At 52.9% G+C, this 57,671-nt stretch carries 41 protein-coding genes (2 of these 41 only partly in view); 21 read left to right on the forward strand and 20 right to left on the reverse strand.

Annotation, left to right across the window (positions count from 1 at the left end; all coding sequences use genetic code 11):
* Positions 1 to 418 carry the 5' portion of an N-formylglutamate amidohydrolase gene (locus tag FHS90_RS09190; protein ID WP_066832215.1) on the reverse strand. The gene continues 293 nt to the left of window position 1, outside the view, so the window shows 418 of its 711 coding nt (coding positions 1–418); its start codon is at positions 416 to 418; the stop codon falls past the left edge of the window.
* A gap of 274 nt (positions 419 to 692) precedes the next feature.
* On the reverse strand, positions 693 to 1,598 hold the full coding sequence (locus FHS90_RS09195; protein WP_182512821.1) for a S66 peptidase family protein: 906 nt from the start codon (positions 1,596 to 1,598) through the stop codon (positions 693 to 695).
* A 238-nt stretch (positions 1,599 to 1,836) separates the two neighbouring features.
* On the opposite strand from FHS90_RS09195, the gene FHS90_RS09200 reads away from it, so the two are divergent.
* Positions 1,837 to 2,562, forward strand: coding sequence for a DUF8091 domain-containing protein (locus tag FHS90_RS09200; protein ID WP_182512822.1), 726 nt, complete (start codon positions 1,837 to 1,839; stop codon positions 2,560 to 2,562).
* 81 nt (positions 2,563 to 2,643) lie between these two features.
* Here the strand turns inward: FHS90_RS09200 and aspA are convergent, their stop codons facing one another.
* Positions 2,644 to 4,056, reverse strand: coding sequence for an aspartate ammonia-lyase (aspA, locus tag FHS90_RS09205; RefSeq protein WP_182512823.1), 1,413 nt, complete (start codon positions 4,054 to 4,056; stop codon positions 2,644 to 2,646).
* A 1,348-nt stretch (positions 4,057 to 5,404) separates the two neighbouring features.
* Between aspA and FHS90_RS09210 the strand changes: the two genes are divergently transcribed.
* On the forward strand, positions 5,405 to 6,169 hold the full coding sequence (locus FHS90_RS09210) for an oxygenase MpaB family protein (RefSeq protein WP_066832206.1): 765 nt from the start codon (positions 5,405 to 5,407) through the stop codon (positions 6,167 to 6,169).
* Positions 6,170 to 6,200: 31 nt separating this feature from the next.
* Here the strand turns inward: FHS90_RS09210 and FHS90_RS09215 are convergent, their stop codons facing one another.
* Positions 6,201 to 7,085, reverse strand: coding sequence for a DUF3078 domain-containing protein (locus FHS90_RS09215; protein WP_182512824.1), 885 nt, complete (start codon positions 7,083 to 7,085; stop codon positions 6,201 to 6,203).
* Positions 7,086 to 7,377: 292 nt separating this feature from the next.
* On the opposite strand from FHS90_RS09215, the gene FHS90_RS09220 reads away from it, so the two are divergent.
* Positions 7,378 to 7,851, forward strand: a complete 474-nt coding sequence (locus tag FHS90_RS09220; RefSeq protein WP_182512825.1) for a hypothetical protein — start codon at positions 7,378 to 7,380, stop codon at positions 7,849 to 7,851.
* A gap of 79 nt (positions 7,852 to 7,930) precedes the next feature.
* Positions 7,931 to 8,194, forward strand: coding sequence for a CBU_0592 family membrane protein (locus FHS90_RS09225; RefSeq protein WP_206598659.1), 264 nt, complete (start codon positions 7,931 to 7,933; stop codon positions 8,192 to 8,194).
* A gap of 250 nt (positions 8,195 to 8,444) precedes the next feature.
* Here the strand turns inward: FHS90_RS09225 and FHS90_RS09230 are convergent, their stop codons facing one another.
* Positions 8,445 to 9,344, reverse strand: coding sequence for a sulfotransferase domain-containing protein (locus FHS90_RS09230; RefSeq protein WP_182512826.1), 900 nt, complete (start codon positions 9,342 to 9,344; stop codon positions 8,445 to 8,447).
* Positions 9,345 to 9,476: 132 nt separating this feature from the next.
* Between FHS90_RS09230 and cysC the strand changes: the two genes are divergently transcribed.
* The 3 genes from cysC to hrpB all read left to right on the forward strand — a co-directional run bounded on the left by cysC (position 9,477) and on the right by hrpB (position 14,364).
* On the forward strand, positions 9,477 to 10,097 hold the full coding sequence (gene cysC, locus FHS90_RS09235) for an adenylyl-sulfate kinase (RefSeq protein ID WP_182512827.1): 621 nt from the start codon (positions 9,477 to 9,479) through the stop codon (positions 10,095 to 10,097).
* A complete protein-coding gene (gene cysQ, locus FHS90_RS09240; protein WP_182512828.1) occupies positions 10,094 to 10,924 on the forward strand; it encodes a 3'(2'),5'-bisphosphate nucleotidase CysQ in 831 nt (276 codons plus the stop codon). The genes cysC and cysQ overlap by 4 nt, the downstream gene beginning before the upstream one ends.
* Positions 10,925 to 11,817: 893 nt before the next feature.
* Positions 11,818 to 14,364, forward strand: a complete 2,547-nt coding sequence (gene hrpB / locus FHS90_RS09245) for an ATP-dependent helicase HrpB (RefSeq protein ID WP_182512829.1) — start codon at positions 11,818 to 11,820, stop codon at positions 14,362 to 14,364.
* Positions 14,365 to 14,706: 342 nt separating this feature from the next.
* Here the strand turns inward: hrpB and FHS90_RS09250 are convergent, their stop codons facing one another.
* Positions 14,707 to 15,570, reverse strand: a complete 864-nt coding sequence (locus FHS90_RS09250; RefSeq protein WP_182512830.1) for an MBL fold metallo-hydrolase — start codon at positions 15,568 to 15,570, stop codon at positions 14,707 to 14,709.
* Positions 15,571 to 15,711: 141 nt separating this feature from the next.
* Here FHS90_RS09250 and FHS90_RS09255 point away from each other — a divergent pair, with 141 nt between their 5' ends.
* The 4 genes from FHS90_RS09255 to FHS90_RS09270 all read left to right on the forward strand — a co-directional run bounded on the left by FHS90_RS09255 (position 15,712) and on the right by FHS90_RS09270 (position 19,221).
* On the forward strand, positions 15,712 to 16,338 hold the full coding sequence (locus tag FHS90_RS09255) for a hypothetical protein (protein ID WP_182512831.1): 627 nt from the start codon (positions 15,712 to 15,714) through the stop codon (positions 16,336 to 16,338).
* Positions 16,339 to 16,965: 627 nt separating this feature from the next.
* Entirely contained in the window at positions 16,966 to 17,979 is a 1,014-nt protein-coding gene (locus tag FHS90_RS09260; protein WP_066839694.1) for an SDR family oxidoreductase, read from the forward strand.
* Positions 17,980 to 18,277: 298 nt separating this feature from the next.
* Positions 18,278 to 18,835 (forward strand): vitamin K epoxide reductase family protein, encoded by a 558-nt coding sequence (locus FHS90_RS09265; protein WP_066839696.1) that lies wholly within the window; start codon positions 18,278 to 18,280, stop codon positions 18,833 to 18,835.
* A gap of 2 nt (positions 18,836 to 18,837) precedes the next feature.
* Complete coding sequence (locus FHS90_RS09270) at positions 18,838 to 19,221, forward strand: SPW repeat protein (protein ID WP_182512832.1); 384 nt, start codon at positions 18,838 to 18,840, stop codon at positions 19,219 to 19,221.
* Between the two features lie 236 nt (positions 19,222 to 19,457).
* Here FHS90_RS09270 and FHS90_RS09275 read toward each other — a convergent pair whose 3' ends face one another.
* Positions 19,458 to 20,486, reverse strand: coding sequence for a LacI family DNA-binding transcriptional regulator (locus FHS90_RS09275; RefSeq protein ID WP_066839700.1), 1,029 nt, complete (start codon positions 20,484 to 20,486; stop codon positions 19,458 to 19,460).
* A 482-nt stretch (positions 20,487 to 20,968) separates the two neighbouring features.
* Between FHS90_RS09275 and FHS90_RS09280 the strand changes: the two genes are divergently transcribed.
* The 4 genes from FHS90_RS09280 to FHS90_RS09295 all read left to right on the forward strand — a co-directional run bounded on the left by FHS90_RS09280 (position 20,969) and on the right by FHS90_RS09295 (position 28,107).
* Positions 20,969 to 22,450 carry a xylulokinase gene (locus FHS90_RS09280; protein WP_182512833.1) on the forward strand — a complete coding sequence of 494 codons (1,482 nt, stop codon included), beginning with the start codon at positions 20,969 to 20,971 and terminating at the stop codon, positions 22,448 to 22,450.
* A gap of 28 nt (positions 22,451 to 22,478) precedes the next feature.
* A complete protein-coding gene (gene xylA / locus FHS90_RS09285) occupies positions 22,479 to 23,810 on the forward strand; it encodes a xylose isomerase (RefSeq protein ID WP_182512834.1) in 1,332 nt (443 codons plus the stop codon).
* A gap of 42 nt (positions 23,811 to 23,852) precedes the next feature.
* Positions 23,853 to 25,295, forward strand: coding sequence for a D-xylose transporter XylE (gene xylE, locus FHS90_RS09290; RefSeq protein ID WP_182512835.1), 1,443 nt, complete (start codon positions 23,853 to 23,855; stop codon positions 25,293 to 25,295).
* A gap of 1,762 nt (positions 25,296 to 27,057) precedes the next feature.
* Complete coding sequence (locus FHS90_RS09295) at positions 27,058 to 28,107, forward strand: aldose epimerase family protein (protein WP_182512836.1); 1,050 nt, start codon at positions 27,058 to 27,060, stop codon at positions 28,105 to 28,107.
* 100 nt (positions 28,108 to 28,207) lie between these two features.
* Here FHS90_RS09295 and FHS90_RS09300 read toward each other — a convergent pair whose 3' ends face one another.
* The 10 genes from FHS90_RS09300 to FHS90_RS09345 all read right to left on the reverse strand — a co-directional run bounded on the left by FHS90_RS09300 (position 28,208) and on the right by FHS90_RS09345 (position 46,175).
* Complete coding sequence (locus FHS90_RS09300; protein WP_182512837.1) at positions 28,208 to 29,176, reverse strand: transketolase family protein; 969 nt, start codon at positions 29,174 to 29,176, stop codon at positions 28,208 to 28,210.
* Positions 29,177 to 29,363: 187 nt separating this feature from the next.
* Entirely contained in the window at positions 29,364 to 31,331 is a 1,968-nt protein-coding gene (locus tag FHS90_RS09305) for a sialate O-acetylesterase (protein ID WP_343049642.1), read from the reverse strand.
* Between the two features lie 99 nt (positions 31,332 to 31,430).
* A complete protein-coding gene (locus tag FHS90_RS09310; protein ID WP_182512838.1) occupies positions 31,431 to 32,279 on the reverse strand; it encodes a transketolase in 849 nt (282 codons plus the stop codon).
* 157 nt (positions 32,280 to 32,436) lie between these two features.
* Positions 32,437 to 33,111 carry a fructose-6-phosphate aldolase gene (gene fsa, locus FHS90_RS09315; RefSeq protein WP_182512839.1) on the reverse strand — a complete coding sequence of 225 codons (675 nt, stop codon included), beginning with the start codon at positions 33,109 to 33,111 and terminating at the stop codon, positions 32,437 to 32,439.
* 154 nt (positions 33,112 to 33,265) lie between these two features.
* Positions 33,266 to 34,912, reverse strand: a complete 1,647-nt coding sequence (locus FHS90_RS09320; protein ID WP_182512840.1) for a glycoside hydrolase family 43 protein — start codon at positions 34,910 to 34,912, stop codon at positions 33,266 to 33,268.
* 168 nt (positions 34,913 to 35,080) lie between these two features.
* Positions 35,081 to 37,945: a glycosyl hydrolase 115 family protein gene (locus tag FHS90_RS09325; protein ID WP_343049646.1), complete on the reverse strand. Its 2,865-nt coding sequence runs from the start codon at positions 37,943 to 37,945 to the stop codon at positions 35,081 to 35,083.
* A gap of 236 nt (positions 37,946 to 38,181) precedes the next feature.
* Positions 38,182 to 39,351, reverse strand: a complete 1,170-nt coding sequence (uxuA, locus tag FHS90_RS09330; protein WP_182512842.1) for a mannonate dehydratase — start codon at positions 39,349 to 39,351, stop codon at positions 38,182 to 38,184.
* Positions 39,352 to 39,497: 146 nt separating this feature from the next.
* Positions 39,498 to 41,120: an endo-1,4-beta-xylanase gene (locus FHS90_RS09335; RefSeq protein ID WP_182512843.1), complete on the reverse strand. Its 1,623-nt coding sequence runs from the start codon at positions 41,118 to 41,120 to the stop codon at positions 39,498 to 39,500.
* 65 nt (positions 41,121 to 41,185) lie between these two features.
* Entirely contained in the window at positions 41,186 to 43,030 is a 1,845-nt protein-coding gene (locus FHS90_RS09340; RefSeq protein ID WP_182512844.1) for a RagB/SusD family nutrient uptake outer membrane protein, read from the reverse strand.
* Positions 43,031 to 43,046: 16 nt separating this feature from the next.
* A complete protein-coding gene (locus FHS90_RS09345; RefSeq protein WP_182512845.1) occupies positions 43,047 to 46,175 on the reverse strand; it encodes a SusC/RagA family TonB-linked outer membrane protein in 3,129 nt (1,042 codons plus the stop codon).
* A 505-nt stretch (positions 46,176 to 46,680) separates the two neighbouring features.
* On the opposite strand from FHS90_RS09345, the gene FHS90_RS09350 reads away from it, so the two are divergent.
* From FHS90_RS09350 to FHS90_RS09370, 5 genes are all read left to right on the forward strand, one after another.
* Positions 46,681 to 47,733, forward strand: coding sequence for a LacI family DNA-binding transcriptional regulator (locus FHS90_RS09350; RefSeq protein WP_182512846.1), 1,053 nt, complete (start codon positions 46,681 to 46,683; stop codon positions 47,731 to 47,733).
* A gap of 164 nt (positions 47,734 to 47,897) precedes the next feature.
* On the forward strand, positions 47,898 to 50,060 hold the full coding sequence (locus tag FHS90_RS09355; RefSeq protein WP_182512847.1) for an alpha-glucuronidase family glycosyl hydrolase: 2,163 nt from the start codon (positions 47,898 to 47,900) through the stop codon (positions 50,058 to 50,060).
* Between the two features lie 20 nt (positions 50,061 to 50,080).
* Positions 50,081 to 50,839, forward strand: a complete 759-nt coding sequence (locus FHS90_RS09360; RefSeq protein WP_182512848.1) for an SDR family NAD(P)-dependent oxidoreductase — start codon at positions 50,081 to 50,083, stop codon at positions 50,837 to 50,839.
* Positions 50,840 to 51,055: 216 nt separating this feature from the next.
* On the forward strand, positions 51,056 to 52,195 hold the full coding sequence (locus FHS90_RS09365; protein ID WP_182512849.1) for an endo-1,4-beta-xylanase: 1,140 nt from the start codon (positions 51,056 to 51,058) through the stop codon (positions 52,193 to 52,195).
* Positions 52,196 to 52,335: 140 nt separating this feature from the next.
* Positions 52,336 to 52,503, forward strand: coding sequence for a hypothetical protein (locus FHS90_RS09370; RefSeq protein WP_182512850.1), 168 nt, complete (start codon positions 52,336 to 52,338; stop codon positions 52,501 to 52,503).
* A 14-nt stretch (positions 52,504 to 52,517) separates the two neighbouring features.
* On the opposite strand, the gene FHS90_RS09375 is transcribed toward FHS90_RS09370, so the two are convergent.
* The 3 genes from FHS90_RS09375 to FHS90_RS09385 form a co-directional block, all read right to left on the reverse strand.
* Positions 52,518 to 53,633, reverse strand: coding sequence for a glycoside hydrolase family 43 protein (locus FHS90_RS09375; protein WP_182512851.1), 1,116 nt, complete (start codon positions 53,631 to 53,633; stop codon positions 52,518 to 52,520).
* Positions 53,634 to 54,328: 695 nt separating this feature from the next.
* Positions 54,329 to 55,174, reverse strand: coding sequence for an aminotransferase class IV (locus FHS90_RS09380; protein WP_182512852.1), 846 nt, complete (start codon positions 55,172 to 55,174; stop codon positions 54,329 to 54,331).
* A complete protein-coding gene (locus FHS90_RS09385) occupies positions 55,158 to 56,294 on the reverse strand; it encodes a DmpA family aminopeptidase (protein WP_182512853.1) in 1,137 nt (378 codons plus the stop codon). Before FHS90_RS09385 ends, FHS90_RS09380 begins: the two co-directional genes overlap by 17 nt.
* A 440-nt stretch (positions 56,295 to 56,734) precedes the next feature.
* Here FHS90_RS09385 and FHS90_RS09390 point away from each other — a divergent pair, with 440 nt between their 5' ends.
* Positions 56,735 to 57,671 carry the 5' portion of an amidase gene (locus tag FHS90_RS09390; protein ID WP_182512854.1) on the forward strand. The gene runs 707 nt beyond the window's last position, so only the first 937 of its 1,644 coding nucleotides appear in the window; it begins with the start codon at positions 56,735 to 56,737; its stop codon lies beyond the right edge, outside the window.

Genomic DNA, 57,671 nt, shown 5'->3' on the forward strand with positions numbered 1-57,671 from the left:
TATCGGCCTGCCGCACCTCCCCTTCCTGGGCGGGGGTGAAGGTGTGCACCGCCAGATGCAGCACGTGGTTTCCTTTGCTGATCTCAGATTGCACGTTGGCTTCCACCTGCTGGCGGTGCGGAAAATAATACTGCGCCAGCACCTTCTGTTTCTCCTGCTCAGAAAGGGCCTTGCTGTATTTTGAGAAGAGCTCCCCACTGTCTAAGGAACGGTTAGGCTCCACTAAGAGCCGTGAGCAGGAAGTGGAGAACAAAGGCAACTGAAGCTTTTCTGCCAGGTGTTTGGCCAACCGAAACGCGCCAAAGTCAATGGCTTTGTGGGAATAGAGCACTTCTTCTTCTCCTTTGAACAGGTGCTCATACGGTGCCGGCACGTCATTGCCAGCGTGTTCACAGGTTAGAATGCAGGAAAGCGCCATACGCAGTGTGTTTAGATGCAGGTGCGTTTTCGGCCTGTTTTCCTGCAATACTTCGGACAATTTTAAAAGGCAAAAAGAGGCTTTAGAGGCTATAAATGGGGTTTAAGTAATTAAATGGCAGTTAGGTATTTCCCAAAATGGAGAAAAAACATTGGATGCTAAACCTGTACATGCCCTCAAACGCTACAAACGCACTTTTTCTACTCATCTAAACTGTCCGAAGTATTGCCTGAAAACAGGCCGAAAACAGCATTGGGTGACAGAGATCTTTTTTTTAAAGCTTAAACGCAAGGGAGGCCCCTTTAGGGGAGACTTTCAGTTTCACGGGCGCCCCAAAGATCAGGGCTTTGTTGACCTGGCCGTGCCCCGCCGGAAACCCGAAGCACACCGGAAAGTCATACTCCTTCACCGCATCCCAGACAATCTCCTCCGGGGTCTTCCCAAAGGGCGGCTCGTCTTCCTGTATATCCACCAGGTCACCCACCACCAGGCCTTTCACATACTCAAACTTGCCCGCCTGCTTCAGAGACATCAGGTAACTGTCCAGCCGGAAGTGCTTCTCCCCCACCTCCTCCAGAAACAGGATTTTGCCGTTGGTATTCACCTCAGTCATGGTGCCCTTGGCGTTGCACAGCACACTGATGGTGCCGCCCACCATGGTAGCTTCAGAAATGCCCTCACGGTTGAGCGCATGGGGTTTTACCTGATAGGTGAGGGACTCGCCAAACAAGGCTTTCCTTAGGGTTTCCCAGGATTGGGCCTGGTACCCCGCCTCCAGGTCTGCGGCCATGGTGGCATGGATAGAGGCTATGCCCAACATGCCCTGCACGTGGCTGTGCAGAAAGGTAGTGTCACTGTAGCCCACCAGCCACTTTGGCCCATATTTAAACTTATTGAAATTCACCTGTTCAATGACCCGCACAATGCCGTAGCCGCCCATGGTTTCTAAGACCGCCTTTAGCTGGTCATTGTCCAGCATCTCCTGCAGGTCATCTTTCCGGAGGGTGTCTGAGCCGGCAAAGCTGCCATGGCGGGCCCCAATAGACCTACCCAGCACCGGCACCAGTTGCCAGTCTTTGAGGATTTGCACCAGCTGGTCAATGTATGGCTGCTCGGTGTAATTGCTGGTACTGATCACGCCAACTTTATCTCCAGGCTTCAGGAAAGGGGGTAAAATCATACGCTCATTTTTCCCCCACAAACGGGCGGGGGCTGTACAAGTTTACCTTAAACCTAAAAGCCGTAGTTTTCGCACCCCCAGTACGGGTTTCCCGCAGAATTCAGGCTCTGGGTCAAAAAAGAGCACTTAAGAAACCTTCCCTTTTCACAAGCCCTTCTGAAAAACCCTTTCGGAATAAGGAGTAGCCTTGCGTACTTTTGGGGATCAACCAGTAACCTAAAAAGCGGCGTTGGAAGACATGGAGCAGGAAAAGCAGACAGCCGCAGAGCGGAACGGCATCAACCTCAAAAACGAACGGTCCCTGCATGCGGCCCTTAAACAGTGGTATGCGCAGCCGCAGGACCGGTTTGAAGTGCCCCTGGCGGGCTATGTCATTGACCTCCTGCGCGGCAACCAGCTGGTAGAAATCCAGACCAGGAACTTTGCGGCTCTTCGGCCTAAGCTGCAGGCGTTGCTACCAGGCCACAAGGTACATCTGCTGCACCCAGTCACCCTGGAGAAATGGGTGGTACAGGTTGACCAGAAAGATGCCTCTGTACTCTCCAGACGCAAGTCTCCCTACCGCGGCGCCCTTACCCACCTCTTCACCGAGCTGGTCCGGATCCCTGAACTGGTAGCTCACCCCAACCTCACCCTGGAATTCGTCCTCATCAAAGAGGAAGAAGTGCGCTGCCGTGATGGGAAAGGGAGTAAGCACCGCAAGCACGTCAGCCTCAGAGACCGCAAGCTGTTGCAAGTTGTCAGCACGCACCGGTTTACGTGCGCCCGGGACTTTCTCCAGTTTCTGCCGGCAGACGTGCCCCAGCCGTTCTCCAATAAAACCCTGGCGGCTCTGCTGCACCTGCCTCTGCCCCAGTGCCGCCAAATCACGTACTGCCTCAGAAAAATGGGAGCCCTGGCAGTGACCGGCAAACAGGGCAATGAACTGCTCTTTTCTATTGGGGAGCCACAGATCTGCCTATAAACAACCCTGCGTTTTGGGGCTGTTTTTCTAAAAACAGCCCCAAAACGCAGAGCAACAGATTCCTTTTCCGCAGGGCGGGAATTACCCTTTCCTATACACGGGCCGCACCATGTTTTCAAAGGTGTAGATTTCGTCCCACATCTCCTGCGTGACCAGTTTGCGTTCCAGCACCACAATGTCATGAATGGCTTTGCCGGTGGCCAGGGCCTCTTTGGCAATAGAAGCGGCGGTTTCATAGCCCAGCAGCGGGTTGAGCGCGGTCACAATGCCAATGCTGCGCATCACCTCTTCGCGGCACACTTCTACATTGGCCGTAATGCCCTCAATACACTTGGTCCTTAGGGTATGGATGGCGTTGATCATGTAGTTCATGGAGGTAAACAGGCTGAAGGCGATCACCGGCTCCATCACGTTGAGCTGCAGCTGCCCGGCCTCAGCGGCCATGCAGATGGTGAGGTCAGCGCCCATCACGTAGAACGCGGTCTGGTTTACCACCTCCGGTATCACCGGGTTCACCTTGCCGGGCATGATGGAGGAACCAGGCTGCATGGGGGGCAGTTTAATTTCATTCAGCCCCGCCCTTGGCCCTGAAGACAGCAGCCGCAGGTCATTGCAGATTTTGGAGATCTTGATGGCACTCCGTTTCAGCATGGCAGACACCAGCACGTAAGAACCCATGTCTGAGGTGGCTTCAATCAGGTCGGGCGCCAGGGTCATGGGCAGTTTGGTGAGCTGCGCCAGGTACTTGACACACAGTTGCGGGTACCCCTCTGGCGCGTTGATGCTGGTGCCAATGGCGGTGGCGCCCATGTTGATCTCTGTGAGCTTTTCCTGCGCCTCTGTCAGGTGCACAATGTCATCATTGAGGGTGGTGGACCACCCGTGAAACTCCTGCCCCAGTGTCATGGGCACCGCGTCCTGCAGCTGGGTCCGTCCCATTTTGAGTACGTTCTTGAACTCCTCTGCCTTCCGGCGAAAAGAATCCCGCAGCTCAGCCAATGCCTGCAGGTACACTTTCACCTTGAAATGCACCGCCATCATGATGGCCGTGGGATAGGTGTCATTGGTAGATTGTGAGCAGTTCACGTGGTTGTTGGGGTGCAGAAACTCATACTGCCCTTTCTCGTGCCCCAGGTACTCCAGCCCTATGTTGGCAATGACCTCGTTGGCATTCATGTTCACTGAGGTTCCGGCCCCGCCCTGAATCAAATCGGTTACAAACTGGTCATGGAACTCCCCGGCAATGATGCGGTCACAGGCGTAGATGATGGCTTCGGCAATTTTGGGCTCCAGCACGCCGCAGTCCCGGTTGGCCATGGCCGCCGCTTTTTTCACGTAGGCAAAGGCCTCTATGAAAAGCGGCTCAGAGGCGTTGGTGATGCCGGTGATGTTAAAGTTTTCCTTCGCCCGAAGCGTCTGTACGCCATAATAGACATTGTTGGGGATTTGCTTCTCCCCCAGGAAGTCGTGTTCAATTCTAAACGATTGGTTCATGGACAGGCATTTAGTCAAATGAGTGGTGGTACCCTCAGCTTTTAATACCCTCTTTTACCTCACTTTGTTTCTACCTCCCCGTTTCCACCTCCTCCCCAGGCACCCGTACGGGTGGCAACTTTCCTGTTTCTGGCCTGTTTTTGGAAAAAAAGGCCAGAAACAGGAATTGGCACACACGCTCACAGCACCTCCAGACGCTATATGACCTTCAAAGCAGTTGCTGATGGCGCATTGCTAATGGTTGGAAGATGGATCTGGCGCGAGACCTTGGACTCGTGCCATGAAGTGGGGCGAGTCCAAGGTCTCACCGGGATCTGCGGGGAGTTCAGTCATTCCTGATACTTCCATCCCGGGAGAGGGGAGTATCAGGAATGGGTGGGGCAAATGCGGCATACCCCACGCTTTCCTCGGCTATCCGGGATTTGCCATCCCGGACACAGTGCCTGCGGATTTGCAATCTGCGGCGCCTGCAGATCAAACGTGCTGCCGCGGGGATTGCAAATCCCCGTGTACCAGCTTCCGGATTACAAATCCGGAAGAGCTCGAGAGCACTGTAATTGGCAGGGCTCAACTATATGTGTAACAAGGGAATTGATCAGGAATGCGTGTCCTCCTATGTCAACATCCCTCTTAGCCCCCTTCAAAGGGGGAGTATCAGGTATGCGTGGGAGACAAGGCGGTGCCTGGTCTCTACCATTCTCCGAAACGTCTGAACCAGACCAACAGGCAAGCAACAATGAACCATCAACACTTCTGCCCTTGACTGATGTGCGCAGCACGGGCCCGGCTCAGGCTAGCGGATCAGCAACGGTTACCTACAGAGGCAGACAGAGCAAGTAAGGCTGATCAGGAGAGGAACCCAAACCAGTCCTGGGGGTGAGCGCCTCTGTTAATACGGTGCCGCTCCGGCGGCAAGGCCGGAGGGCCTAGTTTTAACAGCAGTGCTCACCCCCAGGACGGGGCCCCGCGGCCGTGAGCGCTTACCGGAAAAGATGAAACAATGCAGCTACTAAACCACCGCGACAAGCGCTAAAGCCAAGGGAGCAGCGGACCACGTATTCCTAAAATAACGGCACTGCAGCAAGCGGCACAGCCAGGGAAGCAACAGACTACGCATTGCCCCTGCAGCAGCGGCAAAAATGAAAATTCACTCCAATAATGCCCTGCATCTACACAAAAACATGGATCTCAACGGCAGAGGAGGAACCAGGAGCAACCGGCCATCAAACACGTCACTACTCCTGCCCCAAAGCATCCACCACCTGCAAACGCATGCAAAAAACCAATTTCCCCTCATCACATAACCCCCCTATTTCCGTTATACCCCAAAGCAGCAACCTCAACCAACATGGACTATTTCGTAGCGAAAGACTCAGTAGTGCGGGAAATCTGGGGAAAAGGCGACACCATCCTTTTCATCTTCGCGGGCTCCTCCGCTGAATTCGCGCTGAACAAGGCCGTGGACTGGCTTTACTTCACCGGCAGGCTTCCCGCTGACCCGCTGGGCCGTCTCTTCTCAACGGTGGCATACGCCAGGCAAATAGTCTTCTCCACCACCCAGGGCGCGAACAAGGCCATTGACACCATGGCCAAAATCCATGCGGGGGTGGAAGCCAAACGCGGGGCCACCATCCCCGACTGGGCATACCGGGATGTGCTGTTCATGCTCATTGACTACTCCATCAGATCATTTGAAGTCCTGGAGCGCAGCCTCACCCTTTCAGAAAAAGCAGAGGTGTTTGAGGTTTTTTACCGCGTGGGGCACCGCATGGGCCTGACCGGTCTGCCCACCAGGTATGAGGCGTGGCTCCAGATGCGGGCAGAGCATTTAGAGCAAGACCTGGCGCAAAGTCCCTACACCCAGGACTTGTTCCAGCAGTACAAGAAGCATTTGGGCACCGTGCGGTACCGGCTGCTGCTGGAGGCGCAGGTGATGGTGGTGCCAGACCGCGTGAAAGAACTGCTGGGCTTCCGGAAGATCTCCCTGCTGCCGCCCATTTTGCAGGGATACAAAGTGAGCCGCGCCCTGAAACTGGACTGGTTCCTGAAGTCTATCATTCTGCCCAAGGCGTACCAGAAAGAGATCAAAGACCTGGACCAGGCGCCCGCTTAACCTGTTTTGACCCCTAAGAAGCAAGCACAGGCTACTGCCCGGTGGAAATCCCTTCTAAACTGTACATCACCCCCAGGCCCAGCGACTGGCTGTACTGCACAGAATGGTCCTGGTCCCGGTCATAGACCACATTGCCCATCAGGTTGACATTGATGTAGCGGGTGATCTTGGCCGTAAGGACTGCGTTAACCCTGTGGTCAACTTTATCAAAGGAAATGCGCTTGTAGTTGAGGTTGGAGATGTAATTCAGCTTCAGGTTCAGGTTAGCGGCGAAGTCTTTCTGGTAGTCTACCTGCACCAGGCCTGAGAGGATCTCAGTGCGCACTTTATCACCGGGTGGCACGCCGTACCGCTCGTTCTCCCCCACGTTCTCATCTACCAGAAACGTAAACCTGGGCGCAAAGGGGCTCAACCGTAAAGAGAAGTTGGGCGTGGGTTTGTATTCCGCCCCCAGGGCGAACGTCAGGTAACCGGGAGAAAGGAAATTAGAAATCAGCTTATCATTGCCGGCATCATCAATATCATACTCGTAGCCCTTGGTGAACTGAGACAAGAAGTTAGCCGAGGCAAAGACGTTCCAGTCATTGGAGAACCCCACGCCGTATTTGGTGTCCAGGTAGAGGCGGTCCAGGCTTTTGCGCATGCCCTCGCCTTTGTTTTTGAGCTGGCCATACTGCAGCTGCAGGGTGTTGTCCCAAGACACCCGCTCCCATTTGTAGTTGGCCCTACCGTTAAAAAAGGTGTTCAACGCAATTGAACTGACCCCACCCGCCTTCCAGTTGTCACTGAACGCCGCCTGGTTCAGGTTGAGCCCTGTAGAAAGGGAGCGGCGCCAGGTGGTGTCAGCCACCGTTTGTGCCTGCAGTGAAACAAAGGAGAACAAAAAAAAGGAAAGCAGCAGTACTCGTTTACCCATCCTGAAAGAGAATTAGTTTTTAGAACCAGCCCAGACAGCCCCAGCGCCTTTAACCGGGCTGGTTCTACCGCGAAAGTAGAGACATTAGAATTAAAATACGGTTTCACAGGCAAAAACTCCGCCGCTAAGGCAACCCTCCGCTTTGCGTTTTAGACCTGTTTTTCAGAAACTAAGCCAAAAACAGACGCCCGCTTTGGGCCACCCGTTCCCTTCTCCAGGCGTACAGAAACGCCAACCAAAACGCGGGGGCGCCGTTTCAAGACCGTGATGAAACGTTGAACCTAGTCCCCCTATGAAGGCAGAACAACACGTGGACCAGCTCATGCGGGAGCAACTGGTAGAACTTCTGAGAGGCGGCTTCGCCCCAAATGTGATTTTACTCCGGGAATTCCACTATGACCGCGCCGGGGTAATGCTACCGGGTCTGCATTTTTCAGGCTGGATTCTGTTAGGCCACCTGCACGCGCGCCTCGCCACGCTGCTCCAGTTCATGAAAAACCCCACCGGCGACGTTGATGTGTGGCCAGACGCCCATTGGCCTGAAAACCACCAACCCGCCACTGACCAGGAATGGAACACTGCCATTGACGCCTTTGAGCAGGACCAGGAAGAGATGATCCGGCTGGTGCAGAACCCGGCCGTAGATTTGTTTCAGGTTCACCCCAACGGCAAAACCCTCTCCTGGGCCGCCATGACCACCCTGCACCACACCGGCTACCACATTGGCCAGCTGAAAACCGTAGGCAGGCAGTTAGGGGTGTGGTAACCCTTGTTTCAACCTCGTTCTCCTATTCCAGCGCACACCATTTCTCAAACCCCGGGGCTTTGGGTACCTTTGGGCCGAAATGAAAGCGATCAACCAATTTATCCTTCAACACCTGAAGACCCTTGAAATGGTGGGCGTGAGCATGCGCATCATCAGTTTTACCCTGGTTAGCTGGCTGGGGCCCTCCAGCCCTTTTCTCTTTGTCTGGATCTTTAACACCTTAGACGCGCTCCTGCTCTCTTGGTGTTCGGTGCTGAAAAAAGACCGGGCCTACACCCTGCTAAATATTTTCTGGATCTTGGTAGGGGTCATTGGGATTGTGAGGGCAGCAGAGGTCTTATAAGAAACACCTTTCCCCAACCCGGCTTACTGTTTTCCCTTTTTCTATCACCATGCATCGTGCCTGGCCTTGACCTGGCGCAGGCTCGGTTTTAGGGCTACTTTCGCAAAAACAGCCCGGAAACAGAAGCTCGTTTCTTAAAGGCACAAGCGCACCCTTGCGCCCTGCCCTGCCATAATAATGCGACACAGGGACTTCCTTACATTCTGTTTTCGGCCTGTTTTTCTGAAAGCAGGCCGAAAACAGAAACCACCTACCCCGCAGAATACAGCTGCGCCTGAGATTGCAGGATTTCCTGCTTCAGCTGCTCAAAGTCCTGGTGCGGGAAACCGGTGACATATGTCATCTCCTGGCCTTTCCCGGTGGGGTAGCCCAGGAACCGGATCAACGGTCCGGCCAAAAGCTCGGCTTTTTGGATTTGCTCCTCGGTGAGTTGCTCCATCCAATACCCTGCTTGCCCTTTTTTCAGGTGCTTGGGGTTCTGGCGCTGCAGCGTGGCAAAACTCATGGCCTCCTGCATCTCCTCCCGCTGCCTTGGCGGTAGCTGCACCCCCAGATAGTCCAGCAACCGGCTCAGCTCCGCCTGAAAGTCCATCAGAAACGCCTCATACAGCGTGATGTGCATCTGGTGCTGCCGGCTCAACCGCAGGTGGTCAAACACGTGCCACACCCACTCCCGCATGAGGTCCTCAAAATGCGTCTCCAGGTACACCTTAGGGTCTTTGATGGGCTGCGGGTAATACTTGAGCATGTACTCAGAACAGTAGTATTTGGCCGCCGAGACAGCCCGGTCCCGGGGGTCCCGGATGATGTACACCTTCTTGTCAAACTGGTCAAACACCTCGCCGCTGCGTTTACAGACCGGCGAGTGGGTCCAGACGTGGCTGCTTTGGGAAATGTACTGTGGCAGATCCTCAACGGGCATTCTATAAATACTGCTGATGCGGTAACTGTCTTGCAGGTCTGTGATCTCCAGCACGTCAATGCTGGCCTGGCTGGGGTAGTTCAGGTCCCAGGTTTTGGCCAGTTCATAAATAGGGTGGCGCTGAATAAAACTCCGGTGGGGTTGGCCAGACCGGGCCATGATCTCCTGAATGATCTGGTACAGCCAGAAGTTCCCGCACTTGGGGGCGCCGCCTTGCAGTAGGTGCATGTGTCTAGGTTTGGGTTGGTAAGAAAGTTCTCCTGACGGAAACCAGGGGCCAAAGGTTATCACCCGCTCCCGCCAACCACTTTCTATGGTTTAGGCGTAAAAGGCTTGACATCCCAAAACCTACCGCGGTCTATGAAGCATATTTTCCCGTTCCAGTCTAAGATCAGCAACGCGCAGCGCAAAGCGCAGCTGCAGCAGGAGCCGCAGCTGGTGTGGTTCACCGGCCTCTCGGGTTCCGGTAAAAGTACGCTGGCGCTTCGGCTGGAGCACTACCTGTTTCACCGCGGGCACAAGGTGTTCCTGCTGGACGGGGACAACCTCCGGAACGGCCTGAACCGGGACCTGAGCTTCTCCCCCCAGGACCGCAAAGAAAACATACGGCGGGTGGCCGAAGTGGCTAAACTCATGCTGGATGCCGGTTTGGTGGTGGTTTCGGCGTTTATCTCCCCCTACGCAGAGGAGCGGGAGCTGGTCAGGCAGATTGTGGGCGAAAACCGGTTCATAGAGGTGTTTGTGAACTGCCCGCTGGCCGAATGCGAGAAACGTGACACCAAAGGCCTGTACGCCAAAGCCCGTAAGGGCCTCATTCCGGAGTTTACCGGCATCAGCGCGCCGTATGAAGCACCCCTGCTCCCAGACCTGGAAGTAAGAACCAGTGAAGAATCTATTGACGAATCCCTGCTGCAGCTCATCCAGTTTGTGGAGCCGCGGGTGCTGGCGAAAGAGAAAGTTGGCGCTACCTTTGGCCTATGAACCCAGCCGCCGCTTCCCCCTCCGCTAATCCTTCTGCCGCCGTGCCCCACCCACACCTGCACCACTGGCTCGCGGTTGCCCGGCAGGCCGCGCTTGACGCCGGTAAGGCTATTTTGGAGATTTACCACCAGGAAGACTTCGGGATAGAGGCAAAAGCAGACCAATCGCCGCTGACCAAGGCTGACCAGGCGGCGCACCAGATCATCTCCCACGCGCTGGCAGCCACCCACCTGCCCATTCTCTCTGAGGAAGGAAAAGAAATTCCCTTTCCCCAAAGGGCCGCCTGGGACTGGTTCTGGCTTGTTGACCCGCTAGACGGCACCAAAGAGTTCATCAAACACAACGGCGAGTTTACCGTAAACATTGCCCTCCTGCACAAAACCGTTGCCGTGGCCGGCGTTGTCTACGCCCCCTGCCTTGAAACCTTGTACTGGGGCGCCAAAGAAACCGGTGTCTTCAAAGAATCGCCCGCCGGGAAGGAGCTACTTTTGCCCTGTTTTGAGAAAAACAGCCTGGAAACGCTCCGGCAGAAAAGCGGGGTGCGCCTCATTGCCTCCTGCACCCACCAAACGCATGAGACCCAGGATTTCATTGCCCAGTTCCCCCACCCACACCTCACCTCCATGGGCAGCTCCCTCAAGTTCCTGCTCCTGGCCGAAGGCAAAGCCGACCTCTACCCCCGCTTTGCGCCCACCATGGAATGGGACACCGCTGCCAGCCATGCCCTTTTAAACGCCCTCAACCGCAGCATCTATCAACCCAACCTGCAGCAGGAACTCGTGTACAACAAGCCCAACCTGCTGAATCCGTCGTTTGTGGCAATGTAGAAGACTGGGAACCTCTCTTGCCCCCATCTTTCCCTTCTTTCATCATCAAGAGCGCTGCTTCTGGGCAAGCTAGATATATGGAATCTGTTTAGAGCTTGTTTAAATTTTGGGCTGTGGTCTACAATGTATGATGGCTCCCCGAGAACGCAAGCCAATCAGCAAATCCTTCTAAAAGCCTGCGCTATTTCAACGTGGAGGTAGTTTATTTTCTGTAGGTGCGGCAAAATCCCATCTTCTCCATTCCATCATACATTGTAGACCACCACCAAATTTTGATTTTGGAAGCGAAAAAGGGGAGCGAACGGTTCTTCTATAGCGTTTTTTGAGCAGCATAACAGCGCTATGGCGCGAGAAAAAGGTGAAATCAGGTTCTCTTGATACCCGTTTGCAGCGCAAAAGACAGATTTAAACAAGCTCTTAGAACATCCTTTCACATCAAAGGTGTAGACAGTTACTTCTAAAGAACCGCTTACCTACATGCAGATTCTCCCCTTGAGCATTACCCAAACGAGAGTTAGAGGCAGCGAGCGTAGCTCATTAAGAGGAGTGTTTCCACAGGAGAACAGGCATTGCCCCATCCTGTACACGAATCACTTTTCATAAAAGAGACAGGAGAAAGTCTGCTTTGATTAAACGGCAGAGGGAAGCACCTCCCTTTATGTGTTTCGCCGCTGCCTCTAACCCTCGTTTAACCAATCGTTGCGCGGGGCAAGTTGGTTTCACCAAATATTCCAGGTGGGTACCCATTGACCTTTTACCCTTAGAACGTTAACCTCCCGTTTTGGGCCTATTTTTCTGAAAACAGGCCCAAAACAGAAAGCAGCAAACATCTCCTCCAGCTGCCAAGAAACAGATTCAGCGGTCCGGTAAAAATTTCAGAACTTTGCCGGTAGATGGCACACGTGACTTCCTTAGACTTGCTCCCTGACTTACCCGTGAAAGAGGCGCTCCCCCGCCTGCTTTCGGCCCTTGCCACAGATGCCCGCGTAGTGCTGGAAGCACCGCCCGGCGCCGGTAAAACCACCCTGGTGCCCCTGGCCCTGCTGGAGACCGCGTGGCGGAAAGACGGCAAGATCATTCTGCTGGAACCCCGCCGGCTGGCCGCCCGCGCCGCCGCCCAGCGCATGTCTGACCTGCTGGGTGAGGAAGTGGGCCAGACCGTGGGCTACTGGATCAGGATGGAACACGTGGCCTCTCCCAAGACCAAAATTGAGGTGGTCACAGAAGGCATTCTCACCCGCCTGCTCCAGTCAGATCCCGCCCTGGAAGGTATTGCCGCCATCATCTTTGACGAGTTCCATGAACGCAGTTTACAGGCCGACATGGGGTTGGCTTTGGCCTTAGATGCCCAGGCGGTGCTGCGCCCAGACCTCAGATTGTTGGTGATGAGTGCCACGTTAGACGCCACCCAGGTAGGCAACTGGCTGGAGGCGCCGGTGATCAGGAGCGAAGGCCGCCAATACCCTGTAGAGACGCATTACCTGTCACAGGCGGAGGTAGCCGCCGCCGGCACCAAACCGGTAGAACGGCTGCTCAACCTGGTGCCCAAAGCCATCAAGAGAGCCCTTACCCAGGTTCCAGACGGTGATGCGCTGGTTTTTCTCCCCGGAATGGGCGAGATCAGGCGCGTGGCCGCGCAGCTGGAGGAGCGCCTGCCAGACCAGGTAGACCTGCACGTGCTGCACGGAGACCTGAACCTGAGCCAACAGGTGGCCGCCATTGCCCCGGCCCCCCGGGGCCGCCGCAAAGTTGTGCTGGCCACCAGCATTGCCGAGACCAGTTTGACCATTGAAGGCGTGAAGATGGTGATTGACGGCGGCTACGCCCGGGTTCCAAAATTCGTGCCCCGCACCGGCCTCACCACGCTGGTGACCATACCGGTGTCAAAGGCCGCCGCCGACCAGCGGCGCGGCCGCGCGGGCCGCTTAGGCCCCGGCGTGTGCTTCCGGCTTTGGTCGCAGGTAGACCACCTGCACCTCCCAGACCGGCAGGCGCCTGAGATCTCTGAGGCTGACCTTTCGGGGCTGGCACTGGAGCTTTCCATCTGGGGCGCCAGGGAAGTGAACTCGCTCAAGTGGCTGGACACCCCGCCGGCACCGGCCATGGCCCTGGCCCGGGACCTGCTTCTTCGGCTGGAGGCCATTGACAGCCAGGGCAACCCCACCGGCCACGGCAATGCACTGGCTGCCCTGGGCTTGTCACCCAGGTTTGGGCATCTGGTGATGCGGGGGCAGGAACTGGGAGCAGGGGGCACCGCCTGCGCCCTGGCGGCCCTGCTGTCTGACCGTGACATGCTCAAGCCCGTGCAAATCTCCTGGTCCACGCCGCTGCCAGACATTGCGCTCCGGCTGGAGCTGCTGCAGGGCAAGCGCCCCCAAACCCCCGGCTTCACCCTAGATGAAAACACCCTGCGCCGCATCAGGGAGCAGGCCAATAACTTAAAGCAGCGCCTGCGCGGCAAAACCATCCCTGTTTCTGATGACGCCGCCGGGCTGCTCACCGCCCTGGCTTACCCAGACCGGCTGGCCCAGCGCGAGGCCTCCGGCCGGGTGCGGCTGGTTTCCGGCCAGCGGGCGGCCCTGCCCACCGAGCTCTTCGGCGAAGCCGAATTCTACGCCGTGGCCCATCTGGAAGCCAGTGACCGGCCCCGTGTACTGCTGGCAGCCACCATCACCAAGGCTGAAATCCTGGAACATTTTGCCCACCAGCTGGAACGGGCACAGGAAATACGCTGGGATTCTACCACAGACCGAATTATAGCCCGTCAATTCACCAGGCTGGGCGCCCTGACCTTAGAGGAAGCCCCGCTCCCCAACCCAGACCAGGAGCAGATGGCGCAGGCGCTGCTGCAGGCCCTGCAGGAAAAAGGAGTGTCCCGGCTGCCGTGGTCTGAGGAGGCCCTGCGCACCCGCCAGCGGCTGGCGTTTCTGCACCACCTGCAGCCAGACCAATGGCCAGACGTCTCAGACGCCACGCTCACGGCTTCGCTGGAAGAATGGCTTCTGCCCCACCTTCTGGGGGTACGCTCACTGGAACAGGTGGCCCGGCTGGATTTCAAGGAGATTCTGCTGGCCCACCTGGCCTGGGAGCAACGGCAGGAGCTGGACCGGCTGGCCCCGTCGCACCTGGAGGTACCCAGCGGCTCCCGCATTGCCGTTGATTACTCAGATGTAGAGGCACCTGTGCTGGCCGTAAGGCTGCAGGAAGTGTTTGGGCTGCTGGACACGCCCCGCATTGGCGGCGGCAAAATACCGCTGCTGATGCACCTGCTTTCACCGGCGTCACGGCCCGTGCAGGTCACCCGCGACCTGCGCAGCTTCTGGAGCACCGGTTATTTTGAGGTGCGCAAAGACCTCAGGGGCCGTTACCCCAAACACCACTGGCCAGATGACCCGCTCAGCGCCCCACCCACCAGAGGCACCAAGAAACGGCCCATGTAGCAGGTATGACCTTCTGTTTTCGGCCTGTTTTTCTAAAAACAGGCCGAAAACAGAAGGTCACTTCTTTAGGGAAGTTGCAGAAGAAGCCGAGTGCGTGAGAGGATTATTCCCGCCCCTTACCCCGCAAAGCCCCAGAGGCCACTTGACAGGTTATATTCTACGCTGGGCAGCTGTTCCCATGTGCGCGTTGTGTCTGGCCCACAGGTAATCCATGCACAGCCTTAGTAACCGCACCTATTTCATGCCTGAGAACAGCCCTCTCTGTGCAGCACAGTGTTTCCGGCAGATTATGTTCAGGTAGCAGCAGATGTACGTTTTGGGGCAGTTTTCAGGAAAACAGGTCTAAAACAGAAGCTCCTGCTGCACACCCAGGTTCAGGCGTTTGGGGGCAATCCTGACGGGGGGAACGGCGGGGGCAACCGCCAGGGGTACGGGCGTACCGGTTATCCGGTAGACCGGTGTCTCCTCAAACCGGGAAGCGACCACCACCTCCACCCCATCGGCGTGCGCCCAAAACAGCTCTTTCACCAGGTGGGGGCAGTTGTTGTCTTTGGAAAGGTGCGAGAGCAGCACGTGGCTCATGAAATCTGGCTTGTACCCGGTGAAGAGCGTGAGGGCCTGCCTGTTGGAGAGGTGCCCTTTCTCACCTTTGATGCGCTTTTTCAGGTGGTACGGGTAATAGCCGTTGTCCAGCAGGTCCTCGTCATAATTGGTTTCCAGAAAAGCCGCGTGGCAGCGCTGGAACTGCCGGATCACGTGGTCACAGGGCGTACCAATGTCTGTGAAGACTCCCACGTTCACCCCAGAGCTGCTCACCATGAAGCTGTGCGGGTCAGCGGCGTCATGCAATTTGGGGAAAGCGGTAACAGACAGGCTGCCCACCTGCACCGGGGCATAGGCCTCAAACGGCACCACCAGGTGCGGCTGCAGGTCCAGGCGGGAATTGCGCAGGGTGGGGTACGTGATGTACACCGGCAGCTGGTACCGTTTGGAGAGAACCTCCAGCCCCCTGATGTGGTCAGAGTGCTCATGGGAGATGAAGATGGCTTTCACCCGCTGCATTGACAGCCCCAGACGCGCCAGGCGCCGCTCGGTTTCGCGGCAGGATATGCCCACGTCTACCAGAACCGCCTCCTGCTCATTCCCCACGTAATAGCAGTTGCCATTACTCCCCGAGTTCAGTGATGTGATCATCAATTCGGTCATGCTGCAAAAATAACGAATTCAAACTGAGAAAGCGCTTCTGCGGGAGCAAATACTTGACGTTGAGCAGAAAACCGCCTGTGTGCGGCCAACCGGCAAGGGGGAAGGTGCGTACCTTAGAAAACAACTTCAGGAGAGACTACTATGGGTATCAAAGATATTGTCAACAAGGTAAAAGAAGAGGTGAAGGTGCTGCAGGGCGAAGCCTCCAAAGACAAGCTTTTCACCAATGAACAGGCGTATGCAGATGAGGCCACCGCCCAGCGGGAGTTCCTGCGGGGCAAACAGAAACTGTTTGACGTGAACGGTTGGTCTAAGCTGAACGGCATCAACTCTACCTTTGAGCTGTTCAATGCCAACGGCCAACGCCTGCAGGCCACCAAGCCGGAACTGGGGCACTTTATAAAAATCATTCTGCCGGCGTCTAACATTGCAAACTGGGTTGAGGTGGTAGACATCAAAGAAGAGGAGAACGCCGCCGAGTTCACGGTAAAACCCAGCTCTGAGCCGGTGGCCCAGCAACAGGGTGAAGCCGAGGTTAAGCACTTCTTCACCAGTGAAGCCAGCAGCACGTTCAGGGTGGAGCGCCAGGGCACCAAACTGATTGGCTACGAGATTGGCCAGAACGAAAAAATCAACAACCACAATGAGGAGGCCGGGGACCGCGCCGTGCTGAATACCATGGTGGCCGAAGGCGGCTGGGCTGGTTTCCAGGATGTGCAATGGAACCGCCTCACGGCGTACCTGGTACACCTGGAGGAGGCCGCATAACCTGCTCCCACTTTTCACCTTTTACCCCGCAGGTCTGTTTTGGGGCTGTTTTTCAGAAAACAGCCCCAAAACAGACCTGCGGGCATTTGCAGCAGGAGCAAAAGGCTGGGTTCGCGCTTGCTTCCCTTTGATTGTGCAGGCGAAACCGGGGAGCAAAAGGTTCTTCTTAAAGGTTTCTAGGGCAGCATAGCAGCGCTATGGCGGTAGGCAGCCGCCAGGCCAGGTTAGTTGGGGGGGCCGGTTGCAGCGCCAAAAAAATTTTAACCTGCTCTTAGATTTTGCATTGGAAGCTCAGCGGGGCAAGGGAAAGTACCGCCCCAGAGGTTCTGAGCCCGTTGCAGCATACCCAGGAGGCTAGGCAGGTTCTAGCCCTTGGCAGCACCAAGCATAACTTTCCAACCAGCTTTCACCTTTCCCGTGCTCCCCAGCTTCCCTCAGGGCTTTTCTTTCCCGCTTTTAAGATCTCCTTCCATCCGCTCTGCGGAAAACGGGGGCCTGCCCGTGTGCCCACCCCCTGCCCCGGCCCCGCCTGCGCCTCCCAGAACCATGCCGCCGGCCTCCGTATTTAAACCCAATGGCACCAGAGGCGTACCTAACACCATGTGTTTCTTAAACAGATGATATACCATGACAACTGAGTATACAAAAAATACCTCCCGTAAAGGGGTGGTGGTCATCACGGGCGCCTCTGCTGGTTTGGGCAGGTCCCTTGCCCGCGCATTTGCCAAAGACGGGTATGACGTGTCTTTGCTCGCCCGGGGGGTGGAGGGCCTGCAGGGGGCTCAGCGGGAGGTGGAGGCCATGGGCCGCCGGGCCATTTACTTTCCCGTAGATGTGGCTGACGCCGAAGCCGTGGAGAATGCCGCCGCCCAGACCGAGGAGCAGCTGGGCCCCATTGACGTCTGGGTCAACAACGCCATGAACAGCGTGTTCAGCCCCATCAAAAAAATGACCCCAGAAGATTACCGCAGGGTGACCGAGGTAACGTATCTGGGACAGGTCTACGGCACCCTTTCGGCGTTGAAACGCATGCTGCCGCGAGACAAAGGCAAGATCATTCTGGTGGGCTCAGCGCTGGCGTACCGCGGCATTCCGCTGCAGTCTGCGTATTGTGGGGCCAAGCATGCCATTCAGGGTTTCTTTGACTCTTTGGTCACTGAACTCATGCATGACAAGAGCAAAGTCACCGCCACCATGGTGCAGCTGCCCGCCATGAACACCACGCAGTTCGGGTTTGTGAAAAGCAGACTGCCCAACAAACCGCAACCCATGGGTAAGATCTACCAGCCCGAGGTGGCCGCCAAGGCCATTCTCTACGCCGCCACCCATGACCGCCGCGAGATCAATGTAGGCTACCCCACCGTGAAAGCCGTGGAAGGAAACAAAATTGCCCCCTGGTACGCAGATTACGTGCTGGCCCACAACGGCTATGAAGGCCAGCAAACAGATGAACCGGAAGACCCGAACCGCCGCAACAACCTCTACGAACCCATTCCGGGGGATCACGGGGCGCACGGGCCGTTTGGGGAGCAGTCCACTAATTTCAGTCCGCAGCTGTGGGCCACTCTGCACCGCAAGGAACTCCTTACTTCGGCCCTGGCCGTGGGCGGCCTTCTTTTGCTGGGCAGATGGCTGCGGTAACTTTTACCCAGAAAGGCACGGCCGCTTACGTTCTGTTTCCGGGCTGTTTTCTGAAAAACAGCCCAAAAACAGAAACCTCACCTTCTCCAGTAACTCCTAAGAACTTGATTAAACCGTGGTTTTGCAGGCGAAGGATAGCAGCGACAGGACGAAGGCATTATTGAGCAATTAGGCAGCGCTACAAGGTGGGCAAGAGGCCACCTCCGGTTCTATTAAAACGCGTTTTAACAGCCCTGCATATCGTTAAACCAGCTCATCAAGCAGAAGTGTTTCACAACTAACCCGTACACAGAAAACTATGGCAGAAAACGGTATTCCGCCGGGCTGGAGTTATAACCCGGCTACATGGGGGCAGCGCCTCCCCATCATCCTTTTGGCAGTGGTGGGCCTGGCTATCTCTATTTACCTGACCCTGTTCCAGCTGCACGTGCTCCCCACGGTGTGGGAGCCCTTCTTCGGGAACGGCAGCCGAAAGATCCTGACGTCCAGTGTCTCTAAAATCCTGCCTATCCCAGATGCCGCGCTGGGGGCCATAGGCTACTTTACAGATGCGCTGGCGGGGGTGATTGGCGGCACTAAGAGGTGGCGCACCATGCCCTGGATTGTGATTGTGTTCGGCCTGGCCGTGGGGCCGCTGGGCATGGTCAGTATTCTGCTGGTGATCCTGCAGCCGGTCATGTTTGACGCGTGGTGTACCTTGTGTCTGGCATCGGCGGTGATTTCCCTGGTGATGGTAGGCCCGGCCATGGATGAGATGCTGGCCAGCCTGCAGTACATGCGCCGCGTGAAAGACTCCGGCATTTCCCTCTGGAAGGCCTTCTGGGGGTACAAAAGCGTTCAAGGTAAAGTTATATAGCTATGTGGGCACAGATCATTAACGCACTGCTGGGGCTTTGGCTCATGACGGCCCCGGTTTTGCTGGACTCAGAAAAAAATGCCAGTAACAACGGCCATATTGTGGGGCCCATCATTGTCTCGTTTGCCGTGATTGCGTGGTGGGAGTCTACGCGGGTGGTTCGGTTGTACAACCTGCCGCTGGGGGTATGGCTGCTGCTGGCGCCGTGGGTATTGGGGTATGAAAACACCCTTTCTATTGTGAACAACCTGGCCGTGGGCGCCCTGGTCATTGCGTTCAGCCTGGTGCGGGGAAAGGTGCAGGAACAGTTTGGCGGCGGCTGGGGAGCGGTTTTCCGGTCAGACACGCCCCACGCCAGGGCCGCCCGCGAGAAGCCTCAGCTGTAGCACCTTTCTGCTTATAAGCGCTTGTTAACCGTATGATTGGGCAGGCCAAAACGGGGAGCGACAGGTTCTCCTCTGGCGTTTATGACCAATGTGGCCGCGCCAGGGTGCGGGGCAACCCCTAAGCCGGGTTCTTTTGCGGCCCGTTGGCAGCACAGAAGACAAAGGCAAACATGCTCTGAGCAGAGGGCTGTTTTTGAGCTGTTTTTCTGAAAACAGGCCAAAAACAGCCCTCTGCCCTATTGGTTCACCCCTCTGGTGGAAGATTTTCTGGGCACCAAAATCGGGTCCAGCACAATGCGCTCCGGGGTTTCCTGGTAGAAGTTCTTCTGGCCGCTGAGTTGCAGGAACAGCCGGGCGGTCTCCTCCCCCATTTTCACGGTCTGCTGGTCAACCGTAGACAGTGACGGGGTCACAAACGCGCCAAACGCTTCATTTGCGAACCCAATGATGCCTACCTTCTCCGGCACGGGCACTCCCCGCTCCTGCAGGGTTTGCAAGGCGCCCATGGCGGTGTAATCCTCTGCGGCGAAGATGGCATCAAAAGGAGTTTGCGTCTCCAGCAGCTGCTGCACCGTCTGCTGCCCCAGTTCCAGGGAAACCCGTCCTTTGAAGATGAGCTCCTCCCGCACCGGCAGGCCATGCTGCTTCAGCGCCTCTACATACCCGCGCAGGCGCTCCTTGAAAATGGTGAGGTGGAGGTCAGACATGATGTGCACAATGTTCTGGTAGCCCTGCTGAATCAAATGCTCAGTAGCGGCAAACCCGCCTTGAAAGTCATTGATTGTGACCGAAGGGATGGCCAGCTCCTGAATGGCGCGGTCAAAGAACAGCAGCGGCACCTGCCGTTTCCGGAGGCTGGCGTAAAACTCGGTCTGGTCCTTCTCTGCTGACACTGAAGCCAGTACGCCGTCTACCCGCGACTGCAGGAACGTGTTCACCCCCTTCTGCTCCTGCACCTGTGACTCACCCGTCTGGTAGAGCAGCACGCTGTAGCCGTTCTCATTCAGCACCCTCTCCATGCCGTGCACCACAGAACTGAAGAAGCTGGTGTCCAGGCTGGGCACGATAATGCCAATCACGTTGCTGCGCCCCGACCGCAGGGAACTGGCCAGCTTGTTCTGCTGGTAGTTCAGGCGCCTGGCGGTCTCCAGCACCGCCGCTTTGGTGGCCGCGCTAATGGCAGGGTGGTCGTTCAGCGCCCGGGCCACGGTAGAAAACGTCACCCCTAGTTCGGCCGCAATATCATGTATGGTGGTTTTCTTCACGGTCTTGCTTATGGTGCAAAAATAGGCGTAAGTTTTCCAGTTCCCTGCCTTCTAACGACATCAATTCCTGTTTTCATCCTGTTTTCTGAAAAACAGGCCGAAAACAGGAATCGTTACCCGCCTGTTGCTTCTGCCCTATATGATTTCAGGAAATATTTTTCACATTTACAAAATATGACTTGTACCGGACAAGCAGACTTGCCTTCTCGTCACCCACCTCTACTGCAACCGATTTCATCATTTACCGCATCCTTCTTGTTCCGCAGCAACAAATAGAGAATTAAGCATTTACAAGGGATTTTAAATTCATATTCGTTAAAAATCATGCTCAAAATCTTCAGAAATTTTCTATTCTCAAAATTTTCCCTTAAACTTATGCCAACGTTGGCATAAACCCTGGCCAAACCAGGCACCTCCGCACCTTGATTTGCACAGAAGTGGGAGTTCACTGGCACCGGTAGTAACATAAACAAACGCTCCTTATGCTCCTTTTAGGAATAGACGTAGGCACTTCTTCCATCAAAGCCTCAGTGGTAGATTCTGTCACTCAGAAAACCGTGGCTTCGGCGCAGTACCCTGACACAGAATCAAAGATTACCTCGCTGCAGCCGGGCTGGGCTGAGCAGTCGCCGGAGATGTGGTGGGAACATGTGCAGCAGGCCATCTTAAAGGTCAACGCCACGGGCAAGTATAATCCGCAGGAGATTGGGGCCATTGGCATTGCCTACCAGATGCACGGCTTGGTGGTGGTAGACAAAGACCAGCAGGTGCTGCGGGATTCTATCATCTGGTGTGACAGCCGCGCCGTGCCCTACGGGAACCAAGCTTTTGAAGCCATCGGCACAGAGAAAAGCCTTTCGCACCTGCTGAACTCCCCGGGGAATTTTACCGCCGCCAAACTGGCCTGGGTGAAAGAAAACGAGCCGGAAACCTACAGCAAAATCTACAAAATCATGCTGCCCGGCGATTTCATCGCCATGAAACTGACCGGCAGCATCACCACCAGCGCCTCTGCCCTCTCTGAAGGTATCTTCTGGGATTTCCAGAACAATGAGGTGTCACAGGACGTGCTGAATTACTTCGGCTTTAGCCCAGATTTAATTCCAGAGGTAAGGCCCTTGTTTTCCTCGCATGGGGAGGTAACCTCGGCCGTGGCCGAAAAACTGAACCTGAACCCAGGCATTCCGGTGGCCTATAAATCGGGGGACCAGCCCAACAACGCGCTGTCTTTGAACGTGCTCAACCCCGGTGAAGTGGCCGCTACGGCTGGGACCTCTGGGGTGATTTACGGCGTGAGCGACCAGTTGGTATATGACCCCCAGTCACGGGTGAACACGTTTGCACACGTGAACTATGCCCCAGACGCCAAGCGCGTGGGCGTACTCATGAACATCAACGGCACGGGCATCATGAACAGTTGGGTGAAGCAAAACCTGACGCACAACATGGGCTACCCGGAGATGAACGCCGCCGCCCAGAAAGTGGCCGTGGGCAGTGACGGGCTGCGCATCTTCCCCTTCGGGAACGGGGCCGAGCGTGTTTTTAACAATAGAATCATTGGCGCCCAGTTCCACCACCTCAACTTCAACCGGCACACCCAGGCGCACATCTTCCGGGCGGTGCAGGAGGGGATTGCCTTCACCTTCAGGTACGGGCTGGACATTATGCGCGAGAACGGAATGAACCCTAAAGTAATCAGGGCCGGTAAAGCGAATCTGTTCCTGAGCGACCTTTTCACAGAGGCTTTTGTCAACGCCACGCACGTGCCGGTAGAGCTGTACCAGAACGACGGCAGTGTGGGCGCGGCCCTGGGGGCGGGCATTGGGGCGGGCACGTTTACCAGTGCAGCAGAGGCTTTCCAGCAGTTTGAACGCCTGCGTGTGATTGAACCTACCAACCTTGAACCTTATGAGGCCGCGTACCAGGACTGGAAGGCCCTTTTACTCAAATCACTGAACAACTAACATTTAACACCTTTTTTATAGCAACATCATGGCAAATTTGACATTAGGAGACAAAGAGTATTTTAAAGGCATTGGCCAGATAAAGTTTGAAGGTCAGGAATCTGACAACCCGCTGGCGTACCGCTGGTATGATGAAAACCGCGTGGTGGGCGGCAAAACCCTGAAAGAGCACCTTAAATTCGCGGTGGCGTATTGGCACTCGTTCAACGCCAACGGTTCTGACCCGTTTGGAGGCCCTACCCTGAAATTTGCCTGGGATGAGAGCTCAGACGTGATTACCCGCGCCAAGGCGAAGATGGATGCCGCGTTTGAGTTCATCACCAAAATGAACCTGCCGTACTACTGCTTCCATGACGTAGACGTGGTGGACTATGGCAATGATATTGCCGAAAACGAGCGCCGCCTGCAGACCATGGTGGAATACGCGCAGCAGAAGCAAGCCGAAAGTGGCGTGAAACTCCTGTGGGGAACGGCCAATGTGTTCTCGCACAGCCGCTACATGAACGGTGCCTCTACCAACCCAGACTTCCATGTATTGACGCATGCTGCCGCGCAGGTGAAAGCGGCTTTAGATGCTACTATTGCCTTGAACGGTGAGAACTACGTGTTCTGGGGAGGCCGCGAAGGCTACATGACCCTGTTGAACACAGACATGAAACGGGAGCAGGAGCACTTTGCCAAATTCCTGCATACCGCCAAAGACTATGCCCGCCAGCAAGGCTTTAAAGGTACGTTCTTCATTGAGCCGAAACCCATGGAGCCCACCAAGCACCAGTATGACTATGACTGCGCTACCGTAATCGGGTTCCTGCGTCAGCATGACCTGCTAGGTGATTTCAAAATCAACATTGAGGTAAACCACGCCACGCTGGCCGGCCACACTTTCCAGCACGAATTACAAGTTGCCGCTGACGCCGGCGTGTTGGGCTCCATTGACGCCAACCGCGGTGACTACCAGAACGGCTGGGATACCGACCAATTCCCGAACAATCTGAACGAGCTCACCGAGGCCATGCTGGTGTTCTTAGAGGCCGGTGGCCTGCAAGGCGGTGGCGTGAACTTTGACGCTAAAATTAGAAGAAACTCCACTGACATGGAGGACCTGTTCTACGCCCACATTGGTGGCGCCGATAGCTTCGCCCGCGCGTTGATTACGGCAGATAACATACTGAACAACTCTGATTTCCGCAAGATCCGTCAGGAGCGGTACGCTTCTTATGACAGCGGCAAAGGCCAGGCGTTTGAGCAAGGAAAACTGTCTCTGGAAGACCTACGTGCTTTTGCAGTGGAAAACGGAGAGCCAGCCGTGAAGAGTGGACGCCAAGAGTATTTAGAGAACTTGATCAACCGTTTCATCTAAGGGGTAACCGCCCCTCAGAAAACTTTTACTCCCCAGCTATTTATGATACAGAACCAAAAAGCGAACGCAGGCCAGAACCTGCCTTACATTGCCGGAATTACCTTGATTGCCACCTTGGGTGGACTTCTGTTTGGGTATGACACTGCCGTGATCTCTGGTGCTGAGAAATCAGTGCAGGCGTTTTTGATCACAGGCCAGGGACTCAGTACGTGGGTGCACGGGGTCACCATCTCCAGTGCCTTGATTGGCTGTATCATAGGGGGCGCCATCTCCGGGGTTTTCTCCTCCAGGTTTGGCCGTAAAAAATCATTGATCATAGCCGCTGTCCTGTTCTTTATCTCAGCACTGGGATCTGGGTATCCTGAGTTCCTGTTCTTTGAGGAGGGCAAGGCCACCATGGGGCTGCTGTACATGTTCAATTTCTATCGCATCATTGGCGGGATTGGCGTGGGACTGGCCTCAGCGGTTTGCCCCGTCTACATTGGGGAGATTGCTCCGGCTAACCTTCGCGGGCGATTGGTTTCATTGAACCAGTTTGCCATCATCTTCGGAATGCTGGTGGTGTACTTCGTGAACTGGGGAATTGCCAAAGGGCAGACCTCTGAATGGCTCAACAACATTGGCTGGCGCTATATGTTCCTGTCAGAAGCCATTCCGGCGGGTCTGTTTGGCATTCTGCTGTTCTTCGTACCGGAGACACCCCGTTATTTCAGCATGGTGAACCGTGATCAGGAAGCCCTCAGGATCTTGACTAAACTGAACGGACCGTCTACGGCCCAGCACATTCTGGCTGATATTAAAAACACGGTGGAGCACCATTCCGGCAAACTGTTCTCTTACGGGAAAACGGTTATCATCATTGGTATTTTGCTCTCCGTATTCCAGCAGTTTGTGGGGATCAACGTGGCGTTGTACTACGCGCCCCGCATTTTTGAATCTATGGGTGCCGGGAAAGATGCCTCTATGCTGCAGACCGTGGTGATGGGGGTTGTAAACGTGCTTTTCACCGTCTTGGCCATTGTGACGGTAGACAAATGGGGGAGAAAACCGTTGCTGATGGTGGGTTCCGTGGGCATGGCCGTAGGTATGTTTGCCATCTCCGGTCTAGCTTATTATGAGATCATTGGCGTTAGCACCTTGGTGTTCATCATCATCTATACCGCTTCATTCATGATGTCCTGGGGACCTATCTGCTGGGTGTTGATTGCCGAGATTTTCCCAAACAAGATCAGGGGCAAAGCCGTAGCGGTGGCGGTGGCCGCGCAGTGGGCGGCCAACTATTTCATCTCGGCTACCTACCCGTCTATGATGGAATTCAGCGGCGCCTTCACGTATGGGTTCTACGGGTTGATGAGTGTGCTGTCTCTCCTGTTTGTTTGGAAGATGGTGCCGGAGACCAAAGGTAGAACTCTGGAGGAAATGGAAGCCCTCTGGGAAGGCAACCCTGCCGTGGCGAATGAGCCAATGGCGGCGAGAAGAGTTTAGAGTAGTTTTTTTCATGTATAGCGTTGGAAAGGCGGCTTCTGCAGGAGGCCGCCTTTTTTAGTTTTTAGGGAAAGGCTGTTTTGGGGTTGTTTTCTGAAAAACAGGTAGAAAACAGGTTTTTTATTGGCGCTACCTTACGTTTAAAGAATGTCATTTTTCATTGCTGCTGCTGCTGCTGTTTCCATGGACAGGCATAGGCTGTTGCTCCCCCTGCCGGGTTGCCGCTGAAAGGGGTAGTCTGCTGTTCCCTTGGCGGTGGCACTTGCTGCTGCTGGAATGCGTAGTCTGCTGCTCCCTTGGCGGTGCCGCTTGCTGCTGCTGTAATGCGTAGTCTGCTGTTCCCCTGGCTCTAGCGTTTGCTCCGGTGCGAAATCCCATTGCTGTTTCATCTTTTCCGGTAAGCGCTCACGGCCGCGGGGCCCCGTCCTGGCGGTGAGCACTGCTGTTAAAACTAGGCCCTCCGGCCTTGCCGCCGGAGCGGCACCGTATTAACAGAGGCGCTCACCGCCAGGACTGGTTTCTGTTCCTTTCCTGATCAGCTTCTCTGGCTCTATCTGCCTCTGCATGTAACCGTTGCTGTTCCGCTAGCCTGGGGCGAGCCCGTGCTGCGCACATCAGCCAGGGGCAGAAGTGCTAATTTAACTGAGGTGCCACCAGCAGAAGTGTTGATTGTTCATTGCTGCTTGTTTGCTTACTTATTGCTGCTTGCCTGCCGCTTTCTCTGGTTCAAGTTTCCAACTTGGACCTATAATGGCGGAAGCTTTAAGCTTCCATGAGGCGGCAGCCTCACATTACCTCTTACCTCTATGGCGCGGAAGTTACTTCCGTGCCTTCTAACGCTACCTGATACTCCCGCGCTGGCGCGGGCCTCCAGACGCGTGCCTACTGATGACGGGCCGTCTCTGGCTGCCCCCGCGGCACGGTAACGAAACCAGGCATTGTTCTTCATTTGTGCTGAATTGCCTAAAGAAAAAAGAAAGGACTCAGCACTCAGGACTCAAGACTCAGAACTCACTTTGATACTCCCCCTTTGAAGGGGGCGAAGGGGGATGTTGACACATGCCGGTCCACACATTGCTGATGTGCGTTCACATGGTGCCACATATAGTTGAGCCCTGCCTAGCATTGCGCACTTCCGGATTTTTAATCCGGAAGTGGTACACGGGGATTTGCAATCCCCACAGCGGCATGATTGATCTGCAGGGGCCTCGGATTGCAAATCCGCAGGTACTGTGTCCGGGATGGCAAATCTTAGAAAGCCGAGATCTACGCGTTCCTGAGTCCTGGCCCCTTACATTTGCCCCACGCATGCCAGATTACTCCACTCTTGGGAGGGGGAGAGGCGGGTCCCATACACCAGCCACCGTTGTACCGCCTGCTCAAAAGACCTCGCAGTGTCTTTCAGACCTGCGAGCGTCTGTGCCAGTTGTTTTGCCATTACCACTGCCCCGTCTCTCTCCCCATCCTGACCTTCTCCCGCAGTGAGAAGGAACACCGCTATACCGTTTCTGGGCTGCTTTCCGGAAAACACCCCAGAAACAGAATCTACGCCTGCCCCGCTGTACCGCCTGCGCAAGAGACCTCGCAGCGTCAGGAGGACCTGCGAGGGTTGTACCAATTTCTGTTTTTGGGCTACTTTTCCCAAAACAGCCCAAAAACAGAAGGCGTATGTGCAGATCAGGAATGAAAACCAAAACTTCCTTTCCTCCGAAAGGGATTTATCCCTAATTTCAGCCATTCACATAACCAACCATCCACGTGTATGCACATCAAGAGAGAGACCTTTGGCAAAACGAAAGACGGAATAGAGGTACAGCTGTACACCCTTCAGAATGAAAAGGGAATGCAGGTAAGCGTCACCAACTACGGGGCCATTGTCACCTCTGTGCTGGCACCGGACAAGGATGGTAAACTGGAAGATGTGGTATTGGGGTTTCCGTCTTTAGACGGATATACCAATGAGGCCTACCAGAAAAGCCATCCGTATTTTGGGGCAGTTGTCGGCCGGTACGGGAACCGTATTGCCAAGGGTAAGTTTGCCTTGAATGGCAAAGAATATTCTCTGGCCACCAACAACGCGCCCAACCACCTCCACGGCGGAAACATTGGGTTTGACCAGGTGGTTTGGGGCGTTGAAGAGCTGCCGGAGCAGAATGGCGTTCAATTCACCTACCTGAGCCCAGACGGCGAGGAGGGCTATCCGGGAACGCTGCTGGTTTCTGTCACCTATTCGCTTACCGAGGAGAATGAGCTGGTGTTGACCTACAAGGCCACAACAGACCAGGCCACCCCTGTCAACCTCACACACCACAGCTATTTCAACTTAACCGGTGAAGCAGAGGATATTCTGGGGCATGGACTCACGCTGAACGCTGACCAATACACGGTAGTGAATGATACGCTGATCCCAACGGGCGAACTCCGGAACGTGACCGGTACGCCGTTTGACTTTACCACAGCGCATTCCATTGGCGAGAGAATCAGCCAGGTGGAGGGCGGTGGCTATGACCACAACTTCGTCCTCAGGAAAACAGAGGGGGCATTGGCATTGGCGGCCACTGTAGTGGAACCCCAAAGCGGCCGCATCATGGAAGTCTTCACCACTGAACCTGGGGTGCAATTCTACTCCGGAAACTTTTTAGATGGAACTTTGACCGGGAAAAAGGGACAACCCATTACCAAGCGCATGGGCTTCTGCCTGGAAACCCAGCATTTCCCGGATTCGCCTAACCAGCCAACTTTTCCCAACACCGTTCTGGAGCCGGGGCAGGTATACCGGCAAACCACTGTCTACAAGTTCTCTGGCAAATAAAAAAAGCGGGCTCCATAAGAGCCCGCTTTTCCCTATATCCTAATCCTTCTCACGAAGATCTTGCAACGCCTGCCCTTTTAGTAGCGCAGGCGTTTCTATTTTAAGAAACCTTGCCCGCTTTTCTAGCCATCACCTTCTGCACAGCGTTGAGGATGTGCGCATCATCCAGCCCGTACTTTTTCATGAGCTGCGCTGGCGTGCCGCTCTCCCCAAAGGAGTCATTCACGGCTACATATTCCATAGGCACCGGCGTGTTCTTTACCAGCAGCTGCGCAATGCTGTCGCCCAGCCCACCCAGGCGGTTGTGCTCTTCGGCACTCACCACGCAACCCGTTTTGGCCACAGACTTAAGAACCGCCTCCTCATCCAGGGGTTTGATGGTGTGTAGGTTGATGATCTCCGCAGAAATGCCCATCGCTGCTAGCTTCTCCCCTGCCTTGATGGCCTCCCATACCAAATGGCCCGTCGCGAAAATGCTCACATCAGTACCCTCATTCACCATCCAGGCTTTGCCGATGACAAATTCCTGATCAGCAGGCGTAAACACCGGGAGCACCGGCCGCCCGAAGCGCAGGTACACAGGCCCGTGGTGCTCGGCAATGGCAATGGTGGCGGCTTTGGTCTGGTTGTAGTCACACGGGTTAATCACCGTCATGCCGGGCAGCATCTTCATCATGCCAATGTCTTCCAGAATCTGGTGCGTGGCTCCATCTTCGCCCAACGTTAAACCGGCGTGCGAGGCGCAGATTTTCACGTTCTTGTCTGAGTAGGCGATAGACTGCCTGATCTGGTCATACACCCGGCCAGTGGAGAAGTTGGCGAAGGTGCCCGTAAACGGAATTTTACCACCAATGGTCATACCGGCGGCAATGCCCATCATGTTGGCCTCGGCAATGCCCACCTGCACAAAGCGCTCGGGGAATTCTTTGATGAAGTCCCCCATCTTCAGCGATCCCACCAGGTCGGCGCAGAGGGCTACCACGTCTTTGTTTCTTCTGCCGGCTTCTACCAGCCCCGCCCCGAAACCCGAGCGGGTGTCTTTTGATTCTTTATAGGTATATTTTTTCATTTCTTTTTGAATTTTCTTTTAGGGCAGCAGCCATCAACCAGCTGCATTCATTTTCCGTTTTTGGCCTGTTTTTCTCAAAACAGCCCAAAAACGCAATACTTGATTTAAAATGACTATTAAGCTACTGCGTCACATTTAGAGATTCTCCCCTTGAGGGGAGAATTTACTAAACTGCTCCTCTCCTGCATTACTTCTTTTCACCCACTGCCGCCTCAAACGGTGAGGCCGGAAGCCCTTCCTGGTTGTACAAATTGGCTCCCTCAGGGTTATCTGCCCACGCGTAGCGCACCTTCACGGGCTTCTCCACGGCATCATTCCAAACCGTCACCTTCTTTCCTTTAACTTCGGCCTTGGCCCACACAAAGTTGTGATCTGAACCCGCAATGGCGAAGTAACTCAACGGTTTCCCGTCTTTAGAAACAAGGCCGCTGCCGGTGTTGGTGAACGTGAGGACGAGCTTGTCTCGCTTTCGTTTCATGCACTTGAGAAGTGGCCCGGTGGCTACTACGTTCTTATCCCCGTAGGCCACCCGCTGCGCCACCAGCGCCAACCGGTGCCCCACGGTCTGCTTGTCAAGCGGGTGAATGTCATTGGCCTCGCCTGCGTCAATGGCCACGGCCATGCCCGTGTTAGGCACCGCCAGTGTCTCCAGTTGCGCCTGCCGCATAGCGGCCCAGTTACTTTCCTGTGGGGTGGTTTTGGGTGCCATGAAATTGGGAAGCTGCACCAGCAGAAAAGGGAAGTTGCCCTGGTTCCACTGGGCGCGCCAGTTTATGATCAGAAATTTCATCAAGGCGGCATAGTCCCCGGGTCTGCCCGCGTTAGATTCGCCTTGGTACCACAACACACCTTTGAGGGAGTAGTTGGTGAGCGGTGCAATCATGGCATTGTATAGGCCAGTCGGTTTCCAGCGGATGACGGTAGACCCAGGCAGAGGATCCATTTTAGCACCCAATCTGTACTTCCAAGGCCCAGTTAAATCAATTTGTTCTTCCCCTGCCAGAATGTAGTACGGCTTGTTGGGCACAAAACCGCCCCTGCCCCCTGAATTAATCACCCGCACCGTGACCACGTTTTTGCCCTCCTTTAGAAGGTTAGCGGGAATTTTGTAGCGCCGCGGCGGATATTGGTAACTGGTGGTGCCTACAAACTGGCCGTTGATGAACACTGAGTCAGCGTCTACAATGGTGCCCAGAAGAATTTCGGCGGACTTGCCAGCCAGAGACGCGGGTATTTGCACTTCTCTTCTGAACCATACTACCCCGTTTACATTTCCCAATTCGCCGTCTGCCCAAAAGCCAGGCAGGTTCATGGTTTTCCAGTCAGCGTCATTCAGGGTGGCGCTTCGCCAGTTGTTTTTGAGGCCTTCGTCAGTCTGGTTCAGGCGAGCGTACCAGCTGTTCAGCACGTCACGGTCCTTCTCCTCTATCTGTTTGATGAAGTTCTGGTCTTTGTATTGCTGGGCCTCCTGGTACGCCGCGGGAAACGGTTTTAAAGCGTTTTCACTCATCCAGGCCTCAGCGGGAGAGCCACCCAATGCGGCATTGATCAAGCCAATGGGGACCTGGTACTTCTGATGCAAGTCTCTGGCAAAGAAGAACCCCACCGCCGAAAACTTCAGAATGTTCTGGGTGGTAGCGGGCAGCCATTGTCCCCCCCTCACCTCCTTTCTGGGCCCCTGGAAATCATACACGTCCGGCACTTCAAACTGTCTGACCTGCGGCAGGTTCACCTGTTGCACCACCTCAGGGTATTTGTACTTCACCCTGTCCATGGTGAGTTCTATGTTAGACTGGCCGCTGCAGAGCCAGACGTCACCGAACAGGACATCGCGCACCGCTACTTGATTTTCGCCTTGAAAGTGCAGTTCATGGGGCCCGCCCGCTGGTTGCGCAGGAAGCATTATCATCCAGTTTCCCTCCTGGTCAGCGGTGGCGGTGTACTGTTTCCCAGCAAAGGTCAGGGTCACTTTCTCCTTCGGCGAAGCCCAGCCCCACAATTTGAGGGGCGTGTCCCGCTGCAGCACCATGCCGTCACTGATAAGCCTTGGCAGTGTGATGTTGCAAAAAGCAGTGGTTGCACTTAACAGAAGCACCGCCAACAGGAGCAGCCTTTCTTTGAAACTGGGACTAATGCGTTTGTTTACGTTGAGCACAGGCGAAACTCTTTTGTAATTTGTTCAACATGGTTTCCTAGCTGCATATCCTGTTTTGGGCCTGATTTCTGAAAAACAGGCCCAAAACAGAAACGCAGTTTAGTAATCTTGCAGGTTGCAAGCCAACTGATCCAGCGCCAGTTGCAACTGCTCGTCATTGGGGGCCACGCCGTGCCATTTGTGCGAGCCCATCATGAAGTCAACGCCGTGGCCCATGTTGGTCTGCATCAGGATCATGATGGGTTTGCCTTTGAACGCTTTAGCCTTGGCCAGCTCCAGCACCCGAATAACGTCTGTGAGATCGTTGCCGTTCATCTCCAGTACCTCCCAGCCGAAGGCTTCCCACTTGGCTCTGAGGTTCCCCAAGGCCAGCACTTTCTCGGTGGGGCCGTCAATCTGCTGGCCGTTCACGTCTATGGTGGAAATGAGGTTGTCTACGTGGTGGTGCGGGGCGAAGAGCGCCGCCTCCCAGATCTGCCCTTCCTGCAGCTCGCCATCGCCGTGCAGGGAGAAGACCAAGCCCGTGTCACCGTTCAGTTTCTTGGTCAACGCCGCCCCAATGGCCACCGACATGCCCTGCCCCAAAGAACCGGAGGCGATGCGCACTCCGGGCAGGCCTTCATGGGTAGTTGGGTGTCTCTGCAGGCGGGAATCCAGCTTACGGAAGGACTTGAGTTTGCTCACGTCAAAGTACCCTGAGCGCGCCAGCACGCTGTACCAAACGGGCGAGATGTGGCCGTTGGAGAGGAAGAACAGGTCTTCGCCCTCGCCGTTCATGTTGAAGTCTCTGCTGTGGTGCATGATTCTGAAGTAGAGCGCCACAAAATAATCTGTGCAGCCCAGGGAGCCCCCCGGGTGCCCTGACTGACAGCCGTGCACCATGCGCACAATGTCACGCCGCACCTGCTTGGCCACGTGCTCCAGTTCTTCTATGCTTTGTTGTTCCATTTTGCAATGAGTGAAGGAGTGAATGGGTGATTAGGTGAATGAGAGAAAGAGTGGGTGAGAGAATGAGTGAGTGAGAGAAGGAGTGAATATGAGTGAGGGAATACGTTCTGAATTAGTAGTTTCATTCTTTTCCCATCACACCTTCACTCCTTGTAACCTATTCCGCGTCTTCAATAACGTCTCTCATCTTGGCAGCATCGGCCACAAAAGTGGCCAGCCCTTTATCTGTGAGCGGGTGGTTCAGCAGCGCCAAAATAGGGTCCAGCGGACAGGTGCACACGTGGGCACCGGCTTCCGCGCATTTTACAATGTGCAGAGGGCTCCTGATGGAGGCAGCCAGGATTTGAGTGGTGAACCTCTGTACGCTGTAGATGTCCGCAATCTGCTCAATAAGCTGCACCCCGTCCCAGCTGATGTCATCCACCCGGCCCAGGAATGGGCTTACATAGGTGGCACCGGCTTTGGCCGCCAAAATAGCCTGTCCCGCCGAGAACACAAGGGTGCAGTTGGTTTTGATGCCGTTGTCAGTGAACCATTTGATCGCTTTCAGGCCGTCTTTGATCATGGGTACCTTCACCACAATGTTGGGGTGCAGCGCCGCCAATACCTTGCCCTCTTCCAGGATAGTGTCAAAGTCGGTGGCCAGCACTTCGGCACTGATGTCACCGTCTACAATCTCACAGATGGCTTTGTAATGATCTAGGGTAGCCTGATGGCCTTTGGTACCTTCTTTGGCCATGAGCGACGGGTTGGTGGTTACGCCGTCCAAAATACCCAGATCATGGGCCTCTTTAATTTGTGCCAGGTTGGCGGTGTCAATGAAAAACTTCATAGCCGTTCTATTTTAAGGGTGAATGAGGGTGTACTAGTTCTCAAGGAGAATTCAGCTGGTTCTGCCGTGTCAGTAATAGTAGGTGTTCGTCTGAAGCTGCGTTTTCCTGTTTTGGGGCTGTTTTTCGAAAAACAGCCCCAAAACAGGCAACCCTTTAGTTCTTTGGGTCAGGTTGTTGTGAGAAGGTAGCATCATTGCCCGTGTACTCCAGCCAATCAAAAGCCGCTTTGTTGGTGGCTCGCTGCCCGTGGGAGGTGGCATACAACCCTAGCATGACCCCCACAAATCCGCCCGCGGTGCGGGTACTCAAAAAGGTGCCGTCTACGTTATCTTGCAGCACTTGCCAGTTATTCTTCTTGGTGGCGTAAGAGAAGCTGTATTTTGCTCCGTCAAAGTTTACTTTGAGCAGCAGCGGTTGTTTGGCTTCTTGTTGGGTTAAAGATTTTTCAGCCAGAACGGTGCCGTCTGGTTTACGTAGCTGCACTACCTGCGTGTTGCCGTTCAAGGTCTTCCCGAGGGCATAGTAATGTTGCTCGCTCTGAAAGGTAACCAAACCCGCAAATTCATTTTCCTGCCTTGGGGTAAACTCCACCATAGTGCTGGCACTCCCCTTTAGATGCTGCTGCCGACGGGCCAGAAAAGAAGCGTTCTCCTTTTCTGAAAGACTCTGCGGCCTTACCTCCAGCTCCAGCTTTCCGTTTTGCAAGTGGTACCAGGTAGAGCGGGGCGTTCTGAGCTGCATCCAGTGCAAGGGCAACCTGTCTTCCTTGAATTCCTCGCGGTAGGTGAAATTCCCGGTCAACGGGATTTTGGTTGGGGCCTGCGCCGGAAGATTGGGTTTGGGGTAAGAATACTGCACCAGATCATGCCCGGCATTGATGACGGGCCAGCCGTCTTTCCAGGTGACAGGGGCCAGAAACGTTTCGCGGCCGGTGTTGTAGTAATCCTGCACGCCATCATACGGACGGGTAGCCAGAAAAACCGCCCACCACTCCCCGTTATGGGTCTGCACCAGATCAGCGTGCCCCGTGGCCGACACCGGATGGGGCCGGTTATTGGGCAGGTGCCGCTGGGTCAGGATGGGGTTCTGGTCATATGGCTCATAAGGCCCCAGCACATTTTTGCTCCGCAGAATTACCTCTGAGTGCTGCACACTGGTTCCGCCTTCGGCGGCCATGAGGTAATAGTACCCGTTCACCTTGTAGACATGCGGCCCCTCTATCCAGACCGGCTTTTTAGAGAAGTCTACGCCCCCGTTCACCAGAATGCGGTTCTCCCCTACCGTTTGCATGGTGTTTAAGTTTACCTCATAGATCCTTATGGTGCGGTGGCCGTCATACTCTGGCTTATTATCTGGGGCATCAGAATTGTAGACCAAGTACGACTTGCCATTGTCATCATGGAACAGCGACGGGTCAATTCCGTTCACGTTGGGGAGCCAATGCGGGTTTGACCACGGCCCTGCGGGGTTGGTGGCCGTCACCACAAAATTACCGCCGGTATCAATGAGCGTGGTGACCATGTAGAAGGTGCCGTCTTTGTACGAAATGGTGGGCGCAAATATGCCTCTGGTGGCTCTGTGGCCATCCAGGTTCAGCTGCTCCGGCCGGTCCAGCACATTGCCTATCTGCCTCCAGTTCACCAGATCTTTGCTGTGGAAGATGGGTACGCCGGGAAAATACGCGAAGGTGGAGTGCACCAGATAATAGTCATCCTGCACGCGCAGCACCGCCGGGTCAGGATAAAAGCCCGGGAAGATAGGGTTCTGGAACCTCTGCTTCTGCTGTGCCAACGTTGGCATACTTATGGAAATAAAAAGAAGCCCCGCCACGAAACTTCCCCACCACGTAATTTTCAAAAAATTCATGTTGCCCATGTATAGCTTGTTTTCAGAAATTGTACCTATTCATAGTTTGCCCCGCACTTTCTGTTTTGGTGCTGTTTTTCAGAAAACAGCCCAAAACAGACATTACCTGGCCTGCTTTTCCAGCTGATGAAAGCTCTCTGGCGGACCTAGGTAACTGGGTTTCAGGCCACCGGCATCTACCACTATTTTCTGTAGAACCACCCCAGAATCAACCATCCAGAATTTTAATACATGTTGCCCGGGTGCGCTCAGTTGGTGCTTAGAAATAGTCAAGTTAATGTTGTTGGCTACATTTTTCTCCCATTCGCGCTCAGTTTTGGTGGTATGGATGTTGATGATCTGCGGGGGCTGGTCATCAAAGGAAACCGCGTACCGTAGCCCCTGGGTGTTGTGGAAGTTCAGCGTAGGCGACAGATGTACCTGAACCGTCACCTCGGCCGGAGCAAATAGATTAATTGGATACTCTAACCGTGGACTGTTACCGCCTGGTGTCTGGCTTGGAGCCGTCACCGGAAAGGTAGTCACCCCAGACAGGGTTCTCCCTAAATTAGGGATTATTTCCCAGGAAACATCCTTGGTTTCAACGGTATTGGAGAAGTGTTCGGCCTCTATGGAAACATAGCCACTGCTCTCCACAAAGCCCTTCACCTGCTCCGGGGCTGGCGAAGCCGGGTGGTGCACCTGTGCCTGCACCACCACTTTTGTTCCGTTTGGCCCTGTGATGGTCACGGGTATTTTGTGCCTGCCCACCGGAACCAGGCTCCAGTCAACGCTCACCCAAAGGCGCTGTTCCTGGGCTACCGTCCCGTTTTTCTGCGACACCTTCAGCCAGGGCGCCCCCGTGGTTACTTCATAGGGGAACGGTTTCTGGCCCCGGCTGAAGATCTCAATGTAACGGCCCTGCGGCTGGTACCGGGAAAGCTCCGGCAGTAGCGCCGCCCCTTTCTCTTGCGGCCACCAGTTGGCAGAACCTTCTATGGCTACGCCCATGGCCATTCCGGCTACGGGATTCACCTGTTTTACCTCGGGCAGCACATCTTTCTCCGGCTGTTGCCAATACGTGTAGCTGATGTGCGTCTGTGACATCATGTGGTTCCATTTGCCGCCGGCTACGCCTTTGTGGTAATACTGGGTAAGCTCGGCATCCTTGTCAAACAGCGCTTTTACTTTGGCGGCCAAATCATTGGCGGCTACCCTGCCTTGCTGGGCGTAAAGGCGGTTGCGGCCGGTGGTCACGTGCAGTTCGTTCAGGTTGGCGCTTGCTTTCACAGGGTATAACACCAGCTGGTAATACGCGTCTTTGTATTCCAGGGGAAGCAGCTGATTGATTCGCTCTGCCTCTTCGGCCAGTTGGGTATAGTCTGCCACCACCCGCTCGGCTTCCTGATAGTTCACCAAACTGTAGGTGTCCGGTGACAGCAGCTCCGGTTTGCGGCGGCTGTTGTACATAGTATACTTTGTCAGAATCTCGGCGATAGCCGAAGCATGCTTCTCCCCAAACTGCCGCTCTGCCCAAAGGCGCGTATAGTCGTTCAATCTTTCAGCGGGCCATTTCTCCGGGTTCCAGGCATAGTCCAGAAAGAACTCGGTGGGGAATTCCATGGGTTTGATGTCGCCCACGTTCACAATCCAGATACGGTCAGCCTTGTGCTGGTACGCCAGGTGCATCTGCTCCCAGATACGGGCGATTGGGTTGGTGTTGATCCATTTGTAGTTACGCGGGCCGCCCACGTAGTCAAAATGGTAATAGATGCCGTAGCCGCCCGCATGCTGCTTTTCACCCACTTTTGGGAGTTTCCTGATGTTGCCCCAGTTGTCATCTGCCAGCAGCAGGGTCACGTCATCTGGTACGCGCATGCCTTTGTCATAGTAGTCCTGCACTTCTTTGTAAAGGGCCCAGATTTGCGGCGTCTGGTTAGCAGGTTTGCCAGTTACATCAGCAATGATTTTGCGCTGGTCTGTCACTATTTTCTCCAGCAGGCTGATGTTACTATTCTCGCTCATGGGTTCGTCGCCGTCGCCGCGCATGCCTATGGTCACAAGACTCTCAAAATTGCCCATGCGCTCAATGCCGCCTTTCCAGAATTCGCGCAGCTTCTCTGGGTTGGTGTTGTAGTTCCAGGGGCCGGAGCCGTACCGCCGCCACTCATCATGGGCGCGCATGAGCGGCTCGTGGTGCGAGGTTCCTATGACCACACCGTACTCATCGGCAACTTTGGGGCTGAGTTTGTCATCATCTGAGAAGGCGCTGCCCCACATGGCGGGCCACAGGTAGTTACCTTTCATGCGCAGGATCAGCTCAAACACCTTCTCGTAAAACTGGTGGTTGAACCCACCAAATGTTTCCCGCGCCCAGCCAGATAACGCCGGTGCCTCGTCATTGATGAAGATGCCGCGGTATTTTACTTTGGGTTCGCCTTTGGTATGGCGCCCCTCCTGCACGTACAGGTCCAGCTGCTTCTTTACGGGCACATCTGCCCACCAGTACCACGGTGTTACGCCAATCTGCGCGCTCACGTCATAGATCCCGTAGATGGTGCCCCGCTTGTCGCTGCCCGCAATGACCAACGCTTCGTCTACGCCTTTTAGGGGCTTTTTAACCACCTGCACCACAAACGTCTCCCACTTACCTGCAATACCAGAAACATCCAGCTTCTTCTTTTTGATGAGCTGGTCAATGAGCGGACTTTTCCCAATGGTTCCCACTAATACCAGCTGTTTTTGCTTTGGTACATTTTTCGCTGCCGTGAAGGCTGGCTCAATTCCCGTTACCCGTTTCAGGTCTGCCTGCAGGTCTCTGGCCGCTCTGATCACTCCCGCAAAATCACTGTCACTGACACAGAGGGGAACTGGCTTCCCTGAGGAGGCCAGGGCAAAGGCTCCTTTACTTTTCTGGCCCGAAATGTACAGTCTGTCTTCCAGCGCGAAGGCAGGTTGTGCCTGCACAAATAGCAGCAGCACTCCCACTAAAGCCAAAAGAAGTGACTGTTTCTTTGTGCTGCTATGACTATGGGAAAGAAGAAAGGAAGGTATGTTAGTTGAGAAGGTCATGCTGTCTTCAGTTACCCTTCACAAGAATGGCTTGAAGCCTAACATTCTGTGAAGTGTTAAAAGTAAAGCCCCTTGGGTCTGGGCACTTGGCCTTTGAATTTTCTGTTTTCGGCCTGTTTTTACAAAAACAGGCCGAAAACAGAAAATACCGGTTAATCTGCGAAGAGGGAACGGCTAATTCCCAGCTCTAAGCCCCGCAGCTCGGCAAGGCCGCGCAAGCGGCCAATGGCCGAATAACCGGGGTTGGTCACCTTGTGCAGGTCGTCCAACATCTGGTGACCGTGGTCCGGACGGAAAGGAATTGGCTGCTCCCGCTTCTGATTGATAGCCACCAGTTCTTTCATGACGCCATACATATCTACATCACCGGCCAAGTGGTCAGATTCATAGAAGTTCCCGTTTTCGTCTTTCAGCACGTTGCGTAAGTGCGCGAAGTACACCCTATGCCCCACCGCTTTCAGGATTTCTACCGGATTATTGTGTGCGCCCGCTCCCAGAGAGCCTGTGCAGAAGCAGATGCCGTTTGCCTCCCGGTCTACCCGCTGAATGATAAACTCCAAATCTTCCCGGTTAGAGGCAATGCGGGGTAGTCCCAAGATGGGAAACGGCGGATCATCTGGGTGAATGGTCATTTTGATGCCGGCTTCTTCGCAGACATCCATGATGGACTCCAGAAAAGTGGCTAGGTTTTCCCTCAACCCGGCATGGCCAATGTTCTTATAGATTTCTATGCTTTGGGTGAGTTGTTCTAAAGTGATAAATCCCTCCATGGGCACTCCCATTCTGATGATCTCACTCAAGTGGTCATGCTGCTCCTGTGAATAAGTCTTGCTCCGCTCCTCAGCGAGCTGAACAATTGACTCCGCATAGTCTTTTTCAGCGCCCTCCCTTTTCAGGATGTACAGGTCAAATACCGCTAGGTCTGCCCAATCAAAGTACAAAGCCTTGGCTCCGTTCTGGAGCTCCAGCGCCAGGTTCGTACGCGTCCAGTCCAGCACCGGCATAAAGTTGTAGCAAACAGTGGTCAGACCGCAGGCTGCCAGGTTGCGCAAAGACTGACGGTAATTTTCCAGATACATCTCATAGTTGCCAGTGCGGGTTTTAATGGCCTCGTGCACAGGCACGCTCTCTACCACCACCCATTGCAGACCGCTTTCTTCTATGATTCGTTTGCGATCCTGGATTTCCTCCAGTGGCCAAACGGCGCCGTGGGGTACATGGTGCAAGGCACTGACAACGCCCGTTGCCCCGGCCTGTTTGATGTCTTGGAGGGAAACAGGGTCTTGGGGACCGTACCACCTCCAGCTCTGTAGTAATGACATAGTTGTACGTAATGAAACGCAGCTAATAAAAATTTTGCTGGTAAAAAGGTGATTTGAATTGATTCTGAAGAACGTGTAGCCCAGACAGGCAAGAGAAAAGCGGCAGATAAGGTTGTCTCACCTGCCGCTTTTGAATTGATGAAAACTTATTTATTTGCTTTCAAAGTTTGTAGTAAAGCAGAATAAGCAGGCTTTTTGTTGTAATCCTTGTCAAATAGTAGCGGGAAATCATTCTTGTTCAACGTCAACACCAACCAACTAGTAGGGTCATTCACTCCCCAGATAGTAAAGCCATGACGTTGGTTGGCAGGTACATATTTAATATAAGACTCCAACACAAATTTATACATGGCAGCCTGTAATCCTCTGTGCTGAGCATCATCTGTAATATAGGAAAGTTCAGAAGGATTCAATTGCACATCCAATTCAGACACCCTTACTAATAATCCCGTGGCAGCGAGCTTTTTAAACATGTTCACAATACCGGCATAGGAAGTATTTGTTGAGATATGCATTTGCGTTCCTATTCCATTGATCTTGGCTCCTTTTTGCTTTAGCTCCATAGTGTATTTAATCAAAGAATCAAGTTTTGCATTGTTAGATTCCAGATTATAGTCATTGATGAAAAGTAATGCATTGGGATCTGCGGCAGCGGCGTACTGGAAAGCTTTCAACCCCCAATTCCTTCCCAGATAATCTGCCCAAAAAAACTTATCTGTGGCTGTTGCCGGAATAGTGCCTGAATTTGCTCTTACACGTAACGCTCCGTTTCCGTCTGCCATGGGTTCATTGACTACATCCCAGGCTTTCACTTTGCCCTTGTAGCGGGTAACCGTCTGAGAAATGAAAGTTTGCAGTGCGTTGTCTACTTTGGCTGCAACTTCAGCACCCGTAGGAGGAGCTGTTGTAGAAGCATCTACTACCGAGAAGTTATCTAAGAAATAAGTATTGGCTGTACTCCCAATATCTATCATTATACGAGTTTGGGCATCAGTAGCCGGAAAGGTCCAGGTAAATTGCCCCCAATCTGTAGAAGTGTTAAAATCTGGAGAATATTGAGGCGTACCACCTTGTGTTGATAAACGCATTTTTCCTCCCGCATTGGCTGCTTTGATATGAAAGGTAACTCTGTATTGCTTTCCTGTTTGCGTAGGGAAAAGGTCACTTGCCACTTGAATGTTCCAGGGGTTCCCATTCGCAGCGACCACTACTTTCAGTCCTCTGGCCCCCTCTTGCTTCTCAGTAGCCACAGTAGTTGCTGAAACCGAAGAGGCGCCATTCCAGACTCCCCAGTTAGTAAAGCTGTTACCACTCCCTGCTTCAAAACTTCCATTCAAAATAAGGTTTTGTGGAGCAGGCCCAGAACTTCCGGCTAAAGAGTTTAGATATGTAGCGTTTTGATTTGAGTGCCAGCCCAGGGTATGGCCAAAAACTTCCAACCCTGCAGCAGAAGCCGCATCAAACAGTCTGTCTGCACTGGTAAAATCAATGCTGCCATCATTTCTCACCAATGCCCCATGCTTCATGTGGTATTCAAAAGTGACATTATCTGCCTCTCTTACAACTGCCGCTTTATAGTTAGGGTCAGACATGAATTGATTGTAATTGATAGCCATTCCTATAGGAAAGGAGGCCGCATCTTTTAATGACCCATCTGTGTCTGTATAATTACCAAAGTTCATGCTGCCAAACTCATCTGGCTCACAGGCAGACAATGTGGCTGCAAAAGCCAATATTGCCCACGTATATTTTTTAAAACTAGCTTTCATAATGGTCTTGGTTTACCCGCCATTCCTTAGCATTCACTAAAGGCGGGAAGTTTAATTTCTAATTATTAATAACCAGGATTCTGAGGAAACTCGTTCTTGTTTGTCAAGAGGTCCAACTGGGTACCAGACGGGATAGGTCTAAGCATATGGAATTCTTTTACATTTGGTGCCCCCTGCACGTTGTACGCCTTTACCCGTTCCACTAGTGTGCGAGTTCTTGCCAAATCATACCACCGCATATATTCTCCATACAACTCACGTGTTCTTTCACGGAGAATTAAATCAAGCGTAACCTGGCTACTAGTGATAGTCATAGCTTGAATGGCATCAGCCATTCCAAAACCTGTCGGATAGCTGGTTCTGTAAGCAGCACGGCGTCTGATGGCATTAATCATGTCTGCAGCATCTTGCAATCTATCAGCTTTAAAAGCCGCCTCTGCCTCAATAAGATACGTTTCCCCTAATCTCATCAAAATAATGGGTCTATCTGATGGGTCATTAAAGTGCTGCCGAGTAGGGTCTAAATGTTTGGTCATAGTAGGAAACCATTCAACAGTATACTCTGAAGGGGCCAAAATCACACCTTTCAACTTCTTACGCTCTTCCTCTGTCACTTCTCTACCAGGTAGGTAGAGAGCAGTGTCTCCTTTTACCAGTGTGCCCCGTGAAGTAGTAGGCGGGGTAATGTTGGTAGTGCTTCCATCCTCCCCTGCAGTACCGGTTGGTCTATTATACAGCCAGACCTTCTGAAAGGTCTTGTCATATCTGGAGTCAAAGTCACGATTGAAGGAGGCACTAATATCTTTGTTATCAAAGGTTTGATAAGTATAAGGGGTTGGTCGGAATCTACGGAATGGGCGTCCGTAATTCACATCTCTTGCCACTAGTTTGCCTGTAGCCGATTGTTGGGCAGAGGTTAAACCAGAGATACCTCTGTTTAAGGGCATGTCTTGGGTGTAAAACATTACCCAGTAATGATTAGAACGGTTCTCTTTGTTACCGTTATCAGGAGCAGACCCTTGATTGTAACCACTCTCTGAGAACACAGGGTCTGTGTTACGATCCATTACAAACAATGCTTCTTTGCCGTACTCATTCCCATTTCTGAAAACATCAGCAAAGTCCTGCTCCAGGTCTACCCCGTAAGTGGCACGGTTATCAATTAAAGACTTAGCAGTATTATATGCACTTACAAAGTCTGTTTGCCCATTCCCTTCTCTTGCATTCGGATTCCATCCTTTTGTTAGATAGACTTTGGCCAGAAGGTGCAACGCTGCAGGTTTAGAAGCTTTTCCTTTTGAGCCGTTTGCAGTTGCCGGTTTGTCAGGTAATTGCCCAATTGCTTCTGTAAGATCTTTGATGATTGCCTCATACACTTGCTTAACAGGGGTTCTGGTTGCAGTGGTATTGGGAGAGGTATTAAAGGTAAGGCTCAATGGAACGTCTCCAAAGTTCTGAACCAACATGAAGTAGAAAAAAGCCCTTAAGAATTTTGCCTCACCCAGGAGGTTGTTCTTCTTATCACTCGCCATGTTGGCGTCTGGACCAAACTGCAGAACTCCATTCATGTTATTAATAGCCACATAGCTATTGTTCCAGATACCACCAATAGCACCGTCTTGTGGCGTAATATTAGTGTAGGAATGGTAGTCCAGGTTACCATCTCCCCCTCTTACTACCTCATCTGTACCTGCTACTGCAGTACCTGCAAAACCTTCACTTCCCCAAAAATATCTACAGATTGCATAAGAGGCATTTACCCCTGCCTGCAGCCCGTCTGGTGTAGAAAAATATTCTGGTCCTAAGTCAGCACGGTAATCTGCCTCTAATATGTCTTGACACCCCATTGGGGCCATTGCCATCAGGGACAATGCCAACAGAGTAGATTTTATATTTCTATGAAGTCTCATTTTATTTTCTTAAAAATTAGAATTTAACATTAACACCAACCATAAATTGTCTAGTTGAGGGCGTAGTTAATCCGACGGTAATAGCTCTGTCAGTAACCCCCGCAGAACTACCCTGTGATTGCACAGCTCCTCCAGTTCCAGTACCTTCCGGATCAAAGCCTAAACCTGACCTAACAAATGGTGAGTACAATAAAAATGGATTCTGCGCGGTTACATAAATTCTAGCGGAGCTCATTCCTATCCTGTTTATCAGGGTGCTTGGCAGGGTGTAGCCAAAATTGATGCTTCTAACCTTTATAAAAGAGGCATCATGGTACCCCAGTGTAGAGGAATAAGGAATGCGGTCTGAAGAAGCCGTAGGCAACGGGAAACTGTTAGTAGGGTTATTAGGTGTCCAATAATCTACATTAACTTGATTAGAGCGGCTATTACCAAAACCAAAATAACCTGTTCCACTACCGTCATTCTGCAGATATGTAGCAACCAGGGTACCTCCCATTCTAGCAAAAAGAACAAAGGAGAGATCAAAGTTTTTATAGGCAAAACGCTGGGTTGTGCCGCCAATCCAGTCAGGTTGGAAAGTTCCCACAACAGAGCGATCCAGATCATTTACTATTCCATCTGGCACACCATCTGGTCCGCTGATATCTGCCAGTTTTATCTGACCTGGCTTCGCATTGAATTTAGCGGCGGCCTCTGCTTCGTCTAGCTGCCAGATTCCTAACTTGGTATAGTCATAGATAACATTCACCGGCTGCCCTACAAACCATCCATTTCCCACATTCTGTTTAGTGGTCTCTTCTTCTAACCTTACTATTTTTTCTCTGTTGAGCGAGAAGTTGAAGTCTGAAGTCCAGGAGAATCCTCCAGCAGTCTCTACATTGACAGTAGATAAATTGAACTCAATGCCCTTGTTCTGTGTGTTAGCGGCATTTGTCCAATAATTGTCTACACCATTACTTCTAGGTAAATCTTTTCTTACCAACAGGTTGTCAGTATTCTGCTTGTATACTTCAAGGGAGCCCGTGATGCGGTTATTCAAGAACCCAAAGTCTACTCCAACATTATATTGCTTTGTAGCCTCCCATCTTAAATCCAGGTTTGGCAAACTTGATATAAAATAGCCAAACACATTATCGCTACCATAGTTATACCTGTTTCTGGCCAAAGAACCTCTTGTTGCATTTGCAGGGATTCCTGGATTTCCTGTTACCCCATAACCGGCTCTTAATTTCAGTAATGAAATGGCTTCCAGATTACTCATAAAATCTTCATTAGAGATATTCCAACCTAGGGACAAAGCAGGGTAACTAATGAATTTATTTACCGGGAAAACGTTTGAACCATCTCTTCTGAAAGTGGCGGTTAACAAGTATCTGTCATTAAATGCATAGTTAACTCTACCCATGAAAGACATTAACCCTCCTTTTGTATAACCCCCCCCCGCAATAGTTTGAGTATTAGCCAGAGTGAAGTTATAGTATTGAACAGCTTCAGACGGGAAGTTATTTCCGTTCATGCTGGAGGCATTGGATTGGTCAATCTGCACACTGTACAATCCGGTGAAAGTTAACCGGTGTTTTTCAGCAAATGTTTTTTCGTAAATCAGCAAGTTTTCAAACGTAGCAGTATAGCTTTCTCCATTCTCTAAAGTAGCTCTGGCGCCAGCAGTGGTAGTGGCTGCAGGGTTTAAAATTGTATTGGGGCCTGTATAGGTTCCTCTTTGGTCATGACGGAAATCAAGCCCCATGTTCAATCTATATTTTAGTCCATCAACTATGCTTACTTCACCATAAATACTATTGAAAGTCCTCAACCTTCTACGTCTGTCAACAATGGCATCACTATCTCTCAAGGTCAAAGGGTTCATAGTAGCAGTTTGATCTACTGTGCCCTCCATAGGAAACTTATTGATAGAACCGTCTTCGTTATATACAGGAGCCAGTGGGGTGATGCGGGCAATGTTATACATGGGGCTCAATCCTTCACCATTAGTATAGCTCAAGGTGTTCATGTTGTTGAACCCAACTCTTATTCTCTTTCCAATTTTGGCATCAATTGTATTACGGAGGGAGAAACGTTCAAATGATTGGCCTGGCAAAATCCCCTCTTCCTTAAAATAGCCGGCAGATACTCCATAGGTCAGTCCTTCTGAACCACCAGATATGCCTAATTCATGGTTGGTTACGTACCCTGTCTGCAATGCCACATCTAGCCAATCTGTATCAGTGCCATTCTGGATACCTTTAAGTTCCATTGGCGAATAACCGGCTGTGTATTGTGCCAGGTTACGGAACGCCACAAATTCTTGCGCATTCATGAGGTCATATTTACCAAATGGCTTAGCTATACCGTAATAAGCATTATAGCTTAATCTAGGCTTTCCTTCTTCGCCGCGCTTTGTAGTGATAAGAATAACCCCATTTGCTCCTCTGGAGCCATAAATAGCGGTGGCAGAAGCATCTTTCAACACATCAATGCTCGCTACGTCATCTGTGTTTAAATCATTAATGCTTCCTCCGTACGGAATCCCGTCTATTACGATCAAAGGATCATTTCCGGCATTCAGCGACCTGTTTCCCCTAATTCTTATCTGTCCTCCTGCACCAGGGCGTGAACCCGTACGTGCGATGTCCAAACCTGCCACACGACCTTGTAGCGCCTGGACCACATTAGCCGTAGGCACCTCTCTTAACGCATCTCCCTTGATAGAAGCCACCGCCCCAGTCACATCAGATTTCTTTTGAGTACCATACCCAACCACAACAATCTCATCTACCAGTTGCTGGTCCAGAGCAAGGCTAACATTCACAGAGGTTCTACCATTTATGGATACTTCCTGGGCCTGATAGCCTATAAATGAGAACACCAATGTCCCATTACCATTAGGTACCATTATGGAATAGCCTCCATCTATACCAGTAGGCGCTGCAGTAGTAGTTCCCTTTAAAAGGACAGTAACACCGGGCAATCCTGCTCCTGACTGATCGGTCACTTTACCGGTAACCGTCACGGCACCTCCCTGGGCAAAGAGCTGCCCGTTAGCAAAAAGAAGGAAAGCAACCATCATGACCATTTTCATGGCCTTCTGGCACCCCCCTAAAAGAATCATTGATCTAGGATTTTGAGTAAAATCACATTTCATAAGTGAGACATTAAGGTTAACGTTTGCTTGTTGGTGTATTTATAATCAGATAATCACATCTCTCATGCAGCGCCCGGCTAACATGTCAACTACCTCCATGAGGTAAGTATGTGCACCATACCGCTGGCCATACCAGATCTCACTTAACTACTCCTCTCCTCGTTGCGGCTCTACAAACTTGAATATTATTTTCTGATATTACAACCGATTTCATAAATAATTATCAAAAATATTTTCCCTAAATCTGCCTTTCATTATTAAAATGACAACATTTAAGGATTTCCCTCTCAAAAAGACGCTAAATACTCTTTCTTCCCTCTAGTTAAATCTCTCTAAAGCTAAACCTTTACCTGTTTTGAAATATTTTTAATAAGAAAAATGAGCAGAATGTTAGTATTCAGCGCATATTTCAATGATCTTTCATAACTTACCGCCAAAGAAAAGCAGGTATAGATCATTTCTTTTGAAACCGATTTCATATATTTGCTCTTGTTATCTGCAACTCATGGAGAAAGATGTTACTATATATGATATAGCTAGGGAACTAGACTTGTCGCCAACCACCATCAGTAGAGCCTTGAATGACCACCCTGCTGTCAATAAAAAGACAAAACAGCGTATCAATGAGGCAGCTGAACAAATGGGGTATAGGTCTAACCTGTTTGCAAGCAACCTACGGAAGCAGCACACCAATACGATTGGCGTGATTGTTCCCCGGCTGAACAGCCCCTTTATGTCTTCTGTCATCGCAGGCATGGAGAAAATAGCCAATGAGGCCGGCTATAACCTGATTATCAGCCAGTCTTTGGAGACGCTGGAGAAGGAGAAAGCAAACGCAAAGACAATGTTTGACAGCCGGGTAGATGGCCTCTTGGTTTCCCTTTCGTATGAAACCGAAAACCTGGACCACTTTGAATCCTTCATAAGCAGAGGCATTCCTTTGATTTTTTACGACAGGGTGGCTGAACACAACCAATGCACCAGCATTGTCATTGACAATTTACAGGCCGCCCACAGGGCAACCACACACTTGATAGAGCAAGGCTGCACCAATATTGTTCACATTACAGGCAATCTTAAGAGAAACGTCTATGCTGACCGCCTGAAAGGCTATAAATATGCACTCATTGACCATGATTTGCCTTTTTCTGAAAGCAACATTATTGTCAACAGCTTATCTGAGGAGGCCGGAGAAGAGGCGGCAAAACAGATTTTGAAGATGAAAAGCCTCCCTGATGGCATTTTTGTATCTAATGACACTTGCGCCGTGAGCTGCATCAAGGCACTCAAGAGAGAAGGCATATCTGTCCCTAAAGACATTGCTGTGATTGGCTTCAACAATGACCCTATTTCCAGGGTGATTGAGCCTAACCTCACCACCATTAACTACCCCGGCTATGAAATGGGTGAGCTGGCAGTAAAAGTACTGCTGCTACAGCTAAACGGTACATCAGACAATGTTTCCAGCAACACAGTAAATTTAAGATCAGAGCTTATCATAAGAGAATCATCTCTCAGAAGTAAGGCTTCCAGCAAAAAGCAGGCAGTATTCGTATAGGCGCCGCTGGTGCATGCCCACTTTCCTTTGGCAATTTGAAACAGTGTTTCAGAGTGGCCTGACACTGTATTGCCTTTGCAAAAGGCAGAACACACGTCTGCACGGTGCCAAAAGCCAAGTTATTAACTCTTGACCAACCCATTGTTTCACCATTCCCTACAGGCATGTGTAAAATAAAGACCTTTTCGCTTTCAGTTCTCATACACCTACTCTTTGCCTTGGCTGCCCACGCAGATGATGGGTACCGGCTTTGGCTCAGGTATGATCTAATTAAGACGGAAGCAAAACTGGCCCGGTACCGGCAACATCTGCAAGAGATAGTGGTGCAGGGCTCCTCCCCCACCCTCAAAGCAGCCAAAGATGAGCTGAAGCAAGGTTTATCTGGCTTACTGGGAAATGCTGTTAACCTGAGCGCCGAACCCTCAAGGGCTTTCACGCTGGTAGCAGGCACTCCAAAATCATCTGCCTTCATCAGCTCTCTCAATGTCTCCACCCGGCTGCAAGAGGCGGGACAGGAAGGCTACCTGCTGTTCACCCACAAAACAAACGGGCGCACCTGCACGGTAATAGCCGCCAACACAGATGCAGGCGTGCTGTACGGCGCTTTTCACCTGCTGCGGCTTCTGCAGACCGAACAGGACATAACCAGCCTCAATCTCAGCAGCGCCCCAAAGACCCAGCACCGCATCTTAAACCATTGGGACAACCTGGACCGCACAGTAGAAAGGGGCTATTCAGGCTTTTCACTCTGGGACTGGCATAAACTGCCAGAGTACATAGATCAGCGTTATATAGATTACGCCAGGGCAAACGCCTCTATAGGAATCAACGGCACGGTCTTAACCAATGTAAACGCCAACTCCCTGGTGCTTACTGAAGAATATTTACAGAAAGTGGCGGCCTTAGCCAATGCCTTCAGACCGTATGGCCTTAAAGTATACCTCACCGCCCGCTTCAGCTCTCCCCTTGAGATTGGAGGGCTAAAAACAGCTGATCCTCTGAACCCGGAGGTGCAGGCGTGGTGGAAAAGAAAAGTGCAGGAAATCTACCGGCACATCCCTGACTTCGGCGGCTTTCTGGTGAAAGCCAACTCTGAAGGCCAGCCTGGGCCGCAGAACTACGGAAGAACCCACGCAGACGGCGCCAATATGATGGCAGACGCCCTAGCCCCCATGGGGGGCATTGTCATGTGGCGGGCGTTTGTCTACGACAACAACGTGCCAGATGACCGGGCCAAACAGGCATATAATGAATTCAAGCCCCTAGACGGCACCTTCCGGAAGAATGTATTAGTACAGGTAAAAAACGGTGCCATTGATTTTCAGCCGCGTGAGCCGTTTCATCCGCTCTTCGGGGCTATGCCCAGGACTCCGCTCATGATGGAGTTTCAGATCACACAGGAGTATCTGGGGCAGGGAACCCATCTGGCGTACCTCGCCCCGCTCTATAAGGAAGTGCTGGAATCTGATACCTATGCCAAAGGAAAAGGGTCAACGGTTGCAAAAGTAGTTGACGGCTCCCTGCACCAGTACACCACCACCGGCATGGCGGGTGTCGCTAACATAGGCACTGACCGCAACTGGACCGGCCACCATTTTGGGCAGGCAAACTGGTACAGTTTTGGGCGGCTGGCATGGGACCACACCCTCGCCTCTGACCAGATGGCCCAGGAATGGCTCAGGATGACGTTCTCCAATGAAGATGCGTTTCTGCAGCCAACCAGAAAAATGATGCTGAGATCCCATGAAACCGTGGTGAATTACATGACCCCACTTGGGCTGCACCACATTATGGGCTGGAATCATCACTACGGCCCCGGCCCCTGGATCAAAGACAAACCACGCGCTGACTGGACCTCTGTGTATTACCACCGGGCCACAGAAAAAGGCATTGGCTTTGACCGCACCAAAACCGGCAGCAACGCCGTAGCCCAATACTTTGCCCCGGTAGAAAAACTCTTTTCCAGCCTAAAAAACTGCCCTGAAAAGTACCTGCTGTGGTTCCACCACCTGCCGTGGGACTACAAGGTGAGTTCTGGCCGTATTCTCTGGGATGAGCTTTGCTACCGCTATGCAGAAGGGGTCAATGAAGTGCGGGACATGCAGCAGACCTGGGAACAGCAGCAGAACCACGTGGACCCTGAGCGGTTTAAACACGTACAAACATTTCTGAAAATTCAGGAAAAGGAAGCCAGGTGGTGGCGTGACGCCTGCCTATTGTATTTCCAGACCTTTTCTAAAAGACCCATTCCGGCTGGCCTGGAAAAACCAGCCCATGACCTGGAGTACTACCAGAGAATAGAACCCAAGTTTGCACCAGGTATTTAAACAGACATTAAGACAACCCAATGAACCACAACCCAACCCAACCGTCTAAACTAGCTATTGTTACCGGCGGGGCATCAGGACTTGGCTTTGCCATTGCAGAGAAGTTCGTGTATAACAATATTTTCACCGTCATCATTGGCCGCGATGAGGAAAAACTCAGAAAATCCAAAACGGCCTTAGGCGACAACTGCGCCACCATCTCCTTTGATTTAGGCAATCTGGGGCATATTCCCGCCCTGGTGACAGAAATAACCAACTCCTATGGCCCGGCGGATATACTGGTCAACAATGCCGGCATCAACATGAAGAAGGAGTTTGAAGAGGTGACTGATGAAGAATTCCAACAGATCATTCACACCAATGTGACCGCTGTTTTCGCCTTAAGCAGAGAGGTGGCAAGGCACATGCTGGCCAAACAGAGCGGCAGCATCATCAACATCAGCTCTATGGCTTCGCAGTACGGCATTCCTAAGGTAATTGCCTATACCGCCTCTAAATCTGCCATTGAGGGCATGACCCGGTCCATGGCGGTAGACTTGTCGCCCCGGGGCATCAGGGTGAACTGCGTGGCGCCCGGCTTCATTGCCACAGACATGTCTGCCAAGGCGTTGAACGGGGATCAGGAACGCAAAAACCGGGTGCTCTCCAGAACGCCCATGGGCAAAATGGGCATTCCGGCAGATATCGCAGAGGCGGTGTATTTTCTTGCCTCAGACGCCGCCAGCTACATCACGGGCACTGTACTACCCGTTGACGGGGGGAACTCTATCGGTTTCTAAGTCAGCGCTTCAGCAACTGCAAGTGCTTGAAAGAAGCTGTTTTTTTCTGTTTTCGGCCTATTTTCAGGAAAACAGGCCGAAAACAGAAACGGCTCCTCCGCCGCCCCGGCCCCGGCCTCAGCAGCGGAAGGACACCACCACCTTCCCCTTTTCCAGATATTCAGCCACCGCCACCGCACCTTCACTGTTCCAACTAAGCACCCTATTTCAAACCCTATGAAACTAACCAAGACTTTGGTGGCCGCCAGCCTGGCGGCGGCTGTAGTGGTTGGCTGCGTCACCTCCAACCAAAACTCCCCTAAAGCAGCCGGCACCTCCCTGAAAGAGGTATTCAAAAATGATTTTCTGGTGGGAGCGGCACTCAACTACCGGCAGGTGATGGGGCAGGACCCACAGGCGGAGGCCATCCTTGCCCAGCATTTCAGCACCATCTCCCCAGAGAATCTCCTGAAGTGGGAAAGTGTTCACCCGCAGCCGGAGCAGTTTAATTTCGGCCCCGCCGATGCTTACGTGGCCCTGGGGCAGAAATACCGCCAGTTCATTGTGGGGCACGCACTGGTGTGGCACCAGCAAACCCCCCGGTGGGTGTTTGAGAACGGGCAAGGCCAGCCCGCCAGCAAGGAGGTCCTGCTCAAGCGCATAGAAGAACACATTACCGCCGTGGCAGGCCGCTACAAAGGCAAGATCAACGGCTGGGATGTGGTAAACGAGGCCCTGAATGATGACGGCACCCTCAGACAGAGCAAATGGCACCAGATCACCGGCGAAGACTATCTGGCCAAAGCTTTTGAAACCGCCCGCAACGTAGACCCCAAAGCAGAACTCTACTACAATGACTACAACCTCTGGAAACCCGCCAAGCGGAATGGGGCCGTCAAACTGGTGCAAAGCCTGAAGGCCAGAGGCTTGAAAGTAGACGGGATTGGCATGCAGGGGCACTATGGACTGGAGAACCCAAGCCTGCAGCAGATTGAAGAAAGCATCCTAGCCTTTTCTAAACTGGGCAAAGTCATGATCACCGAGCTGGACATTGACGTGCTCCCCAACCCCAGCAACCGGCAAGGTGCAGACATTGACGCCACGTTTGAATTTGATGAGCGATACAACGTGTACACCACCGGCCTCCCGGAGGAGGTACAGCTAAAGCTCACCCAACGCTACGCAGACCTGTTTACCCTGTTCCACAAGCACCGTGACAAGATTAGCCGCGTCACCTTCTGGGGCGTCACTGACAAAGACTCGTGGCTGAACGACTGGCCCATCAAAGGGCGCACCAGCTACCCTATGGTCTTTGATCGCAACTACCAACCCAAGCCCGCCCTCAACGCCATTGTGCAGGCGGTACGCAACAAATAAAGCCCAGGCAATTAGCACATTGCGTTTTCGGCCTGTTTTCTGGAAAACAGGCCGAAAACGCAAAACTATTTTCCCCTGCCGTGTCTGATCTTTTCAGCAGTTGCCTTACGGTTAGCATCTCCCATTAAAAATCAGAAAATATGGAAGCAGGCACGCTGCGGCACACTTTTACCATGGGCAACATCTCTGGGCAGTTGCAACTGACCCCGAAGCATCTTCAACAGCCCCAAACATGGCCAAGTCAGCAAAAACCGTTCTTGCTAACAAACAAAAAAGCCCCGCCTGAACAAGCGGGGCTTTTTTATTAATAAACCCAGTACATTTAGTTAGGGCGATACGCCGTAATGGCCTCAATGGTCCCATCTGGGCGGTGCTTTAATTCGGTTACCTTCACGCTGCGCAGGTGGTTTTTGCCCCCTGAAAGGGAGGCGTCATGGTAAAACAAATACCATTTGCCCTTGTGCTCCACTATGGAGTGGTGGTTGGTCCAGCCCAACACGGGGTTCAGAATAACCCCCTGGTAGGTAAAAGGCCCGGTAGGGCTGTCTCCAATGCCGTAGGCAATGTAGTGGGTGTCACCGGTGGAGTAAGAGAAATAATACTTCCCGTTGTACTTATGCATCCAGGCTGCCTCAAAGAAGCGGCGCTCGTTGTCACCGGTCAGCAGGGGTTTGCCGGTATTGTCTAAAATCTGCACATCTTTCACCGGACCGTCAAACTGCAGCATGTCTTTGGTCAGACGGGCCACTTTGGGCATCAGCGCCGGCTGGTCATCTGCCGGGTATTCATCCTTCGGATTGTACTCGCCAGTGCTCCAGCGCTGCAGCTGCCCGCCCCAGATCCCGCCAAAATACATGTAGTAGGTGCCGTCTGTGTCTTTAAAAACAGCCGGATCCATGCTGAAGCTGCCTTTGATGGGTTCTGGTTGCGCCTTGAACGGCCCGGTAGGCGATGAACTGGTAGCTACGCCCAGATGAAATATATCCTGCTTGTCTTTGACCGGGAAGTACAGATAATAGGTGCCGTTGTGATAGGCGGCGTCTGGTGCCCACATCTGCCTTCCGGCCCACGGAACATCTTTGATATCTAAGGCCACATCATGCACGGTCACCTTCCCCCCCACGCTGTCCATAGACAAGACCCGGTAATCTCTCATGGCATATTGGTCTCCGTTGTCATTGTCTGGAATACCGGCATCAATGTCATGCGACGGATATACGTAGATCTTCCCGTTGAACACATGCGCAGAGGGGTCTGCCGTGTAAATTTCTTTCACCAGTGGCTCAGAGAGAAAGGCTTTCTTGTCAGTTGCCTCTGTAGTAGTGGTCTCTGCCTTATTAGTGGCCTTGTCAGTTGTATTACTTTGACAACCGGCCGCGAGAACAGACGCCGCCATGAAGGCCAAGGCCGCCGGACGAGAGGAAAGCTTGTGGATCATTTGCATGTAGGTTAGTGGTACGGGTGGTGAAGTTATACTTCCTTTTCTTAAAATGAAACCGATTGCAATAAAATTATTTTACAATTATCACACCTGAACATCTTCTTACTAAAGATTTTTCAAAATACGACTAGTCTTACTATGGAGAGAAGGCAGTCAAGCAGGCGGGGGCTTCATCAGCAAGAGGTACAGCCTAAGAAGACGTTAGAAAAGACAGCCTACCGCTGTTGTTGTCATGACAGGAAGGCCTTGATTGGAAAATAGAAGCGGCAGGCTCTACTCAACTTTGAATACTTCTACTTCAGGCCGGGGCAACATGACAGCAGCGGGCTAGATATTGAAAGAATGGGGCAGCTAGAGTATGCAGAAAAACTCATAAGCGGTTCTTGGGCAGGAGACTTTTCTGGACAGGTGGCATTTGTTTTCCAGTGCTGGAGAGAGATAAATCCTGTTTCTACCTGTATTGTTAGTAAATCATTCCAGACGCAAAAGCTGTTTTCGGGCTGTTTTCAGAAAAACAGCCCGAAAACAGCTTTCAAGGGCAATTCAGCAAGTATCCTCTCATTATTTGAACCGAAATCCTGCTGCAACTTCTTCTGGAGGTATCTGCTCTTGCTTATCTAATCTGAAATTTTCACCACCAACAGGCAATAAAAAAGGAGACTTTCAGCAGACAGAAAAGTGACGGCCTCCTGCTACACCACCTGCCGGTTCTCCAGTTCCACCAGATCCTGCAGCAGATCTAAGGTCACGGCACCTGGCGCTCCCTTGCCAACTGGTTTACCGTCTATCTCTATAATGGGCAGAATGCGTTTGGTGGTACTGGTCATGAATGCTTCTTTGGCGGTGGCAATGTCTTCCAGCGTCACATCAGCCTCAACTACCTGGTACTTTTTGGCCGCCAACTCCAGCACATTTTTGCGGGTAATGCCTTTGAGTACTTCCCTGGCGGGGGTGACCACCGTATCATCCTGGCGCACCAGAAAGAAATTGCTTCTTGGGAATTCAGTCACCAGGCCGTTGTGGTGGTACAGCACATCATGTGCGCCTTTGGCTTTTACCTGCTGAATCAGTTTGATGCCCACTAGATAGTTAATGGTCTTGGCCGCCGCCAATTCCCGCACATATTCATGGGTGATGATCTTGATGCCTGTGGCCACCTGCGCCTCAGAAGGCAGGGTCAGGGGCTGCTGAAGAAGGATCAGGTTGGGGGCTGCCGGGTCATAGCCGTTCTCAGAGTAGCCGCCGGTCAGAATCATCTTCACGCCCGCGTCGGGTATGCCGTTCATCTGCACCAGCCGCACCAGAATGTCTTTCAGCTCCTGTTCAGAGTAAGGCACCGGCAAGCCCATCAGCAGCGCCGATGAGAAGAACCGGTTCAGGTAATCGTCTACAAACATCAGGTGGCCGCCCTGCACTTTGAAGAAGTCAAAAATGCCGTACCCGCGCTGGATGGAAAGATCACTCACATGCAAATAGGTGCTTTCCAGCGGAAGGAATTCATCATTCAGGTACGCGTACAATCTATGGTTGGAGGACATGGTGTTTCTTTAGAATTTCAAGGGTTTTATCTAAGGGCAGCGCCTGCACCGTCTGGTTGTCTTTGCCTTGCATGGTTTCGGCTTTGAAAAGCGAGTTGATGATGGCTTCCTCGGTGGCCTCAATGGTGGCCAGGAAAAGGGCCGACATGTCATCATTGCGCAGCAGCGTCACCGTTTGGGTGCTTTGGTCTGCACTATACGGAATTCTCAGCCCGGGGTGGGCCGAAAAAGCAAGTACGTAATCGCCGCTGCCGTTAGAGGCAATGCCACCCGTTTTGGCCAGACCCAGCATGGCCCGCTGCGCCATGCGCTCCAGGTTACGGGCATCAACGGGGGCGTCTGTGGCCACAATGATCATGCAGGAGCCGTCAGCTTTTTCCAGGACCTGTTTGCTGAAGGAGAACTGCTTCAGTTCCTCCCCCACCGGCGCCCCGTCTATCTGCAGCACGCCGCCAAAGTTGGTCTGCACCAGCACGCCCACCGTATAGCCGCCCAGGCTTTGGGGCAGTTGCCGCGAAGAGGTGCCAATTCCGCCTTTGAACCCGAAACAGACCGTTCCCGTGCCGGCCCCTACGTTCCCCTCGGCCACAGGCCCCTCCTTCGCCTGCAGAATTGCCTCCTGCACATGCTGCTCCTTTACATGCCTGCCCCTGATGTCATTCAGGCCGCCGTCATTGGTTTCGCCCACCACCGCGTTCACACTCTGCACCTTCCCATTGCCGGGCTGTTTCAAGGTATAGTCTACCACCGCATTCATGGCCGTGCCCACCCCCAGCGTGTTGGTGAGAATGATGGGCGACTCCAGATTGCCCAGCTCTATGATTTGCGTACTCCCTGCCAACTTCCCGAAGCCGTTGCCCACAAACACCGCCGCCGGCACCTTCTCCTGAAAAAGGTTTCCGCTGTGCGGAAGAATGGCCGTGACGCCCGTGCGTACCTGGCTGCCTTTCACCAACGTGGTATGTCCCACTTTTACGCCCGCCACGTCTGTGATGGCATTCAACTTTCCGGTAGGGAGCACGCCAATTTTCACTCCGTATTCACGGGCCCGTTGCCGGTTTTGGGCTTGCGCCGAAAGAAGGACATAGAAAAGCAGAAAGGCTAGCAGCAGTTTTTTCATAGGCCGAAGGTCTTGGGGGGGTAAATGTATCAGTTTGTGCGTAGCGGGCAAAGGATTTTTTACCGCAAAACCCGCACTCGCCCTCAGCGAACAAAAGCAAAACCGCCACTCACTCACTCACTCACTCACTCACTCACTCACTCACTCACTCACTCACTCCATTTTGTCATCCTGAAAGGATCTTGTGGGCGAACGGTAACTGCTTTTGAAGAATGGCTATTCTAGTTCGCCCACAAGATCTTTCCAAGATGACAAAATGAGTGCGTTGCGTTTTCGGCCTGTTTTCAGGAAAACAGGCCGAAAACGCAAACCGCGGGCAAAAATCTGAGCCTAGAAATTAACATGCTATTCTGCCTGGGTGGGTTCAGCCGAAATTCAGATGCAAGGCTTTTAAAAGTTGGCGGCGTCTCCTATCTTTCTACCAAATCCACACCACACCAATGAACAGACGACTCTTTATCAAAGCGGGCTCTTTTGCCGGCCTCACGCTTTCCGCCTTCGGGCTGGGTGCCTGCGCCAGCGGCGCTAGTACGGCTGCCTCTGAGCAGCCTGCGCCCCTCTTAACAGACGGACCTTTCAAAGATAATTTCGAGCTCAATGAGGCCACCATTCAGGAGCTGCAGCAGAAAATGCAGAGCGGCGAACAGACTTCCAAAGCCATTACCCAGCTCTACCTGGACCGCATTATAACCCTTGACAAAAGTGGGCCTAAACTCAACTCAGTCATTGAGGTAAACCCAGATGCGCTGCAGATGGCCGAAGCCCTGGACCAGGAACGCAAGGCAGGCAACGTACGCGGTCCGCTGCACGGCATTCCGGTCATGGTGAAAGACAACATTGACACCGCTGATAAAATGTCCACCTCGGCTGGCGCCTTGGCCCTGGCCGAAAACAAAGCCGCCAAAGATGCCTTTATCGTGACCAAACTCCGCGAAGCTGGCGCCGTCATCATTGGCAAAACCAACCTGAGCGAGTGGGCCAACTTCAGATCTACCAAATCAACCAGCGGCTGGAGCGCCCGCGGCGGACAGACCCGCAACCCGTACGTGCTGGACCGCACCCCTTGCGGCTCAAGTTCCGGCTCTGGGGTAGCCGTGGCCGCCAACCTGTGCGTGGTGGCGGTGGGCACCGAAACCAATGGCTCGGTGGTGTGCCCGTCGGCGGTGAGCGGCGTGGTGGGCCTGAAACCGACGGTGGGTTTGGTAAGCCGCAGCGGCATTATTCCCATTTCGCACACGCAAGACACGGCGGGTCCCATTGCCAGAACCGTTACAGACGCTGCCCTTCTTTTAGGCGTGTTGGCAGGCGTTGACCCTTTAGACGCCGTGACCAGAGAAAGCACGGGCAAAGCCGCCAAAGATTATACCCAGTTCTTAG

This window comes from Rufibacter ruber (genome assembly GCF_014138425.1).
Lineage (GTDB): Bacteria > Bacteroidota > Bacteroidia > Cytophagales > Hymenobacteraceae > Nibribacter > Nibribacter ruber_C.

What these genes read in the sequence shown, in the direction of transcription:
- FHS90_RS09195 (WP_182512821.1), bottom strand. Translation starts at nt 1,598, where the DNA reads ATGATTTTACCCCCTTTCCTGAAGCCTGGAGATAAAGTTGGCGTGATC.
- FHS90_RS09200 (WP_182512822.1), top strand. Translation starts at nt 1,837, where the DNA reads ATGGAGCAGGAAAAGCAGACAGCCGCAGAGCGGAACGGCATCAACCTC.
- aspA (WP_182512823.1), bottom strand. Translation starts at nt 4,056, where the DNA reads ATGAACCAATCGTTTAGAATTGAACACGACTTCCTGGGGGAGAAGCAA.
- FHS90_RS09210 (WP_066832206.1), top strand. Translation starts at nt 5,405, where the DNA reads ATGGACTATTTCGTAGCGAAAGACTCAGTAGTGCGGGAAATCTGGGGA.
- FHS90_RS09215 (WP_182512824.1), bottom strand. Translation starts at nt 7,085, where the DNA reads ATGGGTAAACGAGTACTGCTGCTTTCCTTTTTTTTGTTCTCCTTTGTT.
- FHS90_RS09220 (WP_182512825.1), top strand. Translation starts at nt 7,378, where the DNA reads ATGAAGGCAGAACAACACGTGGACCAGCTCATGCGGGAGCAACTGGTA.
- FHS90_RS09225 (WP_206598659.1), top strand. Translation starts at nt 7,931, where the DNA reads ATGAAAGCGATCAACCAATTTATCCTTCAACACCTGAAGACCCTTGAA.
- FHS90_RS09230 (WP_182512826.1), bottom strand. Translation starts at nt 9,344, where the DNA reads ATGCACCTACTGCAAGGCGGCGCCCCCAAGTGCGGGAACTTCTGGCTG.
- cysC (WP_182512827.1), top strand. Translation starts at nt 9,477, where the DNA reads ATGAAGCATATTTTCCCGTTCCAGTCTAAGATCAGCAACGCGCAGCGC.
- cysQ (WP_182512828.1), top strand. Translation starts at nt 10,094, where the DNA reads ATGAACCCAGCCGCCGCTTCCCCCTCCGCTAATCCTTCTGCCGCCGTG.
- hrpB (WP_182512829.1), top strand. Translation starts at nt 11,818, where the DNA reads ATGGCACACGTGACTTCCTTAGACTTGCTCCCTGACTTACCCGTGAAA.
- FHS90_RS09250 (WP_182512830.1), bottom strand. Translation starts at nt 15,570, where the DNA reads ATGACCGAATTGATGATCACATCACTGAACTCGGGGAGTAATGGCAAC.
- FHS90_RS09255 (WP_182512831.1), top strand. Translation starts at nt 15,712, where the DNA reads ATGGGTATCAAAGATATTGTCAACAAGGTAAAAGAAGAGGTGAAGGTG.
- FHS90_RS09260 (WP_066839694.1), top strand. Translation starts at nt 16,966, where the DNA reads ATGACAACTGAGTATACAAAAAATACCTCCCGTAAAGGGGTGGTGGTC.
- FHS90_RS09265 (WP_066839696.1), top strand. Translation starts at nt 18,278, where the DNA reads ATGGCAGAAAACGGTATTCCGCCGGGCTGGAGTTATAACCCGGCTACA.
- FHS90_RS09270 (WP_182512832.1), top strand. Translation starts at nt 18,838, where the DNA reads ATGTGGGCACAGATCATTAACGCACTGCTGGGGCTTTGGCTCATGACG.
- FHS90_RS09280 (WP_182512833.1), top strand. Translation starts at nt 20,969, where the DNA reads ATGCTCCTTTTAGGAATAGACGTAGGCACTTCTTCCATCAAAGCCTCA.
- xylA (WP_182512834.1), top strand. Translation starts at nt 22,479, where the DNA reads ATGGCAAATTTGACATTAGGAGACAAAGAGTATTTTAAAGGCATTGGC.
- xylE (WP_182512835.1), top strand. Translation starts at nt 23,853, where the DNA reads ATGATACAGAACCAAAAAGCGAACGCAGGCCAGAACCTGCCTTACATT.
- FHS90_RS09295 (WP_182512836.1), top strand. Translation starts at nt 27,058, where the DNA reads ATGCACATCAAGAGAGAGACCTTTGGCAAAACGAAAGACGGAATAGAG.
- FHS90_RS09300 (WP_182512837.1), bottom strand. Translation starts at nt 29,176, where the DNA reads ATGAAAAAATATACCTATAAAGAATCAAAAGACACCCGCTCGGGTTTC.
- FHS90_RS09310 (WP_182512838.1), bottom strand. Translation starts at nt 32,279, where the DNA reads ATGGAACAACAAAGCATAGAAGAACTGGAGCACGTGGCCAAGCAGGTG.
- fsa (WP_182512839.1), bottom strand. Translation starts at nt 33,111, where the DNA reads ATGAAGTTTTTCATTGACACCGCCAACCTGGCACAAATTAAAGAGGCC.
- FHS90_RS09320 (WP_182512840.1), bottom strand. Translation starts at nt 34,912, where the DNA reads ATGCCAACGTTGGCACAGCAGAAGCAGAGGTTCCAGAACCCTATCTTC.
- uxuA (WP_182512842.1), bottom strand. Translation starts at nt 39,351, where the DNA reads ATGTCATTACTACAGAGCTGGAGGTGGTACGGTCCCCAAGACCCTGTT.
- FHS90_RS09335 (WP_182512843.1), bottom strand. Translation starts at nt 41,120, where the DNA reads ATGAAAGCTAGTTTTAAAAAATATACGTGGGCAATATTGGCTTTTGCA.
- FHS90_RS09340 (WP_182512844.1), bottom strand. Translation starts at nt 43,030, where the DNA reads ATGAGACTTCATAGAAATATAAAATCTACTCTGTTGGCATTGTCCCTG.
- FHS90_RS09345 (WP_182512845.1), bottom strand. Translation starts at nt 46,175, where the DNA reads ATGAAATGTGATTTTACTCAAAATCCTAGATCAATGATTCTTTTAGGG.
- FHS90_RS09350 (WP_182512846.1), top strand. Translation starts at nt 46,681, where the DNA reads ATGGAGAAAGATGTTACTATATATGATATAGCTAGGGAACTAGACTTG.
- FHS90_RS09355 (WP_182512847.1), top strand. Translation starts at nt 47,898, where the DNA reads ATGTGTAAAATAAAGACCTTTTCGCTTTCAGTTCTCATACACCTACTC.
- FHS90_RS09360 (WP_182512848.1), top strand. Translation starts at nt 50,081, where the DNA reads ATGAACCACAACCCAACCCAACCGTCTAAACTAGCTATTGTTACCGGC.
- FHS90_RS09365 (WP_182512849.1), top strand. Translation starts at nt 51,056, where the DNA reads ATGAAACTAACCAAGACTTTGGTGGCCGCCAGCCTGGCGGCGGCTGTA.
- FHS90_RS09370 (WP_182512850.1), top strand. Translation starts at nt 52,336, where the DNA reads ATGGAAGCAGGCACGCTGCGGCACACTTTTACCATGGGCAACATCTCT.
- FHS90_RS09375 (WP_182512851.1), bottom strand. Translation starts at nt 53,633, where the DNA reads ATGATCCACAAGCTTTCCTCTCGTCCGGCGGCCTTGGCCTTCATGGCG.
- FHS90_RS09380 (WP_182512852.1), bottom strand. Translation starts at nt 55,174, where the DNA reads ATGTCCTCCAACCATAGATTGTACGCGTACCTGAATGATGAATTCCTT.
- FHS90_RS09385 (WP_182512853.1), bottom strand. Translation starts at nt 56,294, where the DNA reads ATGAAAAAACTGCTGCTAGCCTTTCTGCTTTTCTATGTCCTTCTTTCG.